Origin of the sequence: Rhizobium sp. NPDC092011 (assembly GCF_044756305.1) — a bacterium.
Taxonomy (GTDB): Bacteria; Pseudomonadota; Alphaproteobacteria; order Rhizobiales; family Rhizobiaceae; genus Rhizobium.
In genome coordinates this window covers 228,309-283,657 of sequence record NZ_JBIVSO010000007.1, presented here as the reverse complement: position 1 = coordinate 283,657, position 55,349 = coordinate 228,309, and the positions used below count along the sequence as shown (strand labels likewise).

The window sequence follows — 55,349 nt, the reverse complement described above, 5'->3', positions numbered from 1 at the left end:
GGCCTTGCCGTCGATCAGCTGCTTGCCGGCCCAAACAGTCAGATAGCCGAGTTGCGCCGGATCCCACAGAACCGTGAAGCCGAAGGCGCCGCTTTTCAGATAGGCGCGTGCGGTATTCGGGCTGCAATAGCCGGTACCGATAACCGTGCCGATCTTGCCCGCCGTCTCGATGGCCTGCGCCACGCCAGGGCATGTCGAGGAGGCAACCGCGATGATCGCCTTGAGATCGGGGTTGGCCGTCATGAGGTCACCGGCAATCTGGCCGGCGCGCTGTGCGGTGCCGCCGGCATATTGCGGCTCGAGCAGCTTGAGCTTGGGATATTTGGCAGCGGCACGCTGCTTCATGAAGCCGATCCAGGCGTTGAGATTGGATGCCGTTGCTTCACCTGAAACGATACCGATCTTCGCGTCGTCTCCGACCCGCTTGACCAGTTCATCGATGATGGCGCCGCCGAGACCTTCATCGGTCGCCTGCGCGACATAGACGGCACGGCCGCTATCGGGAGCATCGCTGTCGCTGGTGAACAGCTTAACGCCCTTCGCCTTGGCGGCCTCGACCACGGGCGCGATGGAGGAAGCGTCGAGCACGCTGACGGAAACAGCATTGACGCCTTGGTCAATCAGGTTCTGCACGATCTGGAGCTGGTCGACGGGGTTCGTATCGACGGGACCGGAGTAGATGAAATCCACGCCAAGGTCGTTGGCAGCACGCTTGCCGCCTTCTTCCATGGCATTGAAATAGGGAATGCCGATCAGCTGGGGCACGAACGCAACTTTAGGCTTGTCCTGCGCGACAGCCGCCGATGCAAGAGCCAGGCCCAGTGATGATGCTATGAATGCCTTTTTGAATTGATTGAACATTTTATGATCCTCTGGAGATTGGACGCGCTTTTTTATTTGTTGTTTTCAAGCGCCCGCACGTCGGGATGAGCGCCTGTTATGAGGGAGACGATTTCTTCGGGTGTGGTTTCGAGCCGCCGTCTTTCGGCGACCTTGCGGCCTCGGCGGAAGATGACCATGCGGTCGGCAACCTCGAAGACGTCGGCAATGTTGTGGCTGATCAGCACGACCGCGCAGCCGCGCTCGGCAAGTCGCCGTGTCAGCGACAGTACCTTGCGTGTCTCGGCGACAGCGAGCGCCGCGGTCGGCTCGTCCATGATGACAAGCCTGGCATTGAGATTGAGGGCACGGCAGATGGCGACCGCCTGGCGCTGACCGCCGGACAGACTGCCGACCGGTGCCTCGGGATCGGAAATATGGGCCTCAAGCTCATGCAGAAGGGCATCGACGCGCTCACGCATTTCCGTCCGTCGTAGAAAAGGGATGCCCAGCACCGATCGCTTCAATTCGCGGCCGAGGAAGACATTTTCGGCGATCGACAGGTTCTCCGACAGAGCAAGCTCCTGGAAAATCGTGGCAATACCGGAGCTTGCCGCATCCTTCGGCGAGGAGAAATTGACCGGCTGACCCTCCACAAGAAGCTCGCCGTCACTCTGGGCGTGGGCGCCGGCCAGGATCTTGACGAAAGTGGATTTGCCGGCGCCGTTGTCGCCGAGCAGAGCCAGGACTTCGCCGCGGTTGATGTCGAGATCGACGCCGGTCAGCGCCGCCAGTGCGCCGAAGCGCTTGCTGATGCGGTTTGCCCGCAGGAATGGCTGTGTCATTGTCGATCCCCTTGCTTGGTGGGCCTCATGCAGCATGGCTGACCCACCGCAGGATGTTCTTCCAAAGAGTGGCGTAGCCCGGCCAGGCGACGAATTCGTTCGGCAGCCAGTGCGGCCCGATATCCGAGGTCCAGGCGACCGTGCGGCCCTTGCCGTATCCGCCGGTCACGAGCAACGGGTGGCCGCCCTCGGCTTCGGGCAGCGTGGCAAGAACCTCGACGCCGGGTTGCTGCTTGACGACGACCTCATTGGCGCCGAGAAGCAGCGGCCATTCGCCGTCTATACCGGCCAGAATTGGATGTTTCTGCTTGATCTCAGCCCGAAATCCCTCCGGAATTTCAAGCCGATCGTCATACGGCAGGCAGGTCACAGGCAGCGCTTCTTCGACCGGCGTCCGGCGCCAGCGCGCCTTGCCGTCGATGCCCTGGAAACTGAAATAGCCGCCGGCCATCACCAAGCCGCCGCCCGCGGCGGTCCAATCGCGAATGATCTTCAGCCGGTTTGCCACGGGCTTGCCGTGTAGCCAGACGGCTGGCGGCAGAAGCAGGGAATTCGCACCGATATCCGAGAGGATGATGGCCTGATAGGCGGACAGTTCTTCCAGCGAAAACGGAAACTTCTCCACCGTGTCATGCGCGGTCATGTAGGTGATGTCGAATTCGCTGTCCTGGAGTGCCGCAACCAGCGGCTCCGCACCGAGATGGAAGGTGACGCTGCCAAATTGATCGAAGCCCTTGTAATGAGTGGCCGAGCTCACCCAACTCTCTCCGACCAGCAGAACCTTAATCGTCATCATCATCTCCTTGCGTAACTTATGTTGGACATGGCGGTCACATCTGGACCGCGGTTTTTGCTTCGATCGATGGCAGCAGGGCCTCGATCTCGTCGGCGTTTGCCGGCCGTCCCTGTGCGCCTTCGGCAGTTGTCGTCAGGCTGGCACCGATCGCGGCGTGGCGCGCCGCTTCGGCAAGCGACTTGCCGTGCAGCCAAAGGCTTAAGAATATCCCCGCGAAGGCGTCGCCGGCCCCAGTGGCATCGACCCGCGTCACGGGTAGTGCCGGAACCTCGATGGTCGTGCCGCCGCCTTTCTTGAAGACGACAGCTCCGAATTCACCGAGCGTCAGCACGACATCGCCACGCGTCTTGATCCGTTTGAGAATGTGTTCCGCTTCATCCAGCATGGATGCCAGCGGCGTGCGTATGCCGAAGACTTCGCGAAACGTCTCATCGTTGATGAAGGTCAGATCGACTTGCCCGATAAGATCGGCAAAGGCTGCCGGCGTCCGCGAGCCGGCGGGAAGCCCGGCGGTGTGCAGGCTCACCTTCCAGCCGGCGGCATGAAACCGAGCGATCGAAGGGATCATCCGTTCGTAGTGAAAACCTTCAATGTGAACGCAGGAAAAGACGCTGGCCGGAGCTATCTCCATGTTCTCCGTCAGATCGATCTCGCTCAGCTCGAATGTCTCGTGGATGATCGTCCTGCTGCCATTGGCCTCGATGATCACGATCGCCCGCGGCAGGCGGTTCTTGATGGGCCTGCGAATGGGGAGAACATTGACGTTGCGTGCCAGCAATTCGGCAAGTGCCCATTCGCTGTCGCCGTCATCGCCAATTGCCGTCGCAAGGTCGATCTGAAGCTCGTAGGGGGCGCCGACGCCAGCGGCGGCCACTGCCAGATTGGCGGCGGGGCCGCCGAGCGCCTTGTTGATATGCTCGGCCGCCACGCGATCATCGCGATGGGGAAGAACGGGGACGCGGCAGAGATAGTCGAGGCAGATATGGCCGACGACGAGCAGCCGCGGATTGCCCTCTTTTGCCTGAACCGTCTTTGCTGACATCATCGGCAGGGAGCGAGCAAACACGCTCGGACGATAGGCGAGCTTCTGGATAGCCGCCTGAATCCGGTCTGCCGTCTCGGTCTTCACCGGAACCGTTCCATTCAAGAAATTGGAGACGGTTCCAACCGAAACCCGGGCGGCGCGTGCAACATCGGCAATTGTCGGACGTCCCTTTTTCATGACTCTTCCAATCATTGAAACGCTTCAAATGCTATGAAGCGGATTGCGGCGAGTCAAAGAAATCGAAATCTAATTTGCCGTCCGATTCAGCGAGTTCTGCGCAAACAGATCGAAATTTCGCAGAAGATTCGACCACGCCGGCAGGAAATTGAATTTTCTTCAATTCATGCTTCTGGCGCCGTGATGTAGGCGCGGGCCATGTTGCAGCGCTCGACAGCTATCAGCGAGTGAGGTGTTGATTTACCTTGAATGGTCCGGCCAAACTTCTTGCCGCGAGCCGGCGCTAAGCGGGCTGTCTTCTTCACGCCTGCAGTCCGCGTTCCCCCGCGCAATTGTCGAGGAGATTGAATATCGCTCGATAATGCCCCCTCAGGACTTTGCCATTTCACAACAAAGTCAGGAGCATCGCAGTTACCGACAGCCAAGGAGGATGCTCGAGGTGTCACACAACGTTATGAAACCTCTGCCATTGAACCGGAGACGGAGATCCATTTTATGATTAAAGCGACAAGACTTCCTTCCTTGACGACCACGCTACTTATCTCAGTTGCATCGGTTGTTCCCTCATGGGCGGAGACGCTCAACGCCATCAGCCTCTTTAGGGAAGGCAAGGCCGCAGGCAAAACAGGTGTTGCTCGCAAGACAAGACCTGTCGATGCGCGCCCTGCACAAACAGGCGAGATCATCATTACGATCATCAAGGGCCAGGTCGCCCGAAACCGTCAATGAGCGGCCCTGTTTCAATTGAAGATGGCTTCGTAGATTATTCCGTCCTTATCTCTCGCCACTGGGACAAGAAAGATATCAAGAATGCCAAGTGTGGCGTTCTTCAGCCTGTAGATCTGTTGTGGTAGGACAACCTTCGAAGCACTGCGGAATAGCAGCGCGATTGGAGCTCTGGTCATCCCCGCAAAACCGCGCTCCGGCAACGGGCGCGCCTCTGTCAGCGTGAAAACAACGGTCCCTGCTCCCATATCGATATCGAGCCCCTCGCCAACGCATTGGGCAAAATGATCCAGCGTTAAAATCCACATCCTAACCGCCTAGTCGCTGTTGCGCGTCGAAACTTAACTCTTCGAACTTGATCAAGAGTTTGGGGGGAAACAAGCGATGTTCAACAGTATTAATCCGCAGCCTCGCTTTGAATATCACGCAGGACCGCCATGCCGTTCAACGCTCCGCCACCCGTGAAGTAGTGGGAAGTGGTCGAACATCGCGCGATCCTACCTGCACTGTAATTGAGGAAGGAGCCGAAACACTGAACATGGACGCGCCCGTGTCGCAAGCCGGGGCCATTTGCGATGTTCCGTCTCGTCATGTATGCGGCCTCGGACACGGGGCATAGCAAGGCGGCCGATCCCGCGATGGCCCCTGCCCGAAACGAAAGATCTTGCCGCCGGAAAAGGGTTAGGCCATGTGAAGCTCGACGCTTTGCGGAAAGAGGTTGCATTGCTTCGATGGCCGTAAGATATCAGAGGCTGCCCCGGCCGCCAGCGCTCACATCCCAGCGCAGCCGTGCATTTGCTCGCGCTCCCCTGCGCATGAACTTAACATCTTGAAAGGATCGATAGTTCGACTATCCGAACCGGCCATCACGAGATGCAAGACTGGGTTGAATCATCGTGCAACCAATAGCTTGAAGCTAGCATTGAAGAGAGAGATGGCCTCGATAGGCGGAGCAGAAAGCGCACCGATGGCGCCTTCCCCATAGCTACAAGGGGTCTCAGTGCGGGATGTCGCTGTCAAGCCTGTCTGGCCTTGCGGTTGGCGTAACGCCGATCGCGATCAGCCTTTCGACCGTCTTCGATCTCGCGAGCGATGCGTTCCTTTTCGCCCGCTTCGGTTTCGGCCTGGACAGTCGCGGCTAGCGCCGCTTGCTGCTTGGCCGCCTCTCCCAATAGCCGCTCCTGCTCCTCAAGCTTTAGTCGCGCACGAGCAAGGTGCCGCTCTTCCCTGGCCGCAACGATGGCCATGCGTTCCGCGGCCCTTGCCGCTTTCGCTGGCTCGGCTGCGTTCTGCGCTGCGCGATAGGCAGCCAGCTGGGCGGTCTTTGCCTGCGCGGCGATCGATAAGGTCGTTGTTTTTGCCGTTCTTCAAATTCTCTATCCTGGGACCGGGGTTAAAACCTATCAGGACTTCCTGGCGCGTTTGACCAAAAGCGAGGCGGTTGCCGCAGTGCGATCCTGCAATTCCTTTGCGAGACGCGCTTCACGAAGACGCAGAGTCTTTTCCTCGCGCGAACGGGTCAGGAAGTCGAGTTCATCGACAGCATTGTTGCGGGCGAAGAATTGCGACTGCAAATCGTCGAACGCACTCTCCGCCTTCTGGCGAGATTTGCTAAATGTCTGTGTCATGGAGCTTCCTGGGTTGATGGCACTGACAGCGCCAATAAAAAAGGTCAGGCGGTTTGCCTGACCTTGGGGGATCGTGCTCTCAACAATGCCAGTACATCCGTGGTCAAGGGAAAGCCGATACCGAGTGCCTTAAGCAGCCTGGAGATTGCAGGCCGACATTTTGCCCGACTTGACATCGCGCTCCAGTTCGAAGCCGATCTTCTGGCCCTCCACGAGTTCGCGCATGCCGGCGCGCTCGACGGCTGAGATGTGGACGAACGCATCAGCGCCGCCATTGTCAGGCTGGATGAAGCCGAAGCCCTTGGTGGAATTAAACCATTTAACTGTGCCGGTGTTCATGATGAACCCTTTCATAGCAATAGAGAGACCACAACGCTTGCGCGTTGCAGTTGGTGGACAGCGATTTTTGAAAGGAAGGTTCGTTCAGGGCACGGTGCCAAACGCGCGGTAACCAAAGCTCAGCAAGCAAATATCGATAACCGTATATAGGTAACCCACAGCGAGATGTCAACTTTTAGTTTTTCAATCTAGTTTATTTCTCTATATGGTTGCATGTCGCATAGCTTACATCCCTACGCCATTTTCCATCACGATTGTGTAGTTCAGCAGGTGGCCTCCGCACCGGTTGACAACCAGTTCCCGCCACTGAGGCATGATGGCCGATAGATAACATGGGGCGGCCGAGTGTCTTCGGCCGGTCATGCGCCCGTGCCGCCTACGAAGCCAAGCGACTTCAATTCCTGCAATCCTGCAAGATATTTCTCCCGCTGCGCTTTCGGCTTTGCGAGTGGCGCAGCGAGAACGACGTCCTTGTCGGTCGTGGACAACATGTTGTAAATCCAGGGAAGCCAGGGATTGCCGGCAGGAATGCGGCCTTCCCAGCCACTATCGAGCTTGCTTCGCTGTACGATGCCCTGCGTTTCGGGATCGAGACGAAAAAGCCGCCCCGGAATGCCTGCGCTGTCGAAGCTCGCGAGACGTGCTTCCGACAGGTCCAAAGCCCAGTCTGTCGATCGGTAGAATTCCTCGCGGGAGCGATCATAGAGGCTCTGTGCCTGCGCGCCTGCCGAAAACTCGACGATCGTATTGATCTTGAGAGAAAAGATATTGCCGGTCAGCTTGACGTGCGAAAAAATCGTGCCCCAGGCTATCACCAGATCATTCGCCGTGCACTTCGCGATCTCCACGCCCTCCACCCGTGCAGGCCCGAGTTGGCATCCTACAAACCGGCTGTTGGATATTCTCACGTTTCGCACGACGGAACGGGATCCGTTCGACTGATGCTGCGAGAGCAGGCAGTTATCGATCACGCATCCATCGAGTTGGATATCGGCAACGACGCGGTCCGCACGCGGATCCTTGATCATGCTGAAAGTCTGATTCTGATAGGAAATCATCGCGGGAATACCGTATTCGTTGGAAGGCCGGGGTGATTGATATGTGTTGTAGTGCGTCCGTAGGATCGCGCCAAGTGGCCTGGTAGCCAGGCTTGCGTCGTGATCTTGTACGTACCACCGGCACCCACGAAATCCGGAGACTGGATGCACTGGCCATTGCGACCGCGCGACATTCCCCTATGTTTCAGGGTTGGATCGTTCTGCAGGATTTGCGCTGCCCGCCGTTCGACAGCTTTGCCATAGGAGGTTGCGGCGAGACCATCGCGAACGACGAGATGGTTGTTGTTGAATTCCATATGAAATTCACCCAGCAGCCATTTTGCGGTAACCCGCAGTTGGCGCAAAATAGTTAAGGGATTTCATACGCATGGCTCTGGCTCATCGGGCCAGCGCCAAGCGAGAGACCGGCCAAATCCTATTGGAACACAACAGAGAATCTTGAAGCCCCAATTCTCATAGTTGAATGCCAACCCCGAACCAAACCGCCGCATTCTTACAATTAACTGCCAAGCGATACCTGTTGCTACAAGAGTGTCGACCGCCGCTCGTGGTTCCGGCATTGATTCTTTGCGCAGTTGCAGAAAAACCTTTCGAACTGGAGGCACCTGAGGTGTCTGTCCTCGATGCGAAGGCCCGACACGTGATCAAACATCCGCTGGGTGATGCCGAAGAGTGTCATCCCCCTTCAAACGCGCCTGGCAATTTTCTGATCGCGAGGCCTCATCGGGGTTGCGACGAGCGAGAAGAGGCCCTTCCGACCGATCAGCCGTTCGTGCGCTATCCGCCTGATCCCTCCTCCTACTGCTAAACAGCGTTGACCGGCGCTTGCCGCGTTTGATCTCGTTGTGGCCTGACGGTCGAGGATCGCTAGTGGAGGATGCCATTGGAACCGTCGAACTTCCCATGATGGCACAAGCAAATATCGAAAGTCCGCCGCCCAAAGCCGACCTATTGGCTTGAGCCAACGTGACCGCGTCGTCGTTTGCGCAAACCCGACAAAGAGCAGCCGCGACTTGTCGATGACGATTGCCAGACGGCCGGCGAAAGGAACAAAAGGATCGCAAACACCGTTGTTTGACGAGGTTAACCAGATGGTGTCATCATGTTCAACATCACAAAACTCATCTCCGCCGCCGCGTTCGGCAGCGTCATTCTCGGTTCGTCACTGACCCCCGCCGGCGCGCTCCAGTTGCGGGAAGGTGCGGCCGCGGGCAGTCACGACGACGGCCGTGGCGTTTCGGCCTATACCGACGACGGACATGGCGCGGCCGCGCAAGAGGCATCTGTCCTGTCCGCGAGGGAAGTACGGCACATTAAGTGGTGCGCAGCCAGCTACCGCCTTCGTTACGATCCCGTGAGCGACACTTATTCCCGTGGCAGCATGAATTTCCAATGCCTCTCGCCGCGATAACCTTCATCGTGGCGGCTCACGCCAGCGCAATCGCAATCCCCTGTCCGCTTGGGACAGGCTGACAAAAAGTCGATGGTGTTGTCGATTTTGAACGGTGTCGAACGTCTATAGGATGGTGAGAGCGAGGAGAACCTCAATGGCATCGTCCATAAACGTCTAAGGAATATATGCTGCCGCGATAGTAAGCGACCTTCGAGCCGCCTTGACATGGTACGGTCGTTTCATAGGCAGACCAGCCGATGACCATCCACTCCCAAACACGGCGCAATGGCGAAACATGGGTTTGCGGGTGGCCTCCAGCTCTAGTGCGACGAGGAGCGCGCCGGAAAAGCCGTGACGACCATCGTCATGACCGATCCCGCCGACGAAAAAGAACATCTGTCTACGGAAGGCATGCTGCCCGAGACGGAGGCTTGCGGATCCTTTGGCGCCGTTGCGGGTTTCTTTGATGAGGAGAACAACCTGATCGATCTGACTGAGCCGCCGAAAAGCTGATCCGAGCCCAAAATGCCTGCCACTTTTCAAGGGAGCGAAACACATGAATATGAGTGAGTTGAAACCTGCTACGGAACTGGCTGCGAAGCGAGTGTCCCGGTTCAAGAATGAAAGCCCGCAATATTCCGAGGCCAGAACGGCGCTGCTGGCAGAAGAAATCGAAGTCCGACGTCACCTCACCCGTCTTGCAGAGCAACGGCGGCATTTACCCTCCGGTCCGGTTGTCGAAGAGGATTATCGTTTCAAGGACGAGAATGGCAGCGAGATCGGGCTTGCGGAGCTCTTCGGAGATCACGACACGCTTGTGACCTACTTCTGGATGTTCGGCCCACAACGCGATCGGCCCTGCCCGATGTGCACAAACTTCCTTGGCGGGGCGAATGGAAACGCGGCCGACGTCAAACAACGGGTCGCCTTCAAGATCGTTGGCCGAAGCCCTGTGGAGCGGCAACGGGCGTTTGCCGTGGAGCGAGGGTGGCGTGACCTCGATTTCGTTCAAACCATAGGTGACGACTATGCCCGAGATTTAGGCCTGCTCGATAGCGAGGGTCACGAATATCCGGGCTTCACGGTTTACCAGAAGGATGGCTCAGACGTTCACGTCTTCTACAACGCCGAAATGCCCAGCGAAGCGGCCGATCCCGGCCAGGATCCGAGAGGCGCTGTCGATATCGCACCGCTATGGAATATTCTCGATATGACCCCGGCCGGGCGTGGCGCTGACTGGTATCCGAAACTAAGCTACTGACACTCAACTTCCGGGGTCGAACCTAGTCCAGGCTATGGAGAGCACTTCAGTATGTCGACATGTCGATGGAAGAGCTTCCATTCACCCTCTTGCCGCGCGAGTTTCGTCGTGTCTTTGATATGCGCTCAGCACCGCGCGGACGGCCTGGTAGGAGCAAGGCTGCCCGGTTGAAATCATTTCTGTTGTATGAGTTTTACATCGGAGGCTTTGGACCTCCACACAGTCATCCTCGAATATCCATCAACCTGAGCAACCTTTGGAATTTTTGATCTGCGATTGTCGAAAAGGTGGACCTCGGTTCGTCTACTGCGAGAGGACACCGGAGACAAATCCAAATGAAGTTGTATTTCAGCAGAAACCCCAATCCGCGCCTTGCAGTTGCCGTTGCGCGATTCTTGGAAACAGATATCGCCTTCGAGTTCGCCGCACCGATGGCTCCCGGACAATCGGAGCGATATCTGCCGCTCAACCCAAACCTTCTTTTGCCGATTTTGGAGTACTCCGGTCGAACGCTCTGGGAGAGTGATGCGATTGCCTGCTGGCTATCCAGGCATGCCGGCTCAAACTTCTGGAGGACCGATGATGACGAACCGCAGATGATCCGCTGGATCAGCTGGGCGAAGGAGAACTTCATGAAGGCGTGCGACATCGTCCATTGGGAGCGCGGCACGAAGCTGCGCTACGGCATCGGGCCCTGTGACGAGACGATGGTTGCGGAAGGCCTGAGACAATTCCACAAAGCAGCAGTCATTCTCGAAAGTGAGCTGGCCGATCGACCATGGATCCTCGGCGAAACGATCTCGTTTGCCGATTTTCGTATGGCGACATTCCTGCCGTACAACGACGCAGCACGCCTTCCGATCGAGGACTATCCCGCGATAAAGCGCTGGTCTGATCAACTAAGCCGGATCGAAGCCTGGCGCGATCCGTTTTCTGGACTGGTGGCGCCGTGTCTGCCGCCGCTTCCCAACTGAAATAGGGCTCCTCCACACTGTCCAATTCGAAGAATAGAGCACGGACGGTCTTCTACGTGAACGCGGCAAGCCCCAGCAAGCAGGCTTCCCGCATACCGCCCCGATACACGCTCTTGATGGGATCCAACCTGCGGACCCTCAAAATACCGAGGTAATATCAAAGGACGACTATCCAGCAAAATCGACAATATAATGCCGTCCTCAACCGAGGTCGGAAGTATGAAATCTCGCTTTTTGGACGCATGTTTCCGTCAAGCACAGCTTCCTCGCCTTGATGAGGATTGATAGGCCGCTCGGCGGACTTGGGCCGATGGCTATCGTCCTGAGCCCGACGTGCCGAGCGCCGTCTCACGAGCTGCCAATGCGATGATCCATTCCTTCGTGCGCTCCACGGAATAACGGCGGCTTTTGGCAGGATCGATCACCAGAAATTCGCGGTAGGAACTCGTCCGTTCCTTGAATGGCAATCTCACCAATTCGCCAGTTTCGATAAAGCCCCGCACATAGGGATGCCAGCCGAGGGCCACCCCATGGCCGAACCGAGCCGCTTCGAGGACCATGGCATAAGTCGTCAACCGGCGGACGACAGGTGCGCTGTCATGATCCAGCCAGAGCTGCCAGTCCATCAGAGGGCTCGTGTAGTTCGCAAGCTGCAACAAAGGAGCTTTGCCAAGGCTGGGCAGATCCGAAATTGAATGAGAACGGCAAAATCCCGGAGAAGCCACAGGATAAATTTCCTCCTTCAGAAGCGCGTGACTCTCGAGACCGGGCCAGTCGCCAGTCCCAAACCGGATCTCCAGATCGAAATTGCCATGCCCGAATTCCGGCAGTTCATCGACACAGACGAGATGCAGTCGGATGTCGGGAAACGTTGAGTAGAATTCGCCAAGCGCCGGCATGAGCCAAAGCGAGGCGGCGGCGACATTTACCCTCAGGGTGACAACACCATCGTCATCGCGGGGGAGAGCCTTGGCCGCGCGTTCTATCGTTTCGAAAGTGGCTGAGACGACACCATAAAATGAAGAGCCTGCTGCTGTCAGACGGATTTTCGTGCCATTCCGCTCAAACAGCGCCGTGCCGAGGATAGCCTCCATCTGAAGGATCCGACGGCTGATGGCCGGCTGGGCGACGGACAATTCTTTGGCCGCCCTGCTGAAATTCATGAGCCTGGCCGCTGCCTCGAACGCGATGAGGTTGTCGAGCGGGCCAATCGTCTTTCTAAGGTCCATGATGCGATCCTGTCGGCAAATGTGACTGACGAACTGCCGTTCTTATAAGCGTACATTATAAGACGCATCATTTTTTTCGTCGTTCTCCAAAGTGCTTGCGTAGCGCAATCTCCAGGCTTGGGCAACTTGCCCCAATCTAGATAAGGGAACTTCATATGAATAAGCTGAAGGCATTAGTCAGCGCCTCCTTGGTTGCCGTTTATTCGCTGATGGCAACTGGAGCCGAAGCCCAGGAGCCGATCGATACGCTAGCCGGCATCAAAAGCGCCGGCGTCCTCAAGGTCGGAATGGCGGATTCGGTGCCGGCTCAACAGAAGAACCCGGTCTCGGGTGAATGGGAAGGCTTTAATGTGGACATGGCCAACAACCTGGCCAAGGCGCTTGGCGTCAAATTGGAGATTGTCGACACGACCTGGGCGACGGTCATCCCATCGCTGATGCAGAAGCAATATGATATCGCGATGGTCGACATGTTCCGCACGCCGGCACGCGCGATGACCGTCGATTTTACCGATAGCTACATGACGACAGGCAATACGTTTCTGGTCGGTGCAGATCTCAATGTCACGAATTGGAAGCAATTGAACGACCCCCAATACACGGTCGTGAGCATTGCCGGCATGGCCGCCGTCGCACAGACCGATCGTCTCCTGCCCAATGCAAGCAAGAAAACCATCGTATCCGACAATGCCGTTGCCGGGCAGCTCGAGGTCGCGGCCGGCCGAGCCAGCGCACACTTGAGCGATCTCCTTCAAAACGCGCTGTTCATGAAGGCCAATCCGAACGCGAAGGTCAAGGTAATCGGCACGGATGCCCCGATCGAAGCGACCGGCTATGCCTACGCCACGCGCCCTGGAGACTACCACTTTCTCTCCTTCCTGAATACTTGGATCGCCTACAACACGACAACGGGGTTCATCTCGGATACGAAGCAGAAGTGGTACGGCATCAAGTAACCCGAGCTCGAACCATGTTGGACAGCCTTATCCTCTACGGGCCGGCCCTGCTGCGCGGCCTGTCCCTGACCATGTTCTATTTCGTGCTCGGGGCCGTCGGATCGATGGTTCTCGGATTGCCAGTCGCCTTGGGGATTGGCAATCCGGCAAGACTGGTCCGGTATCCTGCAATCACCTTCGTTGAGTTTTTTCGTAATACCCCGATCCTGGTGCAGCTTTTCTGGATTCACTTCGCGCTGCCCGCGATTACGGGAATTTCAACGACGGCCGAACAGACTGCCGGCATAGCAGTGGTCGTGGTGATGACGGCCTATATGGCCGAGGTCTACCGCGGCGGCTTCAATGCGGTCGCCAAAGGCCAGCTGGAAGCGGCCTCTGCGCTTGGCCTGCGGCCGGCGCAAAAGTGGCGATTGGTCATAATTCCACAAGCGATCGCGATCGCGATGCCGGCGATTGCCAACACGCTCATCGCCTTGCTGAAGGCGACGGCAATCCTGTCGATCCTCTCGGTCCCCGAGTTGATGCGAGTGACGAGCCGCATCAGCGATTATACGGCAGACCCCATCTTCTTCTATAGCGCAAGCGCCGCGATTTACGTCGCCTGCGGACTGCTGCTCTCGCTCTGCCTCTCAATGGTCGAGAGGCGGTTCAATCGCTGGAGGGTCATTTGAGCTTTGATCTGAATACGCTCATCTCCACTGCGCCAGCTCTGCTTCACGGCATATGTCTAACTGCGCTCATCACGTTTCTCGCCTTTGTTACTGCCAGCATCTTCGGCCTTTTGGGCGCCTCCGTTTCATGGTCAAATGCACGCATTGCTGCTTGCTGCTCGAAGGCTTACATTCAGGTTGCCCGGGCAACACCAGAGATGATCGCCATCTTCTGGGCCTATTATTGCCTGCCGATCCTTCTGGGTGCCAGCCTGTCGGGCCTGGCCTGTGGTGTTCTCGCACTGGGCTTGATTGGCGGCGGTTACATGGCCGAGATTATCCGCGGCGGCGTTCAGTCAGTCGAGCGTGGGCAATGGGAGGCGGCAAATTCTCTTGGCCTGCCTCGCTACATCACGTGGAGCCTTATAATCGCACCTCAAGCCATTCGAAAAATGGTGCCCGCAATCCTCAATTACTTCACCGATCTTCTGAAGGCGACCACGCTTCTCGCTGGTATCGGTGTGAGCGAAGTCGCCTACGCCGCCTATATCAGTGGCTCGGCCTCGTTTCGATACCTCGAACCCCTCACCGGGGTCGCGATCCTATTTTTCCTGATCATCTTCCCGTTGAGCGTTTGGGCACGCAACCTGAACAGCTCGTCACACATTCATCCAAAGAGTAAGTGAGCATGAGCGACACCCTACGATATCTCCCTTTCGAATCCGTCTGGAAGATGCGCATTGATCATCCTTATTCGCTGTTCGTCAGGGACGGAAACCTCCTCTGGTCCTGCGGGCAATGTCCACTTAATGAAACCGGGGAGGTGCTTCACCCCAACGACCTTTTCGCGCAGGCCGCTGAGGTGTCGGCTTTCATCGATCAGTTCCTGTCGAAGATCGACGCCGATCGTTCGCACATCGCCCAGCTTGTCGTCTATCACGTCAAGACCGGCGGGACGGATGCTCTTGAACTTCGGCGCCTCTTCCGTGAACGCTTTGGCGAGAAAGTGATCGTGCTTCCGGTTTCCATCCCGCATTTCTACTATGACGGCATGATGATCGAAGTCGACGTCTATGGCTCAACTCTGAACAAGGTCGTTCGAACTCTCACCGACAACGAAACCGGCATAGAGTTGCAGATCGTGGACAGCGGGGAGATCGTATGGGCAGGAATTCTAGGCCCACGGGAAGTCCAGTTGGAAGCGGCTTTGAACCGGCTGCTCACCCGTGCAGATCTCAGCCTCAATGCGCTTCTCTCGGAACAGTGGTTCGTTACCACCGACCGCTTGGGCGAAGAGGTTCGTCTATTGACGCATACAAGCGGCACCGACCCTCGCCAGATCGTCGGCATCCGTGACGACGGATTTCCAATGGTCGCACAGCTCACTTTCTCAAGAGACATGGTCACTCGTGAACAGTTTGCCGCTTCCAGTCACCTGATCGAGGGAGTGGACATCCGACTGACCCGCACCGAAGGATATTTCGATCTCACTGGGACCTGCGAAGAAAGCATCGGCCTGGTGCAGGACACACAACGCATCATGAGTGCGATAGAATGGACACTGAAACATTCGGGGCTTTCGTTCTTCGACGTGCGTAAGGCGACAACGCATTATGTGGCCGGGAGCTCAGCGGAAGAGCTGCATGACAATATGAGCATCCGCAATCGATATTATCGGAAGCCTGGTCCCGCATCGACCGGATTGCCGGTCTTTTCCTTCCCCATGGCATCCTCGCCCATATCCATAAGACTGCTTGGACGGCGGCCAGGGGCCATCCCGAATGTGCCCGGTGATGGCGGCAACCGCCGATGAGCGTCGAAAACCTCGTGCTGCCCTCGGGGGACATCATCGTCGCTCATCGCTTTGGTAATCCCGGAATACGACCCTTCGTCTATTTGCAAGGAGGATTGCATGCCGACGAAGTTTCATCGACAGTCGCCCTGGAGCAATTGGTGCGACTTCTCGGAGAGCTTGTTGGGGGAAGCTGTATCCGAGGCGAGATCGTCGTCCTTCCACACTGCAACCCGATAGGGCTGAAGCAATTTTTACTTGGGCGTCATCAGGGAAGATTTTCCTTGTCGGATGGCAGCAACTTCAATCGCGGTTTTCCCGATATGGCAGCTATGCTTCGGCCGGTGCTGGACGCGCCTTCAGCCGACTTTGGCAGAGACCGCGTAGCCGAGCTTGGCCGGCACATTCTCACAAGGCAAGGCACGACGGGTCCAACAAGGGCGCTTCAAGCCGAACTCATGCGCCTGTCCTGGGGCGCAGACTATGTCATAGACGTACATGCGGACATGGAGGCGTCGGTCCATATCTACAGCTCGGCCGTGTCGTGGGCAAAGCTTCGGACGGTAGCGGGGCGGTTGAGTGCCCGGGTCGTCATACTTGCCGAGGAGTCGGCCGATCGTCCGTTCGACGAAGCACACAGCAGAGCCTGGCAAGATCTCGGGCTTCCATCATCGACGGCAAGCTGCACTTTGGAACTTCGCGGACTTTCCGATGTTTCGGCGGAGACGGCGTCCAACGACGCGCTCGGCTTGTTGCATTTCCTTGGCGATATCGGCGCCGTCGAAGTGGCTGCGCCCTCGCCGCCCGATCCCGATACAAAGACGATCTCGCTTGAGGATCTCGAGTTTGTTGAAAGCCCACAAAGCGGCATTGTCATGCATCTCGTGGACGTGGGAGCACCCGTGACGAAGGGCGATATCGTCGCCAGAATATTTGATCCGACCAATCCTAGCCTCGATAGCGCGTGGACTGATGTGGCGACCCAGCGCGACGGGTGTGTCTTTGCAAGATGGCACCAACGCGTCATTCAGGCAGGCATGCCGATTTGCAAGATTGCCGGTTCGGGCCTGGGCGGCAAGCGGGAGACACGCCTGTCCGATTGAGCTAACTCGTGCCAAATCGCGTGCTCAAGGCACCTGAGTGGCCCAATCCTCAATGCGCAGTCCGGGCGTGTGCTCAAACACGCGCCGGTTATTTGTGACCAGTATCAATCCCCTCGAGCGCGCGTGACCGGCAATCAACTGTTCGAATGGCCCGATCGGAAATCCGCTGCGCGCAAGTTCCGCGCGAAACTGACCGGTGTCCTTCGCTGCCGTCTGTCCATAATCGAGTACATCGAGGCGCACAGCAAAGCCTTCCACAACAGATAGATTCCTTTCGGGAATAGCGGACTTGTCCGCACCATATATCAATTCCATCAGAGTGACGGAGCTGATACGCAACGGACCGGCGTCGCGGCGAAGAGCATCACGCACCTTCTGCGGGCGATTTTCTATCGTGAATATGCAGGTGGTGGTGTCCAGCATCTATTTGAGCATCAACACGCCTCGCGCTCCTGCACGGGTGGCTCATAACGCTCGTTCACAAAATCCGGTGACGGGGCTTCGCCTTCGAACCAGCTGTCCCAACCTTCGCCGGCAGGGGTGCTAATCCTCGTGCGTCCGACTGCACCGATGTCAACACGTTTCACGTCATCCGGCGGGGTGACGGCCTTTGGCAATGGCAACCATGTCATCGCGAAATTCTGCGGGCCGTCCTCGTTCGAACCGTCGAAGGTAGTATCCGTCGCCTTCGTTGATCCGAAGTGGACTTGTTTCGACCGCATCGAAGACTCGTCGATCTCGACCTCGGAATCCCTCAGAAACACCTTCACTGCTTCACTCGTGGCGGCCTTCACATCGTCTGCGGCAAGCACTTCAATCGCCAAAACGGGAATGATCCATGATTACATTTTTCCTTCTCCGGATTGTTAGCGTCCGAGTGGAGGTTTGCTTCTGGGCCATGCCATCGACCAACTGTGTGGGTTTGCGGCAATATCCGGTCAACGGACTATTTTGGGGCGCATTTTTGGGCGGAGAGTGCCAACTCAAGGAGCCGGTGTTGGCACTTTTTGAATCGGCGTTGGGGTTTCCGTACCGAGATCTGCAACAGCTCGTCGCAACTCCCGATGTTGACGGGTCATTTGGCGATGCAAAATCACAATCGGTTTTCACCTGACCGAGAATGGCGCCAGGATTGCCATGTCGAATACAGAGCGACGATCACGACGTTGGGTATCCAGGACGAGAACGCAAGCACCGGAGACATGCTCGAATAGCTCTCATAGCCTAGCGCGAAGCCGATCGGGATCTGAACGCGAAGGACGACGGCTGCAAAGGTCATCGCATAGCTGAACCGCATAAGCAGCCGGTGCCGCACAAAGCTTCGCCGGACGGCTAATATCCAGGCGGCAGCAGTCGTGCCGATCCACAATACGGCAAGAAGTCCAAATCCGAGGCCAGCTCTCGACCCACCTGACGCAAATGGTGCTGTGGCCAACGCTCCAACTCCGGCTACAATGCACGCCACGACATAAACTCGGCCCGACCAGCGGTGCAGTTTCGGATGACGCATCCGCAATCCCGGATAAAACTGGAACGGACCTAAGGCCAAAGCAACAGGGGCAATCAGCATGTGCAAAAGCGCAGGCAGCGGCGCTTGCAGTATGACCGCCTTTATTTTCGGATCGATACCGTACCATGCGTTATCGAGCACGCCATAATATCGCGACGAATATGCGGCCACAGCTATCGCAAGCATGACCATGATGCCCCGTGCGATCGCAGGGAGGTAATTCTCTCTCATATGGTTCCTGCCTTGCAGCTTTGGCTCGTTCAATGCTTCTCTTACGATGGGTATTTTCCCATCGGCTAAACCACACTATGATCGAGCCTCCCTCATCGACAAGATTTGAGGTACGACCGGCGAGGCAAAAGGGTCGAAAAAATGAGTGTTGGGACGAGTGGCGATTTCAACGTGACGGGATCCGGACGGTTTGGCCTGGATGCGGCCACGTTCGCGACAGTCGCAGCTGGCGTAGCTACAGTCGATCTTTCGAACATATTCACTCTTGCCCACAACTCACTCCGCCATGGCCCAGACCTGGGACTATGGATGCCAAGCGTAACCGAGGCGACGAGCGGTGTCTCGATTTTGGGCGCGCTTTGGATTGTTACATTTGCTCTGAGGCACGCAAGGTTTGGTCGGAGGCCATGGCTATCGATGGTTTTCATCCACGGGTTCGCCAGTCTCTGCTTTTCGGCGCAGCATGTCGTCACAATGGTGGCAATGAGAATGACCATCTTCGGGATGATGGGGGTCCATTATCATTTTGAACCAAATGATTGCTTTTATGAATATCGCAAGGATGCCCTGACATATCTGCTCATCGCAACTTTACTAAACATCTTCTACTCGCGTTGGCAGAACCCTATGCGCGAAGCGGCTCTGCAGCTCGAACGTGAGGCAATGTTCGACATCCGTGTAAGGGGTCAAGCCGTACGGATTCCCCTAAGAGCGGTATTGGCTCTGCGTGCCGCCGGCAATTACGTCGAAGTGCTGCTCGAAGATGGACGGCGGCCGCTCGTCCGTGGAACGCTATCCTCCTATGCGGAGCGATTGATCCCATGTGGGTTCGAACGAACGCATCGATCTTGGCTGGTAAACGGAGCTCGCGTAGTCGGACTTCGACCCGCCGGCTCAGGTGACATGCTTGTGGATCTCCCAGGCGGTCATGAAGCACCCCTTTCACGCCGTTGTACGAAAGTACTGCAACGACTAAAATACCTGCAGCAACACGCCTCGCGGTAGCAGACTAAAAGTGCTGCAATACTGTCAAGCTGCGCGCTGCCATAGTAGACGATTGAGCCGCGATCCCATTAGCAACGCCCCCTCCCGCACGCGGAGGCATTCACTCAACGGGCATTTCTAAGCATAATGGCCCTCGATCGAATGTTGTTTCTCGGAGTTCGAGTACATTCGAGAGATCGCACTCCGTGTCAAAAAACCGCAAGAACCGGTCTCGCTGTCGTCACCACCGCCGCTATCGCTTTATCGATCAGACAACTGTCCAAAGCCTAAGCCTTTTAACATGACCTTGCGATCCATCGTTCGGTTGCGCCAGCGAGCTTTCCGACGAAAGCGGCAACTGGCAGCTCCCGATGGGATTGAAACCCGAGACTAGTCTATCGAGACCGCGTGGAATAACATTGAGATCGGAACAGAAATCTGACTAGCGACTGACCACGAACGCGCGCGCAGAGCTTCGCCACAAATGCATTTGGTTTGAGAGCATCGGCGATAGTGAGTGCTCGACCTACCTGCTCATGATTTGACCGACCGTCTCCATGCAGCCGGCGTGACGCCGACGAAAGACTTGAAGATGCGGGTAAAGTGGCTTTGACCGGCGAAACCGCAGCCGATGGCTATTTCCACCAAGGTTGCACCGCCATGCGCAAGCATCGCCTTGGAGCACTCAGTACGGTGCCGCAAGATCCAGCGATGCGGCGAGTCCCCGGTCGTACTCTTGAATGCGCGCACGAAGTAGCTCACGGAAAGTCCACAGTGAGACGCAAGTACTTTTAGAGAGAGATCGTCGTCAGAGAGCGAGGTCATAGCCTCGGTCGCGCGCCGTAACTGCCACGGCGCAAGGGTTCGAATTTTGTCCTTCGCAAGGGTCAAGCTGCCGAAAGCCTGCGCAAAATAGGTATTGACGGCAAGCATGAGCTGTTGGGCATAAAGTGGCCCGATCTCCTGAGGGCGCTCCAGGGCCGGAAGCAGCGCATTTCCCAGATGCCACACCGTCTCGTCAAAAATACCGCCTGGCGGGCAATAGAGCTGATTGATCCTTGCCACGCTGCGTTAATCGGCGATCTCGTCCAGAGCAATCTGCGGAACGGTAAACATCAAATTGTCGAAAGGGCTCAGCAGGTTGGCCTGGGGCTTTTCGAGATGGTTGACAATGCTGCTTGTGCGGGCTGCATATGAGCCGCGGTGGACATATTTCTCGTCAAGGAACGGCTCTCGACTGGTTTGCTCGCGAAATTGCAGAAGGACCAAAAATACCGCCCCACCCTCGTCGGCCACGATATCGGCAGTATGGTCGCCTTTGCTTTCGCGGAAGCCCATCCTGATCGCAACACACGCTTGGTCATGATGGACGCGCCTGTTTCGGAAGTGGCCGTTCTCGATGTATCGCGGGCTAGTCCATATGCGATAGAAAGTCGTCCTGCGCATCCACGAGACTTTCGCATTTGGCAGGCCGACCTTCCAGGCAAAACGAACTATCCCTACGAAGAGAAAGATGTCCACTGGCAGTGTGACCATCGGAAAGAGGCTTATGAGCCTTCACCCCTCTGCCACCTCTTTGAACACAATATTGGAAGCTGCTTTGCAGGCGCTTTCGGCGTCTCGGTCAGTATTCTCTTGTCCAACCACGGTCCGAGAACGTGCCATATTGGCTCGGCCTCATGTGAATAGGAGGATGAGCAAGCGGCCATCGTCGACGCCATTTTTCGCGGTCCTGCCCCTGTAATCTCGCATTCGATAAACGGGCGTTCATGACCATCACAATTGAAGGTCGTCTTGCGCAAGCCAGGAGGTTTTTTAAGCGATTATACCACCCATTCAATGATCACATCTCGTCCCGTTCCCACCATGAGCTGACGGTTTGATGGCTCCCGTTACCGGGTTTCCATCATTCTGGGCTGCAAATCAGCCCTGGATCTCCGCGCCGATACCGACAATAATTCTATGTAATACATCGTATTGATGGGGTCATTTGCCGATTCATAATCACAAGTTTGCAATTCCCGCTCCACCCGTCGGACTTGGCGGCGCTGCCAGTCATGGCTCTCGATCATATGAGCAGAGATTGCCTCGGTGTACTGCACCGAGGAACAACCAGCGAGAAGGCTTTCGGGGACTGCCGAGACCATATATTAAAGTCTTGTGCGAGCGCCAACCGAGGACAGCTTATGCCCCATTCCGTGCAGCGATCCAATCATGATGCGATTACCCCGCTGGAAATCGGCGATCGGCTCGCCATTCGCGAGCTTGTCGACGCCTATGCCCATTGCGCCGACCGACGCGACGCCGAAGGTCAAATGGCTCTGTTCACACCGGATACCGAATTTCTTGTTTTCATGGACAGCCAAAACCCTGTTCCAACGCAGCAGATTCGTGACCGCGAGGGCCTTCGGCCCGTGTTCGATGCCTTGAATGCCTATGAAGCAACGACCCATTTCAACGGCCAGGGCACGGTGACATGGGGGCCGTCGTCGGCAACGGGGATCACCTATTGTCTAGCCCACCATGTCGCGGTCGCCGGCGACAAGCGAAGCCTGATGATTGCGTCCATCAGATACCTCGATCGCTTTGTGAAGATGGAGGGTCGTTGGTATTTCGAGCAGCGCAAGCTGATGGTGGACTGGATCGAAAACCGCCCCCTGACCGGCGGCTAGCGCGGTGACCGATGCTTGATCTGAACGACCTGCGCTTCTTCGCCGCCGTGGTCGATCATGGTGGCTTCTCCGCTGCGGCCCGAAGTCTTCGATTGCCGAAATCAAGGCTGAGCCGCCGTATCACGATCCTGGAGGAACATCTTGGCGTGCGGCTGCTGGAGCGCAGCACGCGACATCTGGTGCTCACCGAGGTGGGGCTCCAGGTCTACGAACATGCCCGAGCCGCCCTGATCGAAAGCGAAGCAATCGAAGACACCGCCCTGCGCACCCATTCGGAACCGAGAGGCCTCGTTCGAGTGAGTTGTCCGCTTGGCCTTCAGCATCTTGTTGCCGCTGAGCTTCCGGCGTTCCTAACCAAATATCCCAAATTGCGCATGCTGGTCACTGTAAGCGATCGCCGTATCGACCTTGTTCATGATGGGGTGGACGTTGCCATTCGCGTGCGCGAGCGTCTGGATACGGATGCCGATCTGCAGGTCAGGAAGATCGGCCTGAGCCGCCGCGCGCTCGTCGCCTCCCCCGATTTCATGGAACAACACGGTCCATTGGAAGATCTCGCCGACCTGGCAGGGATGCCGCTGCTGAGCCAGCAAGAATATGCCGGCATCTGCACATGGAACCTGACCAACACCAGCGGCGATTCCAACACCGTCAACTTCGAGCCAAGACTGGCAACCGGAGGCTTCGACCTGCTTCTTGGCGCCGCTTGCGCGGGGCTTGGCATTGCTCTTCTTCCCCTTGCCAATTGCGAGGTTGAACTTGCGCGCGGACGGCTCATGCGCGTATTGCCGGATTGGTCCGGGACCGACGGAATCTTGCACATCATCTTCACGTCACGCCGAGGAATGCTACCCGGCGTGCGTGCGGTCGTAGATTTCATGAGCGACGTCCTGAAAGGCGCCATTGACTAATGCCGCGGCTGTTCTACCAAGGGAACGATCCGTTACAAAACTGGTAGATTATCAACATCAATGAAACGCGGCATTGTCGCCCCTAAGCAATGGTCACAACGGACCATATGGCTTCAGGAGACGAACATGTTGCAACTCAGACCACGTCACACATTGGACGGTGCCGACCGCGGCTGGCTGAAGGCCCGGCACCATTTCATCGTGTCGCACAACGGCAATGCCGCCAATCATTCGCTTGGCGCCCTGATTGTCTGGAACGACGACGAAATCGCGCCCGGCAGAGGATTTGGACTGCATCCACATTCCGACATGGAGATCATTACCTATGTTCGCGAAGGTGCGGTCACGCACGAAGATAGCGTCGGCAATCTCGGGCGCACGGAAGCGGGCGACGTTCAGGTGATGAGCGCCGGAACAGGGATAATGCATGCGGAGCGCAACGACGGCGACGAACCGCTCAAACTCTTTCAGATCTGGTTGCGCCCCCGGCGAACGGGAGGCGCCCCGCGTTGGGGCACAAAGCGCTTCCCCAAGCGTGAACGGGCTGGCCGCCTCGTCACGCTGGCAAGCGGGATCGTCGGTGATGGCGAGGCACTGTCGATCGGTGCCGATGCACGGGTCCTGGCCGCAACGCTTCTTTCCGGGCAGGTCGTCAAATATCGCCTCCATCCATCCCGCAATGCCTATCTTGCCCCTTCGCAAGGCGCCGTCACAGTAAACGGCCAACGGGTTGTCGCGGGGGATGGCATCGCAGCCATAGCCGAGAACAATCTGACGATCGAAGCCACCGAGGACGCGGAATTCATCCTCGTCGACGCGGCCTGAAGACAACCCACATCAACCCATCGGAATCATCCAATCCCATTGGAACGAAGGAGATATATCATGGAAAATATACGCGTTCTCCCACTGCTCGGCCGCCTTATGATCGGCCTTCCCTTCATGATGAGCGGCCTTGGCAAAATTGCCGCTTATGGACCAACCATTGCCTTGATCCAGGCGGTGGGCCTGCCGATACCACCGCTTGCCTATCTCTGCTCTATCGCGGTCGAGCTCGGCGGCGGACTGCTCCTGGTTCTAGGGTATCGGGTGAAACCCGTTGCCGCGATTATGGCCTTGTTTGCTTTGGCAACCGCCGCATTCTTCCATAGCAACTTTGCCGACCAGAACCAGATGATCCACTTCCTGAAAAACATCATGATGGCCGGCGGCCTGCTGCAGATCGCCTATTTCGGAGCCGGCGCATTCGCCCTCGACAATCGCCGCCTGCGCCGAGCCGCGTCGACCGCGGATCCCAAGCTGGTGCTCAATTCCTGACAGAGGATCCCATGCATGCCGGCCGCAACCCTGTCGATCCAAGGGTCGCGGCCCCTTGCATCAATCATCAAGGCAGGGCTCCTGGCTGCAATAGATCAAGCAATCGGCTCACGTTTCCGGCAGGCATGTCCGGGAGCCCTAAGAACGCCGCCCATCTATATGAACGCCGTCAATTGGCGGACTTCGGATCACGATCGGACAGAATGGAAAGTCTCGAGTGCGGTGTCATCGGCGGCAGCCGGATCAACCGGGTGGCTATCATTGCCGGCAACGGGGAGAACCGGCTGCAAGAGAGGCCGCAACGATCGCTGAAGCCTAGCCGTATTCTACCGAGCCAATTCCTCGCCAACAGCACTAAGCGAGGATCATCGCCGTATCGAGATGGTCCACCCGATGCGAAAACGGCGAGGCGTGCCGCTCTCAATCCAGTGAGGCGTTTTCTATCGGCGAATAGGATGCACGGCAGAACCGAATATCGCCGCGCAAAAATTCTGTTCCCTATCCCTTCGATATTTAGATCATTGCATCGCGCTCGCGAACAAGGCAGCGTACTCCTTCCTTTCGCAGCAGCAGACCAATAGATTTTTGTATTGCCTGGAATCGTTACTATTGGCGGGGATACAGGACAAAGGGGGCTGACACCAAATGGTGACGCGTGCGCAGCAAATTGGCGTCGTTGTCTGCCTGGCCTTCGTCACTGCATTGACGATCCTGCGGGTAAGCGATCCCCCGTTGCTTAGGCTCGCCCGCGATTTGACATTTGACCAGTATCAGCGCCTGGTGCCCCGGACCTTCGAGAACCAACCCGTCCGGGTCATCGATATAGACGAAGCATCACTACACGAATTCGGCCAATGGCCCTGGCCAAGAAACAGGATTGCCGCGCTTGTGAACAGGCTTTCCGATTTGGGCGCCTCCGCTATCGCTTTCGACATCCTCTTCGCCGAGCCCGACCGCCTATCGCCTCGCAATGTCGTTCGCGATGTTACCGGCATTGATCCCTCACTGCTGGGAAAGCTACCAGACAATGATGAGATTTTCGCCCGATCGCTATCGGGAAGGCCGGTGGTGCTGGGCTTCGGCCTCTCCAACGCGGGAAACTATTTGCCACCGGTGAAGGTGGGCTTTGCCTATACCGGCGAAAGTCCCTTCGGCGCGCCGCCCGCGATCAGGGCGGCGACGCCGCTGCAACCGCAATTGGAAGCCAATGCCGCAGGCCTCGGGCATATCAGCCTCAATCCAGGTGCATCATCGGCCGTTGTGCGTACGGTTCCGCTTTTCCTCAGCGACGGCAAGCAGCTTTACCCCAGTCTTGCGCTCGAAGCGCTCCGTGTCGCACAGGGAGCCTCCACCTACCTGCTCGACGCCGCGCCGGATACGCCGAATACACTAACCCGGGTCAAGATCGGGAATTTCGTGGTACCGGTAACGGCCGCAGGAGAGCTCTGGCTCTATGTCAGCCGGGACACTACGCAACGGTATATTTCTGCAAGTAAGATACTTGCGACGGGAGACATCGCCGCCGACATCAGAGCCGCCATCGAAGGCAGTATCGTTTTCGTCGGAACCTCTGCTTCAGGGCTCCAGGATGTCCGCACAACGGCCCTAGGTGAAAACGTGCCGGGTGTCTCCATCCATGCGCAGATCGTCGAGCAGATCCTTTCGGGCCGTTTCCTTTCCCGGCCGGATTGGGCCAACGGTTTGGAAGTCCTGTCCATCGCGGTGTTGGGCGGCCTTCTGGTGATCCTCACCACCTTCGTCAATCCGGCCGTCGCACTTGCGTGCGGCCTGCTGATTACCTCTTTTGCCCTCATCGCCTCCTGGCTTGCCTTCCATTATGGCGGGCTTCTGTTCGACCCGCTGGCACCGATCGTCGCAGGATCGATCACGCATTTTGCCGCGACGGCGTTCCGCTTTCTCGTCATCGATCGGGAGCGGCGCGACGTGCGGCGGGCTTTCGGCCACTATCTCTCACCATCGCTGCTCCATCGCATCGAGCATACGCCCGATGCCCTGCGCCTTGGAGGAGACGAGCGCGAGTTGACCGTCATGTTCGTCGACGTGCGAAACTTCACCCAGATCAGCGAGGAGATGACCCCGAGCGCCGTCGTCGCGTTTTTGAACACGCTCCTCGATGCGTTAAGCCACCATGTCATCGTCAATGAAGGCACGCTCGACAAATTCATCGGAGACTCAATCATGGCCTTCTGGAACGCTCCCGTCGATGTCTCCGATCATGCCGGCAAGGCCGTGCATGCAGCCCTGGGCATGCGAGACACGCTCGCCCGGCTGAACGACGAGGATGCATTCGGTTTCGGAGACGCGCGGCGCGTCGGAATTGGGATTGGCATACATACGGGGCTTGCATGCGTCGGCAATATGGGGGCCGAGACACGCTTCAACTACACCGCAGTCGGCGACGCCGTGAACATCGCCGCGCGTATCGAATCTGCCTGCAAGGACATCAATTTCGACATTCTGATATCCGAAGCGACAGCAAGCTTGCTTCCCGATTACGCTCTGCTCGAGGCGGGAGCGCTGACGCTAAAGGGTAAGAGTATGCGAAGCAAACTCTTTGCGGTGGTCGGTGATGCGCGCCTGGCAGAATCCGCTGATTTTGTCGAACTCCGGGCTGTGCACAGGCAGCTTGTCGCTGCCCTGCGAACACGATCGGCGAGCAGTCGAAAACTTGTCAGCGCTGCAAAATCTAACGCCCAGATTGCGACGACAGGACTGTTGCACGAGTTTTATAGCCAGATTTCGCGTCGAGCCAGACACTTCGCCGATGAGCCCGCAGACAAGGCTGTCGACATCTAGCTGGGTTTGCAGCCATTGCCCGAAACGCCCGCAAGCTAGCGATGATGGTGCCCGCCATCGTCGTCGCCATGATCGCCGTCTTGGTCGCCGCTGCGATGATCATGATCGTGATACCTGTCCGGTTTGTCGGGTGTGCTTGTCGGATCTGGGACATTCGGCGTGCTGGGCGTTGTCTGCGGAGCAGCGGGCGCATCGGCGCGCGGCGATTCCGGCGTGCTGCTAGGTACGCCAGGCGTATCGTGTTGTGCCGGAGCAGGATTGTTTGCCGGAGCGCTGCGTGGAGATATCCCGTTGGGCCGATCTTTCATCGCCGTCGACAGACCGCAGCTGCCGCCAAAACCCATGCGTCCCGAAAGTTGTTGATCCCCGGACAGAAACGGCAAAGCTCTCTGGTTGCCGAGCGTCTTGAGAACATCACGGTCGACCCGGCGAGGATCGCTTATCTGGCCGTTGCGTCTGGCAACAACACAGTCGCATTGCTGCTTCAGTTGTCTGCAACCACCCGCGCCGCAAAATTGCGCAGCGCCGCTCAAAAGAACGACCGCCGTTGTGCCGTTGGCAGCGACATAAAAGTCAAACACGGTCCCGCGCACCCCGATCGTTCCGGCGGGCGTCACGATTTGATATGCTGAAGAGTTGGAGTTTCCGCTCACCCAGCGGAACGTGCCCTTTGCGGCCTTTATGGCGAGCTTCTTGACTGAGCCCGAGTCATCGAAAACGAACTTGTCGATGACAACAGACGATCCGGCTCCGACAGCCAATTTCGTGCCGTCTCGAAATGTGAACTGCCCAAGGCCCGAAAGGGAGGTACGAATCTGCTCGTCACGGTGAACGGGATCATCGACTGCCAGCGGACCGCCGGCGCCCGTAACTTCGGTCTTAATCAACACCGCCTGGCCGACCTTCTCGGCGGCTTTCGAAGACAACGGTGCGAGCAGTATGGAGCTCAACACAATGGTCACGGCGTGACGCAGATACAACATCCCACCCTCCAAGCATACCCATGTCTTAGCACGAGGCAATCTTGAATACAAATCGGTGTTGATGATTACATAATTCTTATACTTGATTTCGCTTGAATTTAAATTCGCGATATCACAGACTTTTTCTACCAAAAGTATTATTTATATATCTCCAGTGGAAGAAATCACACAAATTCACGAGAATTTACATTATCATATCGCCTCTATAATACTCGGAAATAGAGAAAATATTGAGCCTCTCGGCGTTTTGGCCGCCATTTCAACTTCACACTGACCCATTCGGACGTATCTGACACACTGAAAGGCCCATCAGCTCGGCTAGGTAGCCGGCTCATCACGAAAGGCAAAGCTGGGTTGAAGCAACGCGCAAATCAACAGGGTCACGCTGTTGTCGCAAAAGCACTCGGTCGCAGGCTCCTCGACAATTGCCGAGGCACTTCGCGCCTCGAGCGGACGTCACTGTACCGCGTACAAGGAGCCCAATTTCTGACGGCACTGTCATGATCAATGGCTTCGGTGGAAACAGCAGGCGAAACCGCCGGCTTTAAACTTTGAGTTGACCAGATGCTCTAGCTGGTCCTATCCACAACCGATGACAAACGCTTTCCGCTTCGCGATTGAAAACATGGTGGGAAACACGGTAGCCACGCGTCTGATGGCGTGGGCCTGGCTCGGCTTGTTTCCGTCTCTCGGCTGTGGACACGCCAGGCGTCTGCCGCTCCGCACTGCCAACCCAGGGGCCGATGTCACGTCGGCTACCTAGCCGCTACGGACAGTGGCAACGGCCTTTGGGGGCGGTATGACAGAGTGCAGGAATAGTTGCAGCAGGAAAACAGGAACAATGCAAGAATGGCAAAACTAGCTTCATTTGGAGTGCTCGCCGCAGTTGCCTTTGCGACGGCAATCGGGAACACCTACGCAGCGAACCGACTGTTGACGGAGTCTCCCGACGGGTCCACGAAAGCGCTCCTTGCCACGATGACACCTGAATCTAAATGTCAGGTCCTGGTGGATGCGATGCGCACCAACAACGAAGCAGTAATCCGATGGGGCTCCGTACTGATCGAGATGTCAGTCATGTCCGGTTCCAACATTTTCCGAAACGAATTCGGCCAGACGGAGGTCAAGGAGCTCCATCGGCGCTCATTTAGCGGATGCGCCGAGCATCCCGGCGACACGATTTCCAGCCAGGCACGCGCATCATTTCAGTCAATTACAGATGAGATTCACAGACCAGGCTATCGCGACGGCCCGGAACTGGATGATGTGTCCCTCCCAGCGAATGTCCAGACAGCCGCAGAAAAGCTTCGGTCGATGCTGCCTGACGCCCCGGTCGTATCCGAAGCCAGAATCACAATGAAAGCGAAAGACGGCTCGAAACCGGGCGGAGAGACAACGCTCACGATTAAACCGCATAAGGGTGGAACGACCCACGTTCGGGAAGACTACAGGAATTTCACCATGGATCGCGAATTGATGGGTCTGGTACAGTTGAAATCCAGAAATAATGCGCGGGGATACACAGAGCCTTCGGGAGACCAGAGGATAACGACCACGACGGCGATCGCTCTGGAGGCATCGACATGGACCGCCGGAGGCTCCTTTTCATTCGAGATTGATACTTCAGCACGAGGTGGCGCGTTGAGAACCTCCTGCAAAATCGGTCAACAGGTTGACGCCAGCGTGGTCCATTCATCTCTTACCGGCCGCGCATGGCCGCTGGCGTGCGAAAGTTCCGATTCGAAAAGCCAAGGATACTACATCGAGGAACTTCGCTATTATTTGAGAATGCATAGCGAATCCAAGTATGGAATTGCCGATGACCGCATCGAGCATCTCGACATCACTCGCTGAACCCGTCATCCCTTCCCTAAAGCGCCATTCCGATGAGCTTGTGGGATTCCCGTTTTCATCCCTTGCGATACGGTTCGGCGGGTTCGGAGCTGGTTCCAGGACGGATGAAATGTCAGAAGACGACATCCTCTCGCATTCGAGCGCAGGGGCCAATCGCCATCAGGCGGGAACTCAGTCGCGCCTTAGAACCTACCGCGCCTGACCGCCGGCAATTTGCCTTGACCAACCCAGCCCGCCCGGCGGTTGTGGCGAGAAACGACGCTCCAAGTGGCTTCGCGCAGCGAATTTGCCACGTGCCTTTAGCCGGATTGCGCACAGGTTATATCTCGCTGCGGAAAGGGCTCAGAACCTGCGCCCCATAAATCCGCTGGACCAAAGCCGGCTGAGGCACAGAAGTCTGGCTGAGGCATAATCGGTGGAATTGCACTCCAAAACGGCTCGAGATTGTCCGCCGGCAGTACTTACTCAACCGAGAGCACTTCACCCGTTCGCCGATCGATCACAACCTTTATGTCGTCGCCATCTCGATCTGAACCTTCGACGATGAACACATTTCGCCTGCGGGCGACGTCATCGACCTCGCGCACGCCTTCATCCCGGGCGATGCGAATGGCCTGTCGTTCGCTGATACCCATGTCGACGGGCGGCGGCTCCATGCCGGGATTGACGCGCACACCACCAGGACCGATCTCAATACTTTGTGAGAACGATGGCGTTGCCGATGTGATCAGCACGAGTGCAGTGGCCGCTATAGCAAGATTCTTGAACATGGGGGCATCCAGAGAAATGATGAGTTTCGTATCGCAACGACTTTGTCTCGCTGTTTCACGGAGAATAATCAAGGGCCCCATTTGCACTCAGATAGCCTCAGACACCAGCATCGCGAGCAGCTTAGCCGATCACTGCACCAGGACGGTTGCTGTTTTGACGGCATGAGGTCTTACAAACGGGATGACCTTGATGAGATGGGCACATCGGGATTCCGCCGTCAGCAAAAGATCGTCAATCAGCCTCATGAAATCCACATCCCGCAAGCCCGGGAAAGGGAGAGCAGCCTCGCCCATATGCGTCCCGAGAATGACCGCCGGCGGATGGTTTGCGATGATCAAGGCCATACGATTTTCCGCGAGATCATTCAGTGGTTCACCTAAGCCGCCAACCACTTTATGTGCTTGTCGCATTTAAGGTTTCTCGTTGTTGATCGAACGCAATGTGGTAACAGCCCGTGCCTTGGCCAATGGTGTCAACAGCCAGTCGCATTTTAGCGATCAGGTCCAGGTTCGGCGCAACGACGTCTTGTCCAGCCTTTGGACCGACCCAAGAACGACAGGCCGGATCAGTGCTGTTCGAAGGGGGCCATCGCATCGACGGTGCACCTAGATATCATCCGTGATCGAGATGGCGCTCGAACAAAGAGGAGCTGATTTTCGTTCGCAAAATGTCGGGACCAAGAAGCCACTTGTGACGACAGGTCAGACTAAGGTCTGAATACACAGGGCATAGGTCCTATAGCCGTGGACGGGGTGAGATTTTAGCGGTGGCAGTAGGATTGACGCGTAAATTTAACCGATATGTCCATGCATTCCGACCGGCCCGATCACATCAACGATCGCTTGAACTAGCGCCGTTCATGTCCGCTAAAGCATCTCTCATTGATGAGCTCGAAATACTGAAAATTCCTCGATACGGCAGATCAAGATCAACAATTACGAACATGACGCTGGAAATAGAGATAACACCAATCGCCAGAACAACCACAGTCATCCGCTTAAGGGGAATTTGAAGGCCAAAGCTCAAGAACACTAAACTTAGCCAAAATGCTATGATAAGGATGAAGAAGATTCCCGAACGGGCATGCGTGTCTTCGATTACGGCCCATCGCGCTTGCTCCGCCATGTCGAATGAAGTCTGGCACCTTCTTGAGACGACTGCATCCCGACCTTCACTTGGGTTATATGAAGCAATTGCCAATCCAACCTCGTCGAATAGCCTCGCTAAAGCTGGATCTTCCCCGCGCAACGCCATATGAGTTGTGTCTGGCATCCCTTCAACGCTTGGCTTGGTTTCGGTCGGCCAAGTACTCGCGATGACTGCGGCGGTGTATTGATGTAGCTGCAATCTCGCAGGGCTCAGGGAACTCCCGAGATCCCGTAAGCACTGGTCGAGATTCGTCAGTCGAGCCGCATAAGTCGATCGATCGGAGTTGGCCGTATCAAACGAAGATCTTGCATTGGAAAGTTGGAGACTTAAGATCAGAGCCGCGAAGGTAACAAGAAGGCTGGTAACAAGGCGGACAGCTTCCATGTTTTCTTTCGAGAAATGCTCGTCCGGCAATCTCTGTCGCAGAGCAAGTCCAGCGAGCGCGCTTATGCTGAAAAGAGAAAGAAATGCTATTCCAAAAGCGATTTCCATTTTACCTCAGCGCTCGATTGGACCTCATTTATTGCTGCATCAATACTCGCTTGTCTTTTTTCGCGGAGGTAATCTTATCTTCCGACCGAGAACACCGTCAATCTCTACAGGATAACCGCAACCATTCCGAGGACGGTGAGTTTTTTAACCAGCCGCAATCAATCTAAGTCTCATTGGCGATGCAGTCGGCGTTACAGACGACATGGGTCGGGATAGATGAGTGAGCATTGGCCTTTGCGGAAAGGGCGCCACTGCGGATCTTGTCGCTTATCCGCGCGTCTCTCCATGCCTTCTACGTCGGCACAACGGTGTTTCTGGTCTATTGTGAGCTCATCGTGCGTGGAGCCGTGGACTTCGGTTGGCCTTCGCAGACTGTCCAACAGCGCCTCGAGCTCGTCGTCTTCGGGCCAGGTCTGTTTTGCCGGCTCTTTCTCTTTGCCACCCTTTTCCGGCCAGCGTCTTGATCGCAATCGGTGAGATCCTGTTCATGGGGCCGCTCCATTCCCTGATCGATGGCATTGCGCTGCCGATATGGGCCTACTGGGATCCTTCCGGACATGTGCTGCCTTTGTTCAAAGTTTCGCGGCATCAGGCACCATTCGAGGCGTGTCTGGCCGGGTCCGTGGCTGCGAGCGTCACCTCTTGGTATTCTGCGTCGCGCAGACCTAAACACTTTGAGAGGCGCGTTTCGGAATAGACCGACAACATCAAAAACCGCCCAATCGGACCGGGCGGCTAAGCCACCTTCGGGTGGTAGCGCAACGCCGTTTGCGGCAATGCTGGCCGTGATCGCCATCAGCGGCGGGGCGAGCATCCGCAACATCCCTATACGCGCCAGCTTCTTTCAGCGGTATGAGTCGAGAGATAGGCGGCCTATTGGGTGGCATTGATGGGAATTAAACCGCCCCTCTGTTTTTCTCGACTTCCTCATCAGATCCGCAACTTAATTTTAGCCCGAGAACATGGATAGTCCCGCGGTGGATCCACATAGCTCAGCGCTAGGCCGAGGTCCGAATGCGGTTGGACTGAGATCCTGCAAAGTCGCATATGCTCCTCCTGGACGAGATGAACAAGCGAAAGCGGAAAGAGTTACCCCTTTCCGCCAGAGTTGCCAGGCTCATAGGTAAGGCGGATCTATTTTGAACAGGTCCAGCTCACGATATGGCAACCACTATCGTTTGCGGCACAGTTCGAAAGCGCGGTGTATTGGGCTCGGGCGCGTCTTTCGCTCCAGCCATAGCCGTAGCCATGGTTGTTGCCGGTAGCGAGCGCCCCGCACGCATTGCGGAAGTAAACCACGACCCGGCAATCATCAGCGTATGAGGAGCATCCCGACAAAGCTTCATCCTCTGCATCGGCCCGGGTCGAATAATTATGGGAAGAGCCGTAAGAGCCCGAGCTTTTGGAATAGGCAATCGCCCCGAATTGGGCCGCAGACGCTGCACCGGTGGTGAAGGTGATCGCCAGAGCGCTGATCAGCGCAGTAAATCTCATTGATGTCATGTTTCTTGATCCCAAGTGATGGTGGAGCGTCATTAATCTGGTTTTCAGAATGCGAGTTCACACAGCTGGCATGTAGCGCTTGGTCTCGCATTGGGTGTGCTCCCTCAACTGATCAGCGCGCCATCGAGATCCCGCCTTGGATGGAATTAGAGACAAATCATCCACCTGTGCGACGCTATGGATGGTTTCGCTCGTTACAAGTCCTCCGTTCATCCCATGAAGATGTCCCGCCTTGCCGGAGGCTGCGGCTTGCGTGATTGACACGGCCGGAGCGAGAATTCACCGGACGGGATCGAGGCTACCTATGACTCCGTCGAACTTGGCTTTGTTGGCCCTGTCGCCTTCACGTGTACCCCCAAGAAACGCGCCATCGATTGGCAACCGCGACCATGTCATCTCGAAATTCTGCGGGCCGTCCTTGTTCGAACCGTCGAAGGTAGTATCCGTCGCCTTCGTTGATCCGAAGTGGACTTTTTTCTACTGCATCGAAGACTCGTCAATCTTGACCTCGGAATCCCTCAGAAACACCTTCACTGCTTCACTCGTGGCGGCTTCCACATCGTCTGCAGCAAGCACTTAATCGCCAAAACGGGAATGATCCATGATTTCATTTTCCTTCTCCGGATTGCTATCGTCCGAGTGGAGGTTTGCTTCTGCATCAGGCCCGTCGACCAACTGTGTAGGTCTGCGGCTATATCCGGTCAACGGACTATTTTTGGGCGTATTATCGATTTTGGGCAGAGAGTGCCAACTCAAGGAGCCGGTGTTCGCACGTTTTAAATCAGCACCGGATCTCTGCACCGAGAACTACAATAACCCTTGGTAATTCCAGGTATTGACCGGGTCTTTTGTCGATACAAATCACAATTGGCTGACGTTGATCGTTAGATTACATCGACCAGGGTCTTGCCGGTCACCTTCTCGTCCCCAGGGCATCATGCGCCTCGATGATCCGTTCAAGTGGAACCCGCATGCCGATTTTGGGATTATACGCCCCTGCTGAAATGCATGTGGTAATCGCGTCGATAGCGGCGCGCTTTGCCTCGACCGGCACGTTATAGATGAAGACGAAACGGAATGCGCCCCCCAACCATTGCCTTGGGGAGTTGCAGAGACAGTTCATCGGTCGCATCGCAGACCACAATCGCCTCAGACTGTGAGAAGCTGAGTTCCAAAGGGCGATGCGCGGCCGTGCGTCGCGGCTAAGGCATCTAGGTCAGGTCCGGCAGGACCTGAACTTATTCACGCGTTCCGGAGGTGTATGGCAGCCCACTGGTTTTCGCGAGCCGGTGGGTTTCGCATGCTGTCCAGTAAGTGCGCGGTTGAAGAAATCGACGAGCCCAAAGGGTACGCGATGACCGAGGCAGAGATCCAGGATCTGGTATGCGTCGACAGCTTCGGACGCGCTTCGGGGGAACATTGCCTCCTCGTAGATGGAGAGTGCCGCTTCAATGTCGCCAGGGTGTGCGGCAATCGCTTTTCCAAGCTCCGCACCATCAAACATTGCAAGGTTCGCCCCCTCGCCCGATAGCGGCATCAGGTGCGCGGCGTCGCCGATAAGTGTCACACCCGGCGCACGATCCCAACGCTGTGCGTCCGGAAGCGTATAGATCATGCGCGGGACCGGCGGCGTGTCGCGATGTTGGAGCAGCCTTCTCCGGGGCACCGCGTATGTCGCTAGCGGCGACACGTTGCCATAATATGTCGATAGAAGCCGCGTTATTTTGTATAGAGTGATCGCGATCGTTCAAGATGCCTGAGCATCGCTTGCTCGGCCGCATCAGCATCATTTTCTGCAAGATGTGCGAGGATTTCCTCGTGTTCGACGAGCGTAAGCTTTTCCTTGCCTGTCCAGATCAGCATGTCCGTATGGTAGGTCTTCAACCATGCCAGCATGGCTTCACTGACCGCCGAGAAGATCGGATTGCCGGAAATCTGGGCAATACGCGTATGAAACTGCATATCGGCCGAAATGAAGTCCTCCGCGTGCCCGAGCGAGGCGCGCTGGCGTTCAATAATCGCGTGAAGGTCGTCGACATCCTTGGGAGTTGTGCGCATGGCTGCCTCGCGCGCCATCCCGCGCTCGAAGAAAATGCGTGCGCTCTTTAGCTGCTCGAGTGAATCCGACGACTGGGACAGCATGATCTTCGCTGTCAGATCGACCTGTCGGAAAATCGATTTTGCCGTGAGTTGAAGGACTTTCGCACGCTCGCCATGCGAAATGTTGACGAGACCCATCTTCGCAAGAGCCTGCATGGCCTCACGGATGGCGGGGCGTCCAACGCCGAAGTGTTCCATCAGAACGCGCTCGGACGGCATCTCGTCGCCGGGCTTCAATTCTCCCGATGTGATCAACCGCTCAAGCCGATCAAACACCTCATCCGATAGCTTTCGACGTACGATCTGCTCGACTGGCTCGCCCATGGCCCCCCGCTTTCTCAAAGCTTCCTCTCCCTTATGCATTTTTGATGCCGTGACGGAAGCCCATTCGAAAGCTGTTCCCAAATGCCGGCAAAAAAACCATTGCGGAAATTGGAATACTCATTATACCAGATCACCAGTTGACGCCATGTGAAAAATCATCGGCGAGAGGAGTATTCGGTCTCTTATGAGCATCATCATCACCTACCGTATCGAAACGCCCGGCAACATCGAGGCCATGGCCCGCAAGATCGCCAGCGATCAGTCGACCGGCACCTTCGTCGCCGTTCCCGGCGAAACGGAGGAGCTCAAAGCGCGCGTAGCGGCGCACGTTACAGCGATCCGTCCCCTCCCCGACAGAGAGCACCCTACCTGGCCGGAACTTCGCGATGGAGAAGGCCCGATCCACAGGGCCGATGTCGACATCGCCTTTCCGCTGGACGCGATCGGGACCGATCTGTCCGCGCTTATGACAATTGCGATCGGCGGCGTCTTTTCGATCAAGGGCATGACCGGCATACGCATCGTCGACATGACGCTGCCCGCGGCCTTCCGAGACGCCCATCCCGGCCCGCAGTTCGGCGTTGCCGGCAGTCTGCGTCTGACCGGCGTCAGCGGACGGCCGATTATCGGTACCATCGTCAAGCCGGCGCTCGGCCTGCGGCCGGCGGAAACGGCCGCGCTTGTTGGCGAATTGATCGGCTCCGGCGTCGATTTCATCAAGGATGACGAAAAGCTGATGAGCCCCGCCTACTCGCCGCTTAAGGAGCGCGTCGAGGCCATCATGCCGCTCATCCTCGATCACGAACAAAAGACGGGCAAGAAGGTGATGTATGCCTTCGGCATTTCACATGCCGATCCCGACGAGATGATGCGCAATCACGATCTGGTACTGAAGGCCGGCGGCAATTGCGCCGTCGTCAATATCAATTCGATCGGCTTCGGTGGCATGAGCTTCCTGCGCAAGCGGTCAGGGCTGGTTCTGCATGCGCATCGCAATGGCTGGGATGTGCTGACCCGCCATCCCGGCGCCGGCATGGATTTCAAGGTCTACCAGCAGTTCTGGCGCCTTCTCGGCGTCGATCAGTTTCAGATCAACGGCATCAGGGTCAAATACTGGGAGCCGGACGACAGTTTCGTCGAGTCCTTCAAGGCCATCAGCACGCCGCTCTTTGATCCATCCGACTGCCCGCTTCCCGTTGCAGGCTCCGGCCAATGGGGCGGTCAGGCGCCTGAGACCTATCAGCGCACAGGCAGAACCACGGATCTTCTCTATCTCTGCGGCGGCGGCATCGTCAGCCATCCTTTCGGGCCTGCTGCCGGCGTTCGCGCCATTCAGCAGGCCTGGCAGGCAGCGGTATCCGACATTCCGCTCTCCGACTATGCCAGGGACCATCCGGAACTCGCCGCCTCGATTGCGAAATTCAGCGACGGCAAGGACGCCTGAGAGCGATGTCCAAACTTCTTCTCAGTTATTATGGCGACGATTTCACCGGTTCGACCGACGTCATGGAGGCCCTTGCCTCCAATGGCGTACCGACTGCCCTCTTCCTTGGCATTCCAGACGAGGCCATGCTGGAGCGGTTCAAGGACTGCCGCGCCATCGGCATTGCCGGCACCAGCCGCAGCGAAACACCGCAATGGATGGACGAGCATTTGACACCTCAATTCAAATGGCTTCGGAACCTTGATGCCCCCATCTGCCACTACAAGGTCTGCTCGACCTTCGATTCCAGCCCGAGGGTCGGGAGCATCGGCAAAGCGATCGAGATCGGCAAGGCGCTTTTTGAGCAATCCGTCGTGCCCGTCATCGTCGGGGCGCCCCAGCTGAAGCGCTACACCGCCTTCGGCCATCTCTTTGCGGCCTATCAGGGCCGAGTGTTCCGGATCGACCGGCATCCGGTCATGAGCCGCCATCCGGTCACACCGATGGATGAGGCCGATCTGGCCGCGCATCTGAGCAAGCAAACATCTCGTCACGTTGGTCTGGCCGACCTCGTCACGATCCGCGCAGCCGATGCCGACGAGCGGATCGACAAACTGGCCGCAGCCGGCGAAACCATCCTGCTGCTTGACGTCGACGGTCCGGAAACGCAGGCCGCAGCCGGTCACCAGCTCTGGCGCCTTGCGAGCAAAGGCAACGCCTTCGTCGCCGGCTCCTCCGGCATTGAATATGCCCTTTTCAATGTCTGGCGCAACGCAGGCCTAATCGGCGAAAAGCCGGATTTCGCAACCCCGGGCAAGGTCGATCGCCTGGCGGTCGTCTCCGGCAGCGTATCGCCGACGACGGAGCGGCAAATCCGTCACGCCATGGCTGAAGGCTTCGACTGTGTGGATCTCGACCCGTTGGCGCTTATCGGCGAGCATGCCGCGCAGACACTGGATGCAGCCGTCGCGACAGGCATGGCCAGTCTGAAGGCTGGCCGCAGCGTCATTCTTCACACCGCGCTCGGCCCTTCGGCCGACCGCGGTGGCGACATCGACCGCATACCCGACGCCCGCCACCATCTCGGTCAGGCGCTGGGAACCATACTCCGGCGATTGATCGAGCAGGAAAACCTCGGTCGCGCCGTTATTGCCGGCGGAGATACATCGAGCCACGCTCTGAAGGAACTCCGTGTCGAGGCGCTGACGACGCTTCTTCCATTGCCGCAAACGCCTGGATCGCCGCTGTGCTCTGCCCATGGCGGCTATGCGCCCACCAACGGCCTGCAGATCGCATTGAAGGGCGGGCAGGTCGGGACCGACGACTATTTCGCGCAAATCCGGGCCGGCAGGGCATCTTAACCTCGCCGCATCAATCTAATGGCATACTCATTGACTCATCATACCACTTGCGCTACCACAATCTGAAAGTGAACGAGGTACCAATATGACTGCAATTGCTCTTTTCGGCGCCGGCGGCAAAATGGGCTACCGGCTCGCCAAGAACCTGAAAGGCTCGCGCTTTGACGTGCGCCATGTCGAGGTCAGCGATGCCGGCAAGGCTCGTTTGAAACATGATCTTTCCGTCGATTGCGTACCGGCCGACGCAGCACTCGACGGTGCCGAGGTCGTGATCCTCGCAGTGCCGGATACCGCGATCGGCAAGGTTGCCGCCGGCATCGTCGACAAGCTCAAGCCGGGCACCATGGTCGTTGCACTCGACGCTGCCGCACCCTTTGCCGGCCATTTGCCGCAGCGCCAAGATCTGACCTATTTCGTCACCCATCCATGCCATCCGCCAATCTTCAACGACGAGACCGAAATGCAGGCGAAGAAAGACCATTTCGGCGGTCTGTTTGCCAAGCAGCATATTGTTTCGGCACTGATGCAGGGACCCGAGAGCGCCTATGGCCTCGGCGAGGAAATCGCCAAGGTCATCTGGGCACCCGTCATGCGGTCGCACCGCGTCACCGTCGAGCAGATGGCGATGCTCGAGCCGGGCCTTTCCGAAACGGTTTGCGCCTCGCTATTGGTCATCATGCGCCAGGCCATGGACGAGTGCATCACCCGCGGAGTCCCGGCCGAAGCTGCCCGTGACTTCCTGCTCGGCCACATGAACGTGCTCGGCGCCGTCATCTTCAAGGAAGTCGACGGCGTGTTTTCCGACGCCTGCAACAAGGCCATCGAATTCGGCATTCCTGCCTTGATGCGCGACGACTGGAAGAAGGTCTTCGAACCACAGGAAATCGCAGAGAGCATCCGTCGCATCACCTGATCGACGTTCCCGGGGAGGGTATCGCCCTCCCTTCGCCGCCCTGCCGGGAACAGGGCCTGTTTCATAACTGGGAGGAGACCATGAAACTGACGCGTAAACTGACACTTGCAGCTTTTGCCGGTGTGCTTGCTCTGGGAACGGCAATGCCGGCCTTTTCGGGCGATCTGATTGCAATCATCACGCCAGCCCACGACAATCCGTTCTTCAAGGCCGAGGCGGTCGGCGCCGAAGCGAAGGCGAAAGAGCTGGGTTATGAAGCGCTCGTGATGACCCATGACGACGATGCCAACAAGCAGTCTGAGGTCATCGACACGGCAATCGGGCGCGGTGCCAAGGCGATCATTCTCGACAATGCCGGCGCAGATGCGACCGTCGCCGCCGTCAAGAAGGCCAAGGATGCAGGCATCCCCTCCTTCCTTATCGACCGTGAGATCAACGCCACCGGCGTGGCGGCGGCCCAGATCGTTTCCAACAACTATCAGGGCGCCCAGCTCGGTGCCCAGGAATTCGTCAAGCTGATGGGCGAGAAGGGCAATTACGTCGAGCTTGTTGGCAAGGAATCCGACACCAATGCCGGCATCCGTTCCCAGGGCTATCATGACGTCATCAATGATTTTCCGGACCTGAAACTCGTCGCCAAGCAGTCGGCAAACTGGAGCCAGACCGAGGCATACGCCAAGATGGAAACCATCCTCCAGGCAAATCCGGACATCAAGGGAGTGATCTCCGGCAATGACACGATGGCGATGGGGGCGATTGCCGCACTTCAGGCAGCCGGCCGCAAGGATGTGATCGTTGTTGGCTTCGATGGGTCGAACGACGTGCGCGATTCCATCAAGGCAGGCGGCATCAAGGCAACCGTGCTTCAGCCAGCCTATGCCCAGGCACAGATGGCGGTGCAGCAGGCCGACGCCTATGTCAAGAACAAGACCCTGCCCAAGGACGAGAAGCAATTGATGGATTGTATCCTCGTCAACGCCGGCAATGCCGACAAGCTCGAAACCTTCGCGCTCAAGAACTAACGGCAACCCATGCAGCGGCGGAGAGCGTGCATCACGCTCTCCGCATTGTTTCAGCGAGAAATTGAGGTGCATTGCATGGCGAGGATCGTTGGGGTGATTGCGGCCATCATGCTGGTCACAGCATTGCCCGGATGCAAGATCGTCAAGACGCCGACCGCCGAAGAAAAAGCTGCAGCGGAAGCAAAGAACGCTTTCGATCCGGCTGCCAGGGTCGATGCGATCTGGCAGTCGCAGGCGATACCGGATCTTGATAGGCGCGCCGGCGACCTGAAAGCGGTGCAGCAACTTGCTGCCGCAAGCCCGGATGAAGCCGGAGCCAAGTTCGGCAACCCGCGCAAGCAGTCCGGCTCGCCATGGACCTATGCCGTGAAACTCAGCGGCAGGATCGTCGCGGCGGATACGACCTCCCGCGCTGCCACAGTGGATGTGGACGTCGATGGCGATGGCAAAGCCGACGCGAAGGTCCAGATCGGGCCTGCCATCCGCGGAACGGCAATTCGCGATGCGCTTGAGTTCGTCGATTTCAACAGTTTCAAGAACCAGATCGAATGGGCGCAGTTTGGCAAGGCTTTCAATGAGAAGGCCAATGCGTCATTCCTTGCCGCCCTGCCCCGTGACGGTCTCGTCGGCAAGTCGATCAATGTCACAGGCGCATTCCCCCGACCCGCCTCCGGGCAGTTGCCTCTGATAACGCCTTCAGCTCTGACTTTGGGCCAATGACGATGGGCACCACATCCGGCAATGACATTATCCTGCGCCTGGAAGAGGTCTCCAAGGTCTATTCCGGCATCGTCGCGGTGAAGCGCGCCAATCTCGAGCTCCGTCGCGGCTCCGTCAATGTTCTGGTCGGCGAAAACGGCGCCGGCAAGTCGACGCTGATGAAGATCATAGCAGGCGTCGAACGCCCGACGTCCGGTCGCATCCTACTTGAGGGCCAGGAGGTCTCCTTCAGCAATCCGGCCGATGCACAGGCACGCGGCATCGGCATGATTTTCCAGGAGCTCAACCTCTTCGCCAACATGTCCGTCGCCGAGAACATGTTCGCGACGCGTGAAATCACGCGCGGCATTCTCGGCATCGATCACAAGGCACAGATCGAACGGGCGAATGGGTTCCTGAAGAAGCTGGACGCCGACATCAGTGCCGAGACCATGGTTGAGGATCTTCCCATCGGGCAGCAGCAACTGGTCGAGATCGCCAAGGCGATTTCGCTTGATGCTCGCATTCTGATCATGGACGAACCAACATCGGCGCTTTCGGCTGCCGAGGTCGATATTCTCTTCAAGGTGATTGCCGAGCTGAAGGCACAGGGCGTTGCGATCGTCTATATCTCGCACCGGTTGGAAGAGCTCATGCGCATCGGCGACTTCATCACCGTTTTGCGCGACGGGCAGATCACAGGCCAGGCCATGGTTCGCGACATCGATACGCAGTGGATCGTCCGCTCGATGATCGGGTCCGATGCCAAGGACTTTGCCAAATCCGGCAAGCACACCATCGGGGGCGAAGCCTTTCGCGCTGAGGATATCAGCCTGCCGAGGCGCACCGGCGGCCTTGCCGTCGATCATGTCTCGCTTTCCGTGCACGCCGGCGAAATCCTCGGCATATATGGCCTTATGGGCGCCGGTCGCAGCGAATTCTTCGAATGCGTGATGGGCCGGCACGCGCATTCGACCGGGCGAATTTTCATTAAGGGCGAGGAGGTCCGCGCCCGTGATACCACCCGACGCATCCGCAAGGGGCTGGCCCTGATCCCCGAAGATCGCCAGCGCGAAGGATTGGTGCAGGTCCTGTCGATCGCCAGCAATTTGACGCTTGCGAGCCTCGGTCGCTTCGCCCGCCTCTTCGTTCACATCGATGCAGCCGCGGAAAAGACCGCCATTCACGCCATGATCCGCGATCTCGCGATCAAGGCGCCCAATCCTGATTTCGAGGTCACCTCCATGTCGGGCGGCAACCAGCAGAAGGTGGTTATCGGCAAGGCCTTGATGACGGACCCGAAGGTGCTCTTCATGGATGAACCGAGCCGCGGCATCGACGTCGGCGCCAAGGCCGATGTCTTCCGCACCATGCGCCGGCTCGCCGGCAACGGGCTGGCAATCTTGTTTTCAACATCGGACCTTGAAGAGGTCATGGCCCTTTCAGACCGCATCGCCGTACTCAGCAACGGCAAGCTCGTGACCATTCTCGACAGACGCGAAGCCACCGAAGAGGCCATCATCGCAGCATCGGCCAAGGGACACGGACATACAGGGAAACTCGCATCATGACGGCAGACACATCCTCCGCCTTTGCGGCCAAAAGCTCGAACGGCTCCGTCCTCCTGACATTGATGAAGCTCAGGACTTTCATTGCGCTCTTTGCGGTGATCATCTTCTTTGCGATCTTCGCGCCGAACTTCACCTCGACCGCCAACATCATCCTGATGTCGAAACACGTGGCGCTCAACGCCTTTCTCGCCATGGGCATGACCTTCGTAATCGTGACCGGCGGCATTGACCTCTCCGTGGGTTCGATCGTCGGACTTTGCGGCATGGTGGCCGGCGCCCTCATTCTCAACGGCGTCGAACTGCCGATCGGCTATACCGTCTACTTCAACATCTACGAGATCATCCTCATCACCCTTGCCGTCGGGCTGCTGATCGGGCTCATCAACGGCCTGCTCATCACCAAGCTCACCGTCGCACCCTTCATCGCGACCCTTGGAACGCTCTATGTCGCCCGCGGCCTGGCGCTCCTGTCTTCCGACGGCCAGACCTTTCCGAACCTGATCGGGCGGGCGGAATATGACACGACCGGTTTCGACGTTTTCGGCGCCGGACGCCTGTTCGGCCTTCCGGTTTCGATCTGGATCCTGATCGTTCTGGCGCTGATCGCCACCTACGTTTCTCGCTCGACGCCGATTGGCCGGCACATCTTCGCCGTCGGCGGAAACGAGCGCGCCGCGCGCATGTCCGGCATTCGCGTCGATGTGGTCAAGATCTTCGTCTATATGTTCTCCGGCCTGTGTGCCGCCATCGTCGGCATCGTCATTTCGTCGGAGCTGATGGCGGCGCATCCCGCAACGGGTGAAAGTTTCGAACTGAATGCGATTGCCGCAGCAGTACTTGGCGGCACCTCCATGTCGGGCGGTCGCGGCACCATAGGCGGCACGATCATCGGCGCCTTCGTCATCGGCATCCTTTCCGACGGCTTGGTGATGATGGGCGTGTCATCCTTCTGGCAGATGGTCATCAAGGGGCTGGTCATTATCATCGCTGTTGTCGTGGACCAGGCGCAGCGACGCCTGCAGCAGCGCGTCACTCTCATGCAAATGGCAAAGGCAGGTTGAAATGGTGGAACTCAAAGGTGCGTTGATCGGTTGCGGTTTCTTCGCAATCAATCAGATGCACGCGTGGCAGGACGTGAAGGGTGCTCAAATCGTCGCGATCTGCGACCGGGACCTCGAGCGACTGAAGCTCGTCGGCGACCAGTTCTGCATCGAGCGTCGTTATAGTGATGCTGCGGCCATGTTTGCGGATGGCGGCTTCGATTTTGTCGACATCGCAACGACGGTGGCAAGTCACCGCGCTCTGGTGGAAATGGCGGCTTCCCATAAAGTCCCGGCGATCTGCCAGAAGCCCTTTGCAAAGACCCTGAGCGATGCCAAGGCAATGGTTGCCTTCTGCGCCCAGGCCGGCGTGCCGCTGATGGTGCATGAGAATTTCCGCTGGCAGACGCCCATCCAGGCGGTCAAGACGGTTCTCCGATCGGGTGCGATCGGCGAGCCCTTCTGGGGCCGTTTCTCCTTCCGGTCCGGCTTTGATGTTTTCTCCGGCCAGCCCTATCTTGCCGAAGGCGAGCGCTTCATCATCGAGGATCTCGGCATCCATACGCTCGACATCGCCCGCTTCATTCTCGGTGATGTCGCCACGCTGACGGCCCGCACGAAGCGGGTCAATCCGGCGATCAAGGGCGAGGATGTCGCCACGATCCTGCTCGACCACGAGAGCGGCGCGACATCGATCGTCGACGTCAGCTATGCCTCCAGGCTTTCCACGGAGCCCTTCCCGGAAACGCTGATTGAACTCGACGGCACGAAGGGTTCGATCAGGCTGTCGCAGGGCTATCGTCTCGAGGTTACCGGACCCGATGGCGTTGCGATCTCCGATGTCTCGCCAGAGCTTCTCTCCTGGGCGTCGCGCCCCTGGCACAATATCCAGGAAAGCGTTCTGGCGATCCAGCAGCATTGGGCGGACCGTCTGGCAGACGGCACCGAGACATCCACGTCCGGAGCAGACAATCTCAAAACGCTCGCGCTTGTCGAAGCGGCCTACGATAGTGCAGCGAGCGGACATACGGTCGATATCGGAGCATTGCTGCAATGACGACCAAGATCGATCCGTTTCAGCTCTACGGCACGCGTGAGACGGAAACGTCCCCCACAAGATTGACGGCAGGCCCGCTCACCGCGGATTTCAAGGACGGGAACCTGCGGACCATTTGCTATGATGGCGCCGAAGTTTTGCGAGCCGTTTCCTATCTGGTTCGCGATCGGGACTGGGGCACCTATGCGCCTCGCATCGACGATCTGCGGATCGATCAGCGTGAGGGCGGCTTTTCGGTAACCTACATTGCGCGCTGCGCGGGGCCTTTTGACACAGAGCTGGCGATCGAGGTGAGAATTGCTGCCGAAGAGGGCGAAGCGCTGGTCTTTGAAGCGGAAGCACATTCCGCAACCGGGTTCGAAACCAACCGCTGCGGCTTTTGTATCCTGCATCCGATCATCGGGGTTGCTGGCATGCCGGTGTCCGTCGAGCATGTTGATGGCTCGCATGAGGACACACATTTTCCCGACCTTATCGAGCCTTGGCAGCCCTTCAAGGACATGCGCGCAATTACCCATAGCGTCTCACCGCATATCACGGCCGAGTGCCGCATGGAGGGCGATACTTTCGAAATGGAAGACCAGCGCAACTGGTCCGATGCCTCCTATAAGACCTATGTTCGCCCCCTCGCCTTGCCGTGGCCCTATCATCTTCCCGCCGGCGATCGGGTGGGGCAACGCGTCGTTCTCACCCTTGGCGACATGCGGCGCTCGACGCGCACGCCGGCGACCGCTGCGCGTCCGATCACGCTGAGCCTCGGAGACAGGTCCGGTACCATGCCGGCAATCGGGCTTCTGATCACGCCCGAGGACGCCGAGGCCACCCTTCTAGCCCGCGACCGGCTGCGTGAAATCGCGCCGCAGGAGCTTCTGTTTCATTTCGATCCCGGCGCGGGACACGGCATCGATGCACTCAAGTCGTTTGCGGCCATTGCAGCAGGTCATACCGGGCGATCAACCGTGGAAATCGCCTTGCCGTGCCGTCTTCCCCCTTTTGCTGAAACGCAGCAAATCGCCACTTTGATGCGAGATGCGGGCTTCAAGCCCGATGCCTTGGTGATATCACCGTCGGTTGACCGGCAATCGACGCCGCCGGGCAGCAAGTGGCCTGAATGCCCGCCTCTCGAAGAAGTCTATGCAGCCGCTCGCGCCACCTTTGTCGATATGCGTCTTGGCGGCGGCATGCTGAGCTATTTTACCGAGCTCAATCGCAAACGCGTTCCCGCGGACATGCTTGCATTCATCACCCACTGCACCAATCCGATCGTGCATGCAGCCGACGATCTCAGCGTCATGCAAACGCTGGAAGCACTTCCCTTCATCACGCGCTCGGTGCGCAGCATCTACGGCGACAAGCCCTACCGCATCGGCCCTTCGACGATACCGATGCGACAGAACCCGTATGGCAGCCGGACCATGGACAATCCGTGCGGCGGGCGCATCGCCATGGCCAATGAAGATCCACGGCACAATGCGCGTTTCGGCAATGCCTTCGCATTTGGCTATACTGCTCGCATCCTCGATGCCGGATTGGAATGCCTGACGCTTTCGGCGCTAACCGGGACCTTCGGGGTGATCGCTGCAGAGGGTGAACCCTCAGCGCCCGGAACGCCACGGCCGCTCTTTGCTGCAGTCTCCACCCTGTCTCGGCTTGCGGGACGCAACTGGCAGGAATGCCTCTCATCCGATCCGACCGCAGTTCTCGCCTTCATCACCGGAACTCTCGGGCTATCGCGACAACTCCACCTGGTCAACATCACCCCTCGCCCGCAGGAGATCGGGCTTGGAGAGTTCCGACTGATGAAACATCCGGGAAGCAGACGGTTGACGCTCGAAGCCTATGCGACGGCTTCTCTGGATCTGGCGGGCTGACATCATCTCCAGCGAGCTCTTTGCACTTCCGGCGCCGAAGAGGGCCAATAGACGCCACATCGGAGAAAGCAAGCCGCCGCCGACGGCGGCGGTGCCTGGCGAGGGCAAGTTGGTGGCAGAGGATGGCTGCGCTTAAGAGTGAATAGTATCGCAATGCTGATTAGCTCATCATACCAGTTGACATGTTGATAACTATTTGCCAAAACCGCCATCAGCTTTGCTCAGAGGAGGATGGGAGATGGCTATCAACACCAAATATGCGCGTTGGTTCGGTGCTGCGGCGATCGCTGCGGCGGCATTTTCAGCAACCAATGTTGCGGCAGAAGATCTGACGATGTGGACGCTGAACTTCGACAATGGCGCCGCAAACGGCGCATTGAAGAAAGTCGCGAAAGACTTCGAGGCGGCCAATCCCGGCACTCACGTCGAAATCGTCCAGCGCGGCGTCGACGAGCATAAGACCGCACTGCGCGTGGCGGCAGGCTCCAGCAAGGGCCCGGACATCTATTTCAGCTGGGCAGGCCTCGGCCTCGGCGGCGAATATGTGAAAGCAGGCCTATCGCTGCCGCTCGATAAATACTACACCCAATACAAGTGGGCTGATGAGCTGCTTCCATCTGCAGCGGCCTTTGCCGATCTTTACCCGGGTGGCAAGCATGGCGTCCCCTTCACCTTCAAGGGCGAGGCGATCTACTACAACAAGAAGCTCTTCCAGAAGGCCGGCATCGCCCAGGAACCGAAGACCTATGAGGAGTTGCTTGCCGCGGCCGACAAGCTCAAGACGGCGGGAATTCCGGCCTTCACCTTTGGCGGCTCGGTCAATTGGCATGTCATGCGCCTGATGGACGTACTGCTCGAAACAAAATGCGGTGCTGACAAGCATGACGCATTGATGGCCATGAAGGCCGACTGGACGAAGGAAGCCTGTGCAACCGACGCCTTCAGCGAATTTGCCAAGTGGACGAAGGACTACACGCTGAAGCCGTTCATGGGCATCAGCAATCAGCAGTCTTATACACTGTTCGTCGCCGGCCGTGCTGCAATGATGCTCGAAGGCGACTGGCTGGTCAGCCAGCTGAGTGGCAGCAAGGCCAACCTCGACGACTACGGCGTTATACCCTTCCCGACGAATACGAACCGCCTTTATGGCTTCGCCGAATACAATTACGTCAGCACCAAGAGCAAGAACCCCGATCTTGCCGCCAAATTCCTCGACTATTTCCTGTCGACCAAGGTGCAGCAGGATCTCGTCGGCCAGATCAGCTCGATCTCGGTCAACAAGAATGTGCAGTATAAGGACCAGAAGCCGCTCGAGGCGAAATGGCTTGAGATCTTCAAGACCTACAGCAAGGTCTACATGAATGGCGACCAGGCCTTCCCGCTTGACGTCACCACCGAATACTTCCGGGTGATCAACGACGTCGCTTCCGGCAACATTCAGCCGGCCGATGCTGTCAAGCAGCTGCAGAGCTTCATCTCCGGTCGCACCTGATCGATCGAGGGAGGCCGCCACTCCGATTGCCAATCGCGGCGGACGGCTTCCCTCACCCTCATGCCCAAGCGTCTCTTGCCGCCGGGAGCAACCAGAATGTCATTGCGCAACAGAACCCAGGATCCCCGCGTTCAGGCAGCAATATTGCTTGCGCCGGCCATGCTGATCTACGCGATTTTCGCGCTTTATCCGATGCTGAACGTGGTGGTGCTGAGCTTCCAGAAATGGAACGGCCTCGATCCGCAGCGCCCGTTCGTCGGCCTGGCGAACTACCAATATATCTTCACACAGGATCCGGTCTTCTGGGTGGCGTTCCGCAACACCGTGATCTGGACGATCATGTGCGTGATCTTTCCGCCCATGGTCGGTCTGTTGCTGGCCCTCAGCCTCAATCAGAGGCTCTTTGCCCGCAATACCTTCCGCGCCATCTTCTACCTGCCAGTCATCATCGCCCCGATCGCGGTCGCGACCATGTGGAAGTGGATGTACGATCCATTCTTCGGCCTCTTCACCGAAATCCTGACTTCGATAGGTCTGCAGGACTGGATCCAGGACTGGCTCGGCAACAAGGATATCGCGCTCTATTCCGTCTTCGTTGCCTATCTCTGGCAGTCCGTCGGCTTCTCCATGGTTCTGTTTCTTGCCGGTCTGCAGAATGTCTCGCAGACGCTGGTCGAGGCAGCCCGCATCGACGGCGCGGGACGCTTCAATATCTTCCGCTACGTGACCCTGCCGGCGCTACGCACGACCTTGACCATCGTGCTGGTGCTCTCGGTCATCTCCTCGCTGAAAGCCTTCGATATCGTCTACGGCCTGACCGGTGGCGGCCCGGCGCAATCCACCCAGATGCTGGCACTGTGGGCGTTCACCCAAGCCATGCAGATCTTCGATTTCGGCCGCGGTGCTGCGATCTCGGTCGTGCTCCTGCTGATCACCATCGTCGTCGTCATTCCCTATCTGCGCTGGACGCAGAAGCACGAGGAGGCCGAACAATGACGGCAGCATCGGCAACATCAATGTCAGACAGCTTCGAGACCGTCATTCCGGCGAAGCGCAAGCGCGATCCTGTCTTGATCGGCCTGTGGATCGCGCTGCTCATCGTCGCCGCGATCTGGCTTGCGCCCTTCGTGTTCATCGTCTTTACCTCGTTGAAGACCCAGGCCGACGTGACGTCGACCGGCGCGTTCATGCCTCCGCTCGAGCCGGCCTTTGACAACTATTCAAGCGCCTGGGGGCGCGGCAATTTCGCAAGCGCCTTCTTAAACAGCGCGATCATTACCGTGATCAAAGTGCCGATCGGGCTCCTTCTCTCGGCAATGGCGGCCTATGCGCTTGCCAAGATCCGCCTGAAGTTCAACAAGCTGCTGCTGCTCGCAATCGTCTTCGGCACCATGATCCCCTTTCAGGTGATGCTGGCGCCGCTGTTTACGCTGGTCAACTCACTCGGGCTGATCGACACCTATCCCGGCGTGATCCTGCCTTACATTGCCTTCGGCGTGCCCTACCAGGTCTTTATCCTGCACGGGTTCTTCAGAGGCATTCCGAAGGAACTGTCGGAAGCAGCCCTGATCGATGGCGCAAGCCACTTCACCATCTTTCGGCGGATATTCCTGCCCGTCTGCCTGCCGGTCCTTGCCGCATTGTTGATCCTCGATTTCGTCTCCACCTGGAACGAATTCGCAATGGCGCTCGTGCTTTTGCAGGACCAGCACATGTGGACACTGCCGCTCGGGCTGATGTCATTCCAGGGCCAGTTTTCCAATGATTACGGCCAGTTGAACGCGGCAATCGTCATGACCGTGCTGCCGGCCACCATCGTCTATCTGATCTTCCAGCGCTACTTCGTCTCCGGCCTTACCTCCGGCGCCGTCAAGGGCTGAGCGGTCGCACCATCCATATATCTTCCGAGGAGAATTTCATGTCCAACGCGTCCGTCGAAAAATGGGGTGTCTTCGAAGCGGCCCTAAACGGCCCTTCTAGTGGCAATCCCTATCTCGATGTAGCATTTGATGCCGTTTTCAGCCAGAACAGCCGCGAGGTTCGCGTGCCCGGCTTTTACGATGGCGACGGCGTCTATCGCGTTCGCTTCATGCCCGACAATGAAGGCGAATGGTCGTTCCGCACACGCTCGAAGACATCGGAACTGGATGGCAAGACCGGTTCCTTCGTCGCGACCAAGCCCTCGACGGGCAACCATGGCCCCGTCCACGTCCACAACAAGTTCCACTTTGCCTATGCCGACGGCAAGCCGTTCCTGTCCTTCGGCACCACCTGCTATGCCTGGACGCACCAGCCACTCGACATGCAGGCCCAGACACTCGAGACACTGAAGACGTCGCGCTTCAACAAGATCCGCATGGGCGTCTTCCCCAAGGACTATCCCTATAATGTCAACGAGCCGCTTTACGCCTGCTTCGAAGTGGATGCGGACGGCAGGCAAGACTTCGATCGCCCGAACCCGGTCCTCTTCCGCCATTTCGAGAACCAAGTCGCAGCCCTTTGCAAACTCGGCATCGAAGCCGACATCATCATGTTCCACCCCTACGACCGCTGGGGCTATGCCGACATGTCGGCCGAACAGGATTTCCGCTATGTCGCCTATCTCGCCGCACGCCTTGCCGCCTATCGCAACGTCTGGTGGGCGCTTGCCAACGAATATGATTTCCTTCTCGACACCAAGCCGCTGCAGCAGTGGGATCGTTACTTCCACATTCTCGAAGAGAACGACCCCTACGGCCATCTGAAGTCGATCCATAACGGCGAGCCGACGATGAACTTCGATCATCGCAAGCCCTGGGTCACCCATACCTGCATCCAGAACTGGGATGTGAAGCGCACGCAGGAATGGCGTGAGGCCTATGGCAAGCCGGTCGTCAACGACGAGCCGGAATATGAGGGCAACATCATCCAGTCCTGGGGCAACCTGACGGCGCAGGAGCTTGTCCATCGCTTCTGGATCACGGTCACGCGCGGCGGCTATGCCGGGCACGGCGAAACCTATTCGCATCCGCAAGATCTGATCTGGTGGGCGAAAGGCGGCGAACTGCGTGGTGAAGCCTGGAAGCGCATCGGTTTCCTGCGCGATCTTCTGGAAGAGGATGTCGTCAACGGCCTCGAGCCGATGGCGTCCTTCGGCGAATGGCCATGGACACGCGTCTCCGGCGCCCGCGACGGCGATGTCAGCTACATCTATCTCGGCGAACATCAGCCCGTCGTCTGGTCAACCGGCCTGCCGAAGCACGGAACCGACTATGAGGTCGACATCATCGACACGTGGGAAATGACCATCACGCCGGCCAAAAAGGTGGAGGCACCGATCCCGCATCCGACGCGCCATGGCGCGATCGTGCGCGGCGGCAAAGCCGATGCCGCCTTCGGCGTAGAACTGCCCGGCAAGCCATACCAGGCGCTCCGCATCCGCAAGAAGCGCTGATCCATCCAGAAGGGAAGAATGTCATGTCCGGGTTGACCATCAATAACGTCAGGAAGTCCTACGGCGCGGTAAACATCATCCACGGCGTCGATGTGGAGATCTCGGACGGCGAATTCGTCATTCTCGTCGGCCCTTCGGGCTGCGGAAAGTCAACGCTGTTGCGTATGATTGCCGGACTTGAGGATATCACCGGCGGTGAAATCTCGATCGGTGGGCGGGTCGTCAATGACCTGCCGCCGAAGGATCGCGACATCGCCATGGTGTTCCAGAACTATGCGCTCTATCCGCAGATGACGGTGGCGCAGAACATGGGCTTTGCACTTCAGCTCGCTGGCGCAAAGCGAGCCGAGATAGACCAGAAAGTCGGCGACGCCGCGAAGATACTGGGACTACAGCCGCTCTTGGATCGCAAGCCCGCCCAGCTTTCCGGGGGTCAACGCCAGCGCGTCGCCATGGGCCGCGCCATCGTGCGGGATCCAAAGGTTTTCTTGTTTGACGAACCCCTCTCCAATCTTGACGCCAAACTGCGCGTCAAGATGCGCGCCGAAATCAAGGCGCTGCACCAGCGATTGAAGACGACGATCGTCTATGTGACCCACGACCAGATCGAGGCCATGACCATGGCCGACAAGATCGTCGTCCTTCAGGGTGGAAAAGTGGAACAGGTGGGCTCGCCTCTCGAGTTATACGACCGGCCGAGAAACGTCTTCGTTGCGGGCTTCCTCGGCTCACCGGCCATGAACTTCCTCGAAGGCAAAATCACTGGCGGCACTTCGCCCGCCCTTGTGTTGTCAACCGGAACTCGCATCGAGCTCTCCAAGGCTCCGGGCCAGTCGGATGGGCGGAGCGTGGTCTTGGGCATACGCCCGGAAGATATCGCCTTTGCCTCCGAAGGCGGGGTGACCGCAACCGTCAACGTCATTGAGCCTACGGGCTCGGAAACCCATGTCGCACTTGATCTGGAAGGCAAGGAGCTCACCTGGGTCATGCGGGAACGAGCCGAGCTCATGCCCGGACAGAAAATACAAATTTCGTTCAAAACTCCGAGCCTGCACTTCTTCGACAAAGCAAGTCAGCAACGATTGTCGTGAGGTTCGAGTGACTTGCTTCAAAGGGGTTCTTGAAAAAATCCCCTACCGTTGAGGGGTGTCATATTCTCGACGGCAACCACGCTTGGCGGGTAATCGAACAAGGCACAGCAGCTCATGAAAAATGCTCACCCTAAATTCGGGCGGTAGCGCAACGTATCGACCAGCAGGGCAAACGCAGGCGAGAGCTGCCGGCGGCTCGGATAGTAGAGATGATAGCCCTGAACATCGGGACACCAGTCCGCCAGCACATCGATCAGCCGCCCTTCGGCAATGTGCGGTCTGGCGAGGTCTTCAGGCACATAGCCAACGCCGAGGCCGTCAATCGCTGCATTGAGAACGGATACGGCGCTGTTGAAGGCAAGCTGACCTTCGACCCGCACGCGCAGTTCACGGCCGTCTTTTTCGAATTCCCAGGCATAGAGCCCGCCGGCGCTGTTCAGACGTAGATTGATGCAATTGTGGTTGGTGAGGTCCTGCGGTGTCTCGGGCGGTGATCGCCGCTCGAAATAGGAGGGTGAGCCGACCACAGCAAAACGCCAGTCCGGCCCGATCCGCACCGCGATCATATCCTTGCTGACGGCCTCGCCAAGCCTGACCCCGGCATCGAACCTCTGCTCGATGATATCGGTAAAGCCGTAGTCAATCGCGAGCTCGACGTGAATATCGGGATAGTCGCGCAGGAAGGACGCAAGCCGCGGCCGGAAGATGGTATCGATCACATAGTCGTTGCAGGTGATACGCACCGTGCCGGCCGGCTTGTCTCGCAGTTCTCCGAGCGCTTCGATCTCTGCCTCGATCTGGTCGAAATGCGGTCCGATCGCCTTCAGCAGGCGCTCGCCCGCTTCTGTCGGCGCGACATTGCGCGTCGTGCGCGCCAGTAGCCTGACGCCCAACTGCGCTTCGAGCCCTTTGATGGTGTGACTGAGGGCCGAGGCCGATACGCCGAGTTGCGCGCCTGCCCGCGTGAAGCTGCGTTCCCGTGCAACCGCCAGGAAGGCGATCATGTCGTTGATGCGTTCTCGTGCCATTTGTGAATTCCACTCAAAACCACATGAACATTATACCATCTAATTCGATGATCCCACCTGGACTACATTGCATTTCGAAATCGCCCGGCAGAACGCCGCGACACAGAAATGGAGACATCCGATGGACATCATTCGCGCAGGCTCGCGGCCTTCGGCGAAAGGCCCGACCGACTGGTTCACAGGCACAGTTCGCGTCGACCCGCTCCTCAATCCGTTTGCACCCGAGCGCGTTCAGGGCGCGCAGGTCACCTTCGAGCCGGGCGCCCGCACCGCCTGGCATACGCATCCGCTCGGCCAGACCCTCATCGTCACATCCGGCTTCGGCCGTGTGCAGCGTTGGGGTGGTCCGGTCGAGGAGATCCGGCCCGGAGACGTGATCTGGCTTCCGGCGGGCGAGAAGCACTGGCACGGCGCTTCACCCGAAACCGCGATGACTCACATCGCCGTCAACGAGGTGCAGGACGGCAAGGCCGTGGACTGGCTCGAGAAGGTTTCAGACACGCAATACCTCGGCTGAGATATCGATCGACCTAAACCCGAAAGGAGGTTGTCCATGTCGTGGCAGCAACAGGAATTGCGAGTGATCGCCAACAGCGACGACCTTTATGTTGCGCCATTCCGCGAGGACGGCCAGACCTATGGCACGCCGACCTGGATCTGGTCGGTGGTCGTCGACAGCGAGCTCTATGTCCGTGGATACAACGGGCAGAAGTCGCGCTGGTATCAGGCCGCAATCCGCCAGAAGGCGGGCCGCATCACTTCGGCCGGAATGACGAAGGAGGTTCGCTTCGAGCCGGCCACCGGCGCGATCGACGAACGCATCGATGAGGCTTACCGCCAAAAATACGCCAAGAGCCCATATCTCGCGCCGATGATCGGTGAGCGCGCCCGCTCCGCCACCATCAGGATCACACCGAAGGATTGAGGATATCGACATGC

Annotated in this window: 59 protein-coding genes (2 of these 59 cut by a window edge); 36 read left to right on the top strand and 23 right to left on the bottom strand. The window is 57.8% G+C overall.

The genetic code is table 11. The annotated features are described in order from the left end of the window. The 4 genes in view from ACIQJ2_RS25705 to ACIQJ2_RS25690 are tightly spaced (at most 37 nt apart) and all read right to left on the bottom strand, a layout consistent with a single transcriptional unit that may run on beyond the window. Positions 1–861, bottom strand: partial view of an autoinducer 2 ABC transporter substrate-binding protein gene (locus ACIQJ2_RS25705; protein WP_077467249.1) — the 5' portion only. It extends 126 nt beyond the left edge of the window; only the first 861 of its 987 coding nucleotides appear in the window; it begins with the start codon at positions 859–861; its stop codon lies beyond the left edge, outside the window. Between the two features lie 32 nt (positions 862–893). After that, entirely contained in the window at positions 894–1,664 is a 771-nt protein-coding gene (locus ACIQJ2_RS25700) for an ATP-binding cassette domain-containing protein (RefSeq protein WP_400677650.1), read from the bottom strand. A gap of 25 nt (positions 1,665–1,689) precedes the next feature. Continuing rightward, complete coding sequence (locus tag ACIQJ2_RS25695; RefSeq protein WP_400677649.1) at positions 1,690–2,457, bottom strand: glutamine amidotransferase; 768 nt, start codon at positions 2,455–2,457, stop codon at positions 1,690–1,692. A gap of 37 nt (positions 2,458–2,494) precedes the next feature. Further along, a complete protein-coding gene (locus ACIQJ2_RS25690; protein ID WP_400677647.1) occupies positions 2,495–3,682 on the bottom strand; it encodes a PfkB family carbohydrate kinase in 1,188 nt (395 codons plus the stop codon). Positions 3,683–4,177: 495 nt separating this feature from the next. Between ACIQJ2_RS25690 and ACIQJ2_RS25685 the strand changes: the two genes are divergently transcribed. Continuing rightward, positions 4,178–4,411 (top strand): hypothetical protein, encoded by a 234-nt coding sequence (locus tag ACIQJ2_RS25685; RefSeq protein WP_400677646.1) that lies wholly within the window; start codon positions 4,178–4,180, stop codon positions 4,409–4,411. Positions 4,412–4,422: 11 nt separating this feature from the next. On the opposite strand, the gene ACIQJ2_RS25680 is transcribed toward ACIQJ2_RS25685, so the two are convergent. The 6 genes from ACIQJ2_RS25680 to ACIQJ2_RS25655 all read right to left on the bottom strand — a co-directional run bounded on the left by ACIQJ2_RS25680 (position 4,423) and on the right by ACIQJ2_RS25655 (position 7,729). Then, entirely contained in the window at positions 4,423–4,716 is a 294-nt protein-coding gene (locus ACIQJ2_RS25680; protein WP_400677644.1) for a DUF6916 family protein, read from the bottom strand. 708 nt (positions 4,717–5,424) lie between these two features. Then, a complete protein-coding gene (locus tag ACIQJ2_RS25675) occupies positions 5,425–5,721 on the bottom strand; it encodes a hypothetical protein (protein ID WP_400677683.1) in 297 nt (98 codons plus the stop codon). A gap of 90 nt (positions 5,722–5,811) precedes the next feature. Next, on the bottom strand, positions 5,812–6,036 hold the full coding sequence (locus ACIQJ2_RS25670; RefSeq protein ID WP_199144452.1) for a hypothetical protein: 225 nt from the start codon (positions 6,034–6,036) through the stop codon (positions 5,812–5,814). Between the two features lie 129 nt (positions 6,037–6,165). Next, on the bottom strand, positions 6,166–6,375 hold the full coding sequence (locus ACIQJ2_RS25665; protein ID WP_199144450.1) for a cold-shock protein: 210 nt from the start codon (positions 6,373–6,375) through the stop codon (positions 6,166–6,168). Positions 6,376–6,734: 359 nt separating this feature from the next. After that, complete coding sequence (locus tag ACIQJ2_RS25660; protein WP_400677643.1) at positions 6,735–7,433, bottom strand: hypothetical protein; 699 nt, start codon at positions 7,431–7,433, stop codon at positions 6,735–6,737. After that, complete coding sequence (locus ACIQJ2_RS25655) at positions 7,430–7,729, bottom strand: hypothetical protein (RefSeq protein ID WP_400677642.1); 300 nt, start codon at positions 7,727–7,729, stop codon at positions 7,430–7,432. The genes ACIQJ2_RS25660 and ACIQJ2_RS25655 overlap by 4 nt, the downstream gene beginning before the upstream one ends. Positions 7,730–8,535: 806 nt before the next feature. Here ACIQJ2_RS25655 and ACIQJ2_RS25650 point away from each other — a divergent pair. From ACIQJ2_RS25650 to ACIQJ2_RS25635, 4 genes are all read left to right on the top strand, one after another. Then, entirely contained in the window at positions 8,536–8,844 is a 309-nt protein-coding gene (locus ACIQJ2_RS25650; protein WP_400677640.1) for a hypothetical protein, read from the top strand. Positions 8,845–9,192: 348 nt separating this feature from the next. Next, a complete protein-coding gene (locus ACIQJ2_RS25645; protein WP_400677638.1) occupies positions 9,193–9,339 on the top strand; it encodes a hypothetical protein in 147 nt (48 codons plus the stop codon). A gap of 43 nt (positions 9,340–9,382) precedes the next feature. Next, on the top strand, positions 9,383–10,087 hold the full coding sequence (locus tag ACIQJ2_RS25640; RefSeq protein WP_199144440.1) for a DUF899 family protein: 705 nt from the start codon (positions 9,383–9,385) through the stop codon (positions 10,085–10,087). A gap of 335 nt (positions 10,088–10,422) precedes the next feature. Next, positions 10,423–11,061 carry a glutathione S-transferase family protein gene (locus ACIQJ2_RS25635; RefSeq protein WP_400677681.1) on the top strand — a complete coding sequence of 213 codons (639 nt, stop codon included), beginning with the start codon at positions 10,423–10,425 and terminating at the stop codon, positions 11,059–11,061. A 314-nt stretch (positions 11,062–11,375) separates the two neighbouring features. Here the strand turns inward: ACIQJ2_RS25635 and ACIQJ2_RS25630 are convergent, their stop codons facing one another. Beyond that, positions 11,376–12,290, bottom strand: a complete 915-nt coding sequence (locus ACIQJ2_RS25630; protein ID WP_400677636.1) for a LysR substrate-binding domain-containing protein — start codon at positions 12,288–12,290, stop codon at positions 11,376–11,378. 155 nt (positions 12,291–12,445) lie between these two features. Here ACIQJ2_RS25630 and ACIQJ2_RS25625 point away from each other — a divergent pair, with 155 nt between their 5' ends. From ACIQJ2_RS25625 to ACIQJ2_RS25605, 5 genes are read left to right on the top strand one after another with little or no spacing between them, the layout of a single operon-like run. After that, entirely contained in the window at positions 12,446–13,246 is an 801-nt protein-coding gene (locus ACIQJ2_RS25625) for a substrate-binding periplasmic protein (protein WP_400677634.1), read from the top strand. 14 nt (positions 13,247–13,260) lie between these two features. Then, positions 13,261–13,917, top strand: a complete 657-nt coding sequence (locus ACIQJ2_RS25620) for an amino acid ABC transporter permease (RefSeq protein WP_400677632.1) — start codon at positions 13,261–13,263, stop codon at positions 13,915–13,917. Then, a complete protein-coding gene (locus tag ACIQJ2_RS25615; RefSeq protein WP_400677630.1) occupies positions 13,914–14,582 on the top strand; it encodes an amino acid ABC transporter permease in 669 nt (222 codons plus the stop codon). Before ACIQJ2_RS25620 ends, ACIQJ2_RS25615 begins: the two co-directional genes overlap by 4 nt. A gap of 2 nt (positions 14,583–14,584) precedes the next feature. Continuing rightward, complete coding sequence (locus tag ACIQJ2_RS25610) at positions 14,585–15,709, top strand: RidA family protein (protein WP_400677628.1); 1,125 nt, start codon at positions 14,585–14,587, stop codon at positions 15,707–15,709. Next, positions 15,706–16,791, top strand: coding sequence for a succinylglutamate desuccinylase/aspartoacylase family protein (locus ACIQJ2_RS25605; protein WP_400677627.1), 1,086 nt, complete (start codon positions 15,706–15,708; stop codon positions 16,789–16,791). Before ACIQJ2_RS25610 ends, ACIQJ2_RS25605 begins: the two co-directional genes overlap by 4 nt. Before the next feature lie 24 nt (positions 16,792–16,815). On the opposite strand, the gene vapC is transcribed toward ACIQJ2_RS25605, so the two are convergent. Next, entirely contained in the window at positions 16,816–17,214 is a 399-nt protein-coding gene (gene vapC, locus ACIQJ2_RS25600) for a tRNA(fMet)-specific endonuclease VapC (RefSeq protein ID WP_400677626.1), read from the bottom strand. Between the two features lie 11 nt (positions 17,215–17,225). Then, on the bottom strand, positions 17,226–17,603 hold the full coding sequence (locus ACIQJ2_RS25595; protein ID WP_400677624.1) for a hypothetical protein: 378 nt from the start codon (positions 17,601–17,603) through the stop codon (positions 17,226–17,228). Between the two features lie 26 nt (positions 17,604–17,629). On the opposite strand from ACIQJ2_RS25595, the gene ACIQJ2_RS25590 reads away from it, so the two are divergent. Next, positions 17,630–17,905 carry a hypothetical protein gene (locus tag ACIQJ2_RS25590; protein ID WP_400677622.1) on the top strand — a complete coding sequence of 92 codons (276 nt, stop codon included), beginning with the start codon at positions 17,630–17,632 and terminating at the stop codon, positions 17,903–17,905. Here ACIQJ2_RS25590 and ACIQJ2_RS25585 read toward each other — a convergent pair. Then, positions 17,885–18,493 (bottom strand): DUF2306 domain-containing protein, encoded by a 609-nt coding sequence (locus tag ACIQJ2_RS25585; protein ID WP_400677621.1) that lies wholly within the window; start codon positions 18,491–18,493, stop codon positions 17,885–17,887. The genes ACIQJ2_RS25590 and ACIQJ2_RS25585 overlap by 21 nt on opposite strands. A 456-nt stretch (positions 18,494–18,949) precedes the next feature. On the opposite strand from ACIQJ2_RS25585, the gene ACIQJ2_RS25580 reads away from it, so the two are divergent. Further along, complete coding sequence (locus tag ACIQJ2_RS25580) at positions 18,950–19,537, top strand: LytTR family DNA-binding domain-containing protein (protein ID WP_400677619.1); 588 nt, start codon at positions 18,950–18,952, stop codon at positions 19,535–19,537. Between the two features lie 513 nt (positions 19,538–20,050). Here the strand turns inward: ACIQJ2_RS25580 and ACIQJ2_RS25575 are convergent. Continuing rightward, complete coding sequence (locus ACIQJ2_RS25575) at positions 20,051–20,581, bottom strand: helix-turn-helix domain-containing protein (protein WP_400677618.1); 531 nt, start codon at positions 20,579–20,581, stop codon at positions 20,051–20,053. 243 nt (positions 20,582–20,824) lie between these two features. Between ACIQJ2_RS25575 and ACIQJ2_RS25570 the strand changes: the two genes are divergently transcribed. The 6 genes from ACIQJ2_RS25570 (at position 20,825) to ACIQJ2_RS25545 (ending at position 27,233) form a co-directional block, all read left to right on the top strand. Beyond that, the gene (locus ACIQJ2_RS25570) at positions 20,825–21,205 is read left to right on the top strand and encodes a hypothetical protein (RefSeq protein ID WP_400677679.1); all 381 of its coding nucleotides are present in this window, start codon (positions 20,825–20,827) and stop codon (positions 21,203–21,205) included. 497 nt (positions 21,206–21,702) lie between these two features. After that, positions 21,703–22,188, top strand: a complete 486-nt coding sequence (locus ACIQJ2_RS25565) for a nuclear transport factor 2 family protein (RefSeq protein WP_400677617.1) — start codon at positions 21,703–21,705, stop codon at positions 22,186–22,188. 11 nt (positions 22,189–22,199) lie between these two features. Beyond that, the gene (locus ACIQJ2_RS25560) at positions 22,200–23,099 is read left to right on the top strand and encodes a LysR substrate-binding domain-containing protein (protein ID WP_400677615.1); all 900 of its coding nucleotides are present in this window, start codon (positions 22,200–22,202) and stop codon (positions 23,097–23,099) included. 126 nt (positions 23,100–23,225) lie between these two features. Next, positions 23,226–23,924: a pirin family protein gene (locus ACIQJ2_RS25555; RefSeq protein ID WP_400677613.1), complete on the top strand. Its 699-nt coding sequence runs from the start codon at positions 23,226–23,228 to the stop codon at positions 23,922–23,924. 60 nt (positions 23,925–23,984) lie between these two features. Then, on the top strand, positions 23,985–24,416 hold the full coding sequence (locus ACIQJ2_RS25550; RefSeq protein WP_199144402.1) for a DoxX family protein: 432 nt from the start codon (positions 23,985–23,987) through the stop codon (positions 24,414–24,416). A 645-nt stretch (positions 24,417–25,061) separates the two neighbouring features. Next, positions 25,062–27,233: a CHASE2 domain-containing protein gene (locus ACIQJ2_RS25545; RefSeq protein WP_400746623.1), complete on the top strand. Its 2,172-nt coding sequence runs from the start codon at positions 25,062–25,064 to the stop codon at positions 27,231–27,233. A gap of 35 nt (positions 27,234–27,268) precedes the next feature. Here the strand turns inward: ACIQJ2_RS25545 and ACIQJ2_RS25540 are convergent, their stop codons facing one another. Next, positions 27,269–28,216: a FecR domain-containing protein gene (locus ACIQJ2_RS25540; protein WP_400671764.1), complete on the bottom strand. Its 948-nt coding sequence runs from the start codon at positions 28,214–28,216 to the stop codon at positions 27,269–27,271. Positions 28,217–29,035: 819 nt separating this feature from the next. On the opposite strand from ACIQJ2_RS25540, the gene ACIQJ2_RS25535 reads away from it, so the two are divergent. Further along, positions 29,036–30,070 (top strand): hypothetical protein, encoded by a 1,035-nt coding sequence (locus tag ACIQJ2_RS25535; RefSeq protein WP_400671290.1) that lies wholly within the window; start codon positions 29,036–29,038, stop codon positions 30,068–30,070. 461 nt (positions 30,071–30,531) lie between these two features. Here ACIQJ2_RS25535 and ACIQJ2_RS25530 read toward each other — a convergent pair whose 3' ends face one another. The 6 genes from ACIQJ2_RS25530 to ACIQJ2_RS25505 all read right to left on the bottom strand — a co-directional run bounded on the left by ACIQJ2_RS25530 (position 30,532) and on the right by ACIQJ2_RS25505 (position 36,409). Continuing rightward, complete coding sequence (locus ACIQJ2_RS25530; protein ID WP_199144396.1) at positions 30,532–30,840, bottom strand: PepSY domain-containing protein; 309 nt, start codon at positions 30,838–30,840, stop codon at positions 30,532–30,534. A 129-nt stretch (positions 30,841–30,969) separates the two neighbouring features. Further along, positions 30,970–31,185 carry a hypothetical protein gene (locus tag ACIQJ2_RS25525; RefSeq protein ID WP_400671293.1) on the bottom strand — a complete coding sequence of 72 codons (216 nt, stop codon included), beginning with the start codon at positions 31,183–31,185 and terminating at the stop codon, positions 30,970–30,972. Positions 31,186–31,672: 487 nt separating this feature from the next. Then, entirely contained in the window at positions 31,673–32,482 is an 810-nt protein-coding gene (locus tag ACIQJ2_RS25520) for a hypothetical protein (protein WP_400671295.1), read from the bottom strand. Positions 32,483–33,616: 1,134 nt separating this feature from the next. After that, positions 33,617–33,985: a DUF4189 domain-containing protein gene (locus ACIQJ2_RS25515; RefSeq protein ID WP_400671298.1), complete on the bottom strand. Its 369-nt coding sequence runs from the start codon at positions 33,983–33,985 to the stop codon at positions 33,617–33,619. 1,216 nt (positions 33,986–35,201) lie between these two features. After that, positions 35,202–35,600 carry an FAD-dependent monooxygenase gene (locus ACIQJ2_RS25510; RefSeq protein ID WP_199144388.1) on the bottom strand — a complete coding sequence of 133 codons (399 nt, stop codon included), beginning with the start codon at positions 35,598–35,600 and terminating at the stop codon, positions 35,202–35,204. A gap of 104 nt (positions 35,601–35,704) precedes the next feature. Further along, positions 35,705–36,409 carry a transcriptional regulator NanR gene (locus ACIQJ2_RS25505; RefSeq protein ID WP_400671765.1) on the bottom strand — a complete coding sequence of 235 codons (705 nt, stop codon included), beginning with the start codon at positions 36,407–36,409 and terminating at the stop codon, positions 35,705–35,707. Between the two features lie 184 nt (positions 36,410–36,593). On the opposite strand from ACIQJ2_RS25505, the gene oiaX reads away from it, so the two are divergent. The 14 genes from oiaX to ACIQJ2_RS25435 all read left to right on the top strand — a co-directional run bounded on the left by oiaX (position 36,594) and on the right by ACIQJ2_RS25435 (position 53,382). Continuing rightward, complete coding sequence (gene oiaX, locus ACIQJ2_RS25500) at positions 36,594–37,853, top strand: 3-oxo-isoapionate-4-phosphate decarboxylase OiaX (protein ID WP_400671303.1); 1,260 nt, start codon at positions 36,594–36,596, stop codon at positions 37,851–37,853. A 5-nt stretch (positions 37,854–37,858) separates the two neighbouring features. Then, positions 37,859–39,193: a four-carbon acid sugar kinase family protein gene (locus ACIQJ2_RS25495; RefSeq protein ID WP_400671306.1), complete on the top strand. Its 1,335-nt coding sequence runs from the start codon at positions 37,859–37,861 to the stop codon at positions 39,191–39,193. A gap of 85 nt (positions 39,194–39,278) precedes the next feature. Beyond that, on the top strand, positions 39,279–40,106 hold the full coding sequence (locus ACIQJ2_RS25490) for a phosphogluconate dehydrogenase C-terminal domain-containing protein (protein WP_184707220.1): 828 nt from the start codon (positions 39,279–39,281) through the stop codon (positions 40,104–40,106). Between the two features lie 80 nt (positions 40,107–40,186). Next, entirely contained in the window at positions 40,187–41,128 is a 942-nt protein-coding gene (locus tag ACIQJ2_RS25485) for a D-ribose ABC transporter substrate-binding protein (RefSeq protein ID WP_400671310.1), read from the top strand. 75 nt (positions 41,129–41,203) lie between these two features. Continuing rightward, positions 41,204–41,848 carry a DUF2291 family protein gene (locus ACIQJ2_RS25480; protein ID WP_400671313.1) on the top strand — a complete coding sequence of 215 codons (645 nt, stop codon included), beginning with the start codon at positions 41,204–41,206 and terminating at the stop codon, positions 41,846–41,848. Positions 41,849–41,850: 2 nt separating this feature from the next. After that, positions 41,851–43,398 carry a sugar ABC transporter ATP-binding protein gene (locus ACIQJ2_RS25475; protein WP_400671316.1) on the top strand — a complete coding sequence of 516 codons (1,548 nt, stop codon included), beginning with the start codon at positions 41,851–41,853 and terminating at the stop codon, positions 43,396–43,398. Beyond that, positions 43,395–44,459: an ABC transporter permease gene (locus ACIQJ2_RS25470; protein ID WP_400671319.1), complete on the top strand. Its 1,065-nt coding sequence runs from the start codon at positions 43,395–43,397 to the stop codon at positions 44,457–44,459. The genes ACIQJ2_RS25475 and ACIQJ2_RS25470 overlap by 4 nt, the downstream gene beginning before the upstream one ends. Position 44,460: 1 nt before the next feature. Next, the gene (locus ACIQJ2_RS25465) at positions 44,461–45,495 is read left to right on the top strand and encodes a Gfo/Idh/MocA family protein (RefSeq protein ID WP_400671321.1); all 1,035 of its coding nucleotides are present in this window, start codon (positions 44,461–44,463) and stop codon (positions 45,493–45,495) included. Beyond that, complete coding sequence (locus ACIQJ2_RS25460; RefSeq protein WP_400671324.1) at positions 45,492–47,366, top strand: hypothetical protein; 1,875 nt, start codon at positions 45,492–45,494, stop codon at positions 47,364–47,366. Before ACIQJ2_RS25465 ends, ACIQJ2_RS25460 begins: the two co-directional genes overlap by 4 nt. Positions 47,367–47,604: 238 nt before the next feature. Further along, the gene (locus tag ACIQJ2_RS25455) at positions 47,605–48,858 is read left to right on the top strand and encodes an ABC transporter substrate-binding protein (RefSeq protein ID WP_400671327.1); all 1,254 of its coding nucleotides are present in this window, start codon (positions 47,605–47,607) and stop codon (positions 48,856–48,858) included. Positions 48,859–48,954: 96 nt separating this feature from the next. After that, complete coding sequence (locus tag ACIQJ2_RS25450; protein ID WP_400671330.1) at positions 48,955–49,854, top strand: carbohydrate ABC transporter permease; 900 nt, start codon at positions 48,955–48,957, stop codon at positions 49,852–49,854. Beyond that, positions 49,851–50,738 (top strand): carbohydrate ABC transporter permease, encoded by an 888-nt coding sequence (locus ACIQJ2_RS25445; RefSeq protein WP_400671333.1) that lies wholly within the window; start codon positions 49,851–49,853, stop codon positions 50,736–50,738. The genes ACIQJ2_RS25450 and ACIQJ2_RS25445 overlap by 4 nt, the downstream gene beginning before the upstream one ends. Before the next feature lie 38 nt (positions 50,739–50,776). Next, on the top strand, positions 50,777–52,291 hold the full coding sequence (locus ACIQJ2_RS25440; protein ID WP_400671336.1) for a DUF5060 domain-containing protein: 1,515 nt from the start codon (positions 50,777–50,779) through the stop codon (positions 52,289–52,291). A gap of 23 nt (positions 52,292–52,314) precedes the next feature. Continuing rightward, positions 52,315–53,382, top strand: a complete 1,068-nt coding sequence (locus ACIQJ2_RS25435) for an ABC transporter ATP-binding protein (protein WP_400671338.1) — start codon at positions 52,315–52,317, stop codon at positions 53,380–53,382. Positions 53,383–53,507: 125 nt separating this feature from the next. On the opposite strand, the gene ACIQJ2_RS25430 is transcribed toward ACIQJ2_RS25435, so the two are convergent. After that, a complete protein-coding gene (locus ACIQJ2_RS25430) occupies positions 53,508–54,410 on the bottom strand; it encodes a LysR family transcriptional regulator (RefSeq protein ID WP_400671341.1) in 903 nt (300 codons plus the stop codon). Between the two features lie 121 nt (positions 54,411–54,531). Here ACIQJ2_RS25430 and ACIQJ2_RS25425 point away from each other — a divergent pair, with 121 nt between their 5' ends. The 3 genes in view from ACIQJ2_RS25425 to ACIQJ2_RS25415 are tightly spaced (at most 36 nt apart) and all read left to right on the top strand, a layout consistent with a single transcriptional unit that may run on beyond the window. Next, positions 54,532–54,927 (top strand): cupin domain-containing protein, encoded by a 396-nt coding sequence (locus ACIQJ2_RS25425; protein WP_199144361.1) that lies wholly within the window; start codon positions 54,532–54,534, stop codon positions 54,925–54,927. A 36-nt stretch (positions 54,928–54,963) separates the two neighbouring features. Further along, the gene (locus tag ACIQJ2_RS25420; RefSeq protein ID WP_400671345.1) at positions 54,964–55,335 is read left to right on the top strand and encodes a DUF2255 family protein; all 372 of its coding nucleotides are present in this window, start codon (positions 54,964–54,966) and stop codon (positions 55,333–55,335) included. Positions 55,336–55,345: 10 nt separating this feature from the next. Then, a protein-coding gene (locus ACIQJ2_RS25415; protein WP_400671348.1) for an aldo/keto reductase crosses the window boundary here: on the top strand, positions 55,346–55,349 show its start. 986 nt of this gene lie beyond the right edge of the window; the window shows 4 of its 990 coding nt (coding positions 1–4); it begins with the start codon at positions 55,346–55,348; the stop codon falls past the right edge of the window.

What these genes read in the sequence shown, in the direction of transcription:
- ACIQJ2_RS25635 (WP_400677681.1), top strand. Translation starts at nt 10,423, where the DNA reads ATGAAGTTGTATTTCAGCAGAAACCCCAATCCGCGCCTTGCAGTTGCC.
- ACIQJ2_RS25655 (WP_400677642.1), bottom strand. Translation starts at nt 7,729, where the DNA reads ATGGAATTCAACAACAACCATCTCGTCGTTCGCGATGGTCTCGCCGCA.
- ACIQJ2_RS25685 (WP_400677646.1), top strand. Translation starts at nt 4,178, where the DNA reads ATGATTAAAGCGACAAGACTTCCTTCCTTGACGACCACGCTACTTATC.
- ACIQJ2_RS25525 (WP_400671293.1), bottom strand. Translation starts at nt 31,185, where the DNA reads ATGGCCTTGATCATCGCAAACCATCCGCCGGCGGTCATTCTCGGGACG.
- ACIQJ2_RS25430 (WP_400671341.1), bottom strand. Translation starts at nt 54,410, where the DNA reads ATGGCACGAGAACGCATCAACGACATGATCGCCTTCCTGGCGGTTGCA.
- ACIQJ2_RS25545 (WP_400746623.1), top strand. Translation starts at nt 25,062, where the DNA reads ATGGTGACGCGTGCGCAGCAAATTGGCGTCGTTGTCTGCCTGGCCTTC.
- ACIQJ2_RS25455 (WP_400671327.1), top strand. Translation starts at nt 47,605, where the DNA reads ATGGCTATCAACACCAAATATGCGCGTTGGTTCGGTGCTGCGGCGATC.
- ACIQJ2_RS25510 (WP_199144388.1), bottom strand. Translation starts at nt 35,600, where the DNA reads ATGATCTATACGCTTCCGGACGCACAGCGTTGGGATCGTGCGCCGGGT.
- ACIQJ2_RS25425 (WP_199144361.1), top strand. Translation starts at nt 54,532, where the DNA reads ATGGACATCATTCGCGCAGGCTCGCGGCCTTCGGCGAAAGGCCCGACC.
- ACIQJ2_RS25505 (WP_400671765.1), bottom strand. Translation starts at nt 36,409, where the DNA reads ATGGGCGAGCCAGTCGAGCAGATCGTACGTCGAAAGCTATCGGATGAG.
- ACIQJ2_RS25660 (WP_400677643.1), bottom strand. Translation starts at nt 7,433, where the DNA reads ATGATTTCCTATCAGAATCAGACTTTCAGCATGATCAAGGATCCGCGT.
- ACIQJ2_RS25480 (WP_400671313.1), top strand. Translation starts at nt 41,204, where the DNA reads ATGGCGAGGATCGTTGGGGTGATTGCGGCCATCATGCTGGTCACAGCA.
- ACIQJ2_RS25555 (WP_400677613.1), top strand. Translation starts at nt 23,226, where the DNA reads ATGTTGCAACTCAGACCACGTCACACATTGGACGGTGCCGACCGCGGC.
- oiaX (WP_400671303.1), top strand. Translation starts at nt 36,594, where the DNA reads ATGAGCATCATCATCACCTACCGTATCGAAACGCCCGGCAACATCGAG.
- ACIQJ2_RS25585 (WP_400677621.1), bottom strand. Translation starts at nt 18,493, where the DNA reads ATGGTCATGCTTGCGATAGCTGTGGCCGCATATTCGTCGCGATATTAT.
- ACIQJ2_RS25530 (WP_199144396.1), bottom strand. Translation starts at nt 30,840, where the DNA reads ATGTTCAAGAATCTTGCTATAGCGGCCACTGCACTCGTGCTGATCACA.
- ACIQJ2_RS25620 (WP_400677632.1), top strand. Translation starts at nt 13,261, where the DNA reads ATGTTGGACAGCCTTATCCTCTACGGGCCGGCCCTGCTGCGCGGCCTG.
- ACIQJ2_RS25465 (WP_400671321.1), top strand. Translation starts at nt 44,461, where the DNA reads ATGGTGGAACTCAAAGGTGCGTTGATCGGTTGCGGTTTCTTCGCAATC.
- ACIQJ2_RS25515 (WP_400671298.1), bottom strand. Translation starts at nt 33,985, where the DNA reads ATGACATCAATGAGATTTACTGCGCTGATCAGCGCTCTGGCGATCACC.
- ACIQJ2_RS25590 (WP_400677622.1), top strand. Translation starts at nt 17,630, where the DNA reads ATGATTACATTTTTCCTTCTCCGGATTGTTAGCGTCCGAGTGGAGGTT.
- vapC (WP_400677626.1), bottom strand. Translation starts at nt 17,214, where the DNA reads ATGCTGGACACCACCACCTGCATATTCACGATAGAAAATCGCCCGCAG.
- ACIQJ2_RS25435 (WP_400671338.1), top strand. Translation starts at nt 52,315, where the DNA reads ATGTCCGGGTTGACCATCAATAACGTCAGGAAGTCCTACGGCGCGGTA.
- ACIQJ2_RS25420 (WP_400671345.1), top strand. Translation starts at nt 54,964, where the DNA reads ATGTCGTGGCAGCAACAGGAATTGCGAGTGATCGCCAACAGCGACGAC.
- ACIQJ2_RS25665 (WP_199144450.1), bottom strand. Translation starts at nt 6,375, where the DNA reads ATGAACACCGGCACAGTTAAATGGTTTAATTCCACCAAGGGCTTCGGC.
- ACIQJ2_RS25475 (WP_400671316.1), top strand. Translation starts at nt 41,851, where the DNA reads ATGGGCACCACATCCGGCAATGACATTATCCTGCGCCTGGAAGAGGTC.
- ACIQJ2_RS25650 (WP_400677640.1), top strand. Translation starts at nt 8,536, where the DNA reads ATGTTCAACATCACAAAACTCATCTCCGCCGCCGCGTTCGGCAGCGTC.
- ACIQJ2_RS25610 (WP_400677628.1), top strand. Translation starts at nt 14,585, where the DNA reads ATGAGCGACACCCTACGATATCTCCCTTTCGAATCCGTCTGGAAGATG.
- ACIQJ2_RS25690 (WP_400677647.1), bottom strand. Translation starts at nt 3,682, where the DNA reads ATGAAAAAGGGACGTCCGACAATTGCCGATGTTGCACGCGCCGCCCGG.
- ACIQJ2_RS25630 (WP_400677636.1), bottom strand. Translation starts at nt 12,290, where the DNA reads ATGGACCTTAGAAAGACGATTGGCCCGCTCGACAACCTCATCGCGTTC.
- ACIQJ2_RS25605 (WP_400677627.1), top strand. Translation starts at nt 15,706, where the DNA reads ATGAGCGTCGAAAACCTCGTGCTGCCCTCGGGGGACATCATCGTCGCT.
- ACIQJ2_RS25680 (WP_400677644.1), bottom strand. Translation starts at nt 4,716, where the DNA reads ATGTGGATTTTAACGCTGGATCATTTTGCCCAATGCGTTGGCGAGGGG.
- ACIQJ2_RS25640 (WP_199144440.1), top strand. Translation starts at nt 9,383, where the DNA reads ATGAATATGAGTGAGTTGAAACCTGCTACGGAACTGGCTGCGAAGCGA.
- ACIQJ2_RS25580 (WP_400677619.1), top strand. Translation starts at nt 18,950, where the DNA reads ATGGTTTTCATCCACGGGTTCGCCAGTCTCTGCTTTTCGGCGCAGCAT.
- ACIQJ2_RS25470 (WP_400671319.1), top strand. Translation starts at nt 43,395, where the DNA reads ATGACGGCAGACACATCCTCCGCCTTTGCGGCCAAAAGCTCGAACGGC.
- ACIQJ2_RS25450 (WP_400671330.1), top strand. Translation starts at nt 48,955, where the DNA reads ATGTCATTGCGCAACAGAACCCAGGATCCCCGCGTTCAGGCAGCAATA.
- ACIQJ2_RS25670 (WP_199144452.1), bottom strand. Translation starts at nt 6,036, where the DNA reads ATGACACAGACATTTAGCAAATCTCGCCAGAAGGCGGAGAGTGCGTTC.
- ACIQJ2_RS25570 (WP_400677679.1), top strand. Translation starts at nt 20,825, where the DNA reads ATGGTCGCCTTTGCTTTCGCGGAAGCCCATCCTGATCGCAACACACGC.
- ACIQJ2_RS25695 (WP_400677649.1), bottom strand. Translation starts at nt 2,457, where the DNA reads ATGACGATTAAGGTTCTGCTGGTCGGAGAGAGTTGGGTGAGCTCGGCC.
- ACIQJ2_RS25700 (WP_400677650.1), bottom strand. Translation starts at nt 1,664, where the DNA reads ATGACACAGCCATTCCTGCGGGCAAACCGCATCAGCAAGCGCTTCGGC.
- ACIQJ2_RS25485 (WP_400671310.1), top strand. Translation starts at nt 40,187, where the DNA reads ATGAAACTGACGCGTAAACTGACACTTGCAGCTTTTGCCGGTGTGCTT.
- ACIQJ2_RS25445 (WP_400671333.1), top strand. Translation starts at nt 49,851, where the DNA reads ATGACGGCAGCATCGGCAACATCAATGTCAGACAGCTTCGAGACCGTC.
- ACIQJ2_RS25440 (WP_400671336.1), top strand. Translation starts at nt 50,777, where the DNA reads ATGTCCAACGCGTCCGTCGAAAAATGGGGTGTCTTCGAAGCGGCCCTA.
- ACIQJ2_RS25540 (WP_400671764.1), bottom strand. Translation starts at nt 28,216, where the DNA reads ATGTTGTATCTGCGTCACGCCGTGACCATTGTGTTGAGCTCCATACTG.
- ACIQJ2_RS25495 (WP_400671306.1), top strand. Translation starts at nt 37,859, where the DNA reads ATGTCCAAACTTCTTCTCAGTTATTATGGCGACGATTTCACCGGTTCG.
- ACIQJ2_RS25625 (WP_400677634.1), top strand. Translation starts at nt 12,446, where the DNA reads ATGAATAAGCTGAAGGCATTAGTCAGCGCCTCCTTGGTTGCCGTTTAT.
- ACIQJ2_RS25550 (WP_199144402.1), top strand. Translation starts at nt 23,985, where the DNA reads ATGGAAAATATACGCGTTCTCCCACTGCTCGGCCGCCTTATGATCGGC.
- ACIQJ2_RS25460 (WP_400671324.1), top strand. Translation starts at nt 45,492, where the DNA reads ATGACGACCAAGATCGATCCGTTTCAGCTCTACGGCACGCGTGAGACG.
- ACIQJ2_RS25565 (WP_400677617.1), top strand. Translation starts at nt 21,703, where the DNA reads ATGCCCCATTCCGTGCAGCGATCCAATCATGATGCGATTACCCCGCTG.
- ACIQJ2_RS25645 (WP_400677638.1), top strand. Translation starts at nt 9,193, where the DNA reads ATGACCGATCCCGCCGACGAAAAAGAACATCTGTCTACGGAAGGCATG.
- ACIQJ2_RS25560 (WP_400677615.1), top strand. Translation starts at nt 22,200, where the DNA reads ATGCTTGATCTGAACGACCTGCGCTTCTTCGCCGCCGTGGTCGATCAT.
- ACIQJ2_RS25520 (WP_400671295.1), bottom strand. Translation starts at nt 32,482, where the DNA reads ATGGAAATCGCTTTTGGAATAGCATTTCTTTCTCTTTTCAGCATAAGC.
- ACIQJ2_RS25490 (WP_184707220.1), top strand. Translation starts at nt 39,279, where the DNA reads ATGACTGCAATTGCTCTTTTCGGCGCCGGCGGCAAAATGGGCTACCGG.